General features: G+C 59.4%; 55 protein-coding genes and 1 pseudogene (1 of these 56 running past the window's edge). 37 read left to right on the top strand and 19 right to left on the bottom strand.

What is annotated here, in order from left to right:
• The 5 genes from WB650_RS23020 to WB650_RS23000 form a co-directional block, all read left to right on the top strand.
• Window positions 1-2583 carry the 3' portion of an ATP-binding protein gene (locus tag WB650_RS23020; RefSeq protein ID WP_423962184.1) on the top strand. 303 nt of this gene lie to the left of the window's left edge, so the window shows 2583 of its 2886 coding nt (coding positions 304-2886); its start codon lies beyond the left edge, outside the window; it ends in the stop codon at window positions 2581-2583.
• Window positions 2584-2955: 372 nt separating this feature from the next.
• Window positions 2956-4236: an efflux RND transporter periplasmic adaptor subunit gene (locus WB650_RS23015; RefSeq protein WP_422306349.1), complete on the top strand. Its 1281-nt coding sequence runs from the start codon at window positions 2956-2958 to the stop codon at window positions 4234-4236.
• 4 nt (window positions 4237-4240) lie between these two features.
• Window positions 4241-5854 (top strand): DHA2 family efflux MFS transporter permease subunit, encoded by a 1614-nt coding sequence (locus WB650_RS23010; RefSeq protein ID WP_422306351.1) that lies wholly within the window; start codon window positions 4241-4243, stop codon window positions 5852-5854.
• The gene (locus WB650_RS23005; protein WP_422306353.1) at window positions 5851-6366 is read left to right on the top strand and encodes a PKD domain-containing protein; all 516 of its coding nucleotides are present in this window, start codon (window positions 5851-5853) and stop codon (window positions 6364-6366) included. The genes WB650_RS23010 and WB650_RS23005 overlap by 4 nt, the downstream gene beginning before the upstream one ends.
• A gap of 277 nt (window positions 6367-6643) precedes the next feature.
• Window positions 6644-7651: an LLM class flavin-dependent oxidoreductase gene (locus tag WB650_RS23000; protein ID WP_422306355.1), complete on the top strand. Its 1008-nt coding sequence runs from the start codon at window positions 6644-6646 to the stop codon at window positions 7649-7651.
• Between the two features lie 2 nt (window positions 7652-7653).
• Here WB650_RS23000 and WB650_RS22995 read toward each other — a convergent pair whose 3' ends face one another.
• The 6 genes from WB650_RS22995 to WB650_RS22970 are packed head-to-tail and all read right to left on the bottom strand — an operon-like array spanning window position 7654 to window position 13981.
• Complete coding sequence (locus WB650_RS22995) at window positions 7654-8076, bottom strand: hypothetical protein (protein WP_423962181.1); 423 nt, start codon at window positions 8074-8076, stop codon at window positions 7654-7656.
• Between the two features lie 11 nt (window positions 8077-8087).
• Entirely contained in the window at window positions 8088-9428 is a 1341-nt protein-coding gene (locus tag WB650_RS22990; protein WP_422306359.1) for an LLM class flavin-dependent oxidoreductase, read from the bottom strand.
• A gap of 17 nt (window positions 9429-9445) precedes the next feature.
• Window positions 9446-10237, bottom strand: coding sequence for an alpha/beta fold hydrolase (locus WB650_RS22985; protein WP_422306361.1), 792 nt, complete (start codon window positions 10235-10237; stop codon window positions 9446-9448).
• Window positions 10238-10244: 7 nt separating this feature from the next.
• Window positions 10245-11534: an amidohydrolase family protein gene (locus tag WB650_RS22980; protein WP_423962179.1), complete on the bottom strand. Its 1290-nt coding sequence runs from the start codon at window positions 11532-11534 to the stop codon at window positions 10245-10247.
• A 2-nt stretch (window positions 11535-11536) separates the two neighbouring features.
• Complete coding sequence (locus WB650_RS22975; protein WP_423962177.1) at window positions 11537-12931, bottom strand: amidohydrolase family protein; 1395 nt, start codon at window positions 12929-12931, stop codon at window positions 11537-11539.
• 51 nt (window positions 12932-12982) lie between these two features.
• Window positions 12983-13981, bottom strand: coding sequence for an aldo/keto reductase (locus tag WB650_RS22970; protein WP_422305138.1), 999 nt, complete (start codon window positions 13979-13981; stop codon window positions 12983-12985).
• 170 nt (window positions 13982-14151) lie between these two features.
• Here WB650_RS22970 and WB650_RS22965 point away from each other — a divergent pair, with 170 nt between their 5' ends.
• The 24 genes and pseudogenes from WB650_RS22965 (at window position 14152) to WB650_RS22850 (ending at window position 33831) form a co-directional block, all read left to right on the top strand.
• Window positions 14152-14433: a type II toxin-antitoxin system RelE/ParE family toxin gene (locus WB650_RS22965; RefSeq protein ID WP_422305141.1), complete on the top strand. Its 282-nt coding sequence runs from the start codon at window positions 14152-14154 to the stop codon at window positions 14431-14433.
• Between the two features lie 11 nt (window positions 14434-14444).
• The gene (locus WB650_RS22960; protein WP_422305139.1) at window positions 14445-14753 is read left to right on the top strand and encodes a HigA family addiction module antitoxin; all 309 of its coding nucleotides are present in this window, start codon (window positions 14445-14447) and stop codon (window positions 14751-14753) included.
• A 90-nt stretch (window positions 14754-14843) separates the two neighbouring features.
• Window positions 14844-15737: a TauD/TfdA dioxygenase family protein gene (locus tag WB650_RS22955; RefSeq protein WP_422305140.1), complete on the top strand. Its 894-nt coding sequence runs from the start codon at window positions 14844-14846 to the stop codon at window positions 15735-15737.
• A 21-nt stretch (window positions 15738-15758) separates the two neighbouring features.
• Window positions 15759-15863 (top strand): annotated as a pseudogene (locus tag WB650_RS22950) (hypothetical protein); the annotation flags it as partial.
• On the top strand, window positions 15840-17471 hold the full coding sequence (locus tag WB650_RS22945; protein ID WP_423962194.1) for an N-acyl-D-amino-acid deacylase family protein: 1632 nt from the start codon (window positions 15840-15842) through the stop codon (window positions 17469-17471). The pseudogene WB650_RS22950 and the gene WB650_RS22945, both read left to right, overlap by 24 nt.
• A gap of 256 nt (window positions 17472-17727) precedes the next feature.
• The gene (locus tag WB650_RS22940; protein ID WP_423962175.1) at window positions 17728-18774 is read left to right on the top strand and encodes a hydrogenase expression protein HypE; all 1047 of its coding nucleotides are present in this window, start codon (window positions 17728-17730) and stop codon (window positions 18772-18774) included.
• A gap of 61 nt (window positions 18775-18835) precedes the next feature.
• Window positions 18836-20605 carry a nickel-dependent hydrogenase large subunit gene (locus WB650_RS22935; RefSeq protein ID WP_422304401.1) on the top strand — a complete coding sequence of 590 codons (1770 nt, stop codon included), beginning with the start codon at window positions 18836-18838 and terminating at the stop codon, window positions 20603-20605.
• A gap of 77 nt (window positions 20606-20682) precedes the next feature.
• Window positions 20683-21492, top strand: coding sequence for a NifU family protein (locus tag WB650_RS22930; protein WP_422304402.1), 810 nt, complete (start codon window positions 20683-20685; stop codon window positions 21490-21492).
• An 11-nt stretch (window positions 21493-21503) separates the two neighbouring features.
• On the top strand, window positions 21504-22178 hold the full coding sequence (locus WB650_RS22925) for a DUF5947 family protein (protein ID WP_422304403.1): 675 nt from the start codon (window positions 21504-21506) through the stop codon (window positions 22176-22178).
• Complete coding sequence (locus tag WB650_RS22920) at window positions 22171-22812, top strand: DUF6084 family protein (protein ID WP_422304404.1); 642 nt, start codon at window positions 22171-22173, stop codon at window positions 22810-22812. The genes WB650_RS22925 and WB650_RS22920 overlap by 8 nt, the downstream gene beginning before the upstream one ends.
• Window positions 22809-24176 (top strand): hypothetical protein, encoded by a 1368-nt coding sequence (locus WB650_RS22915; RefSeq protein ID WP_422304405.1) that lies wholly within the window; start codon window positions 22809-22811, stop codon window positions 24174-24176. Before WB650_RS22920 ends, WB650_RS22915 begins: the two co-directional genes overlap by 4 nt.
• Window positions 24173-24676 carry a hydrogenase maturation protease gene (locus WB650_RS22910; protein WP_422304406.1) on the top strand — a complete coding sequence of 168 codons (504 nt, stop codon included), beginning with the start codon at window positions 24173-24175 and terminating at the stop codon, window positions 24674-24676. The genes WB650_RS22915 and WB650_RS22910 overlap by 4 nt, the downstream gene beginning before the upstream one ends.
• Entirely contained in the window at window positions 24669-24773 is a 105-nt protein-coding gene (locus WB650_RS22905; protein WP_422296814.1) for a DUF6893 family small protein, read from the top strand. Before WB650_RS22910 ends, WB650_RS22905 begins: the two co-directional genes overlap by 8 nt.
• Window positions 24774-24817: 44 nt before the next feature.
• Window positions 24818-25330, top strand: a complete 513-nt coding sequence (locus WB650_RS22900) for a YceI family protein (RefSeq protein WP_422304407.1) — start codon at window positions 24818-24820, stop codon at window positions 25328-25330.
• Between the two features lie 12 nt (window positions 25331-25342).
• On the top strand, window positions 25343-25612 hold the full coding sequence (locus tag WB650_RS22895) for a HypC/HybG/HupF family hydrogenase formation chaperone (RefSeq protein WP_422304408.1): 270 nt from the start codon (window positions 25343-25345) through the stop codon (window positions 25610-25612).
• A complete protein-coding gene (gene hypD, locus WB650_RS22890) occupies window positions 25609-26754 on the top strand; it encodes a hydrogenase formation protein HypD (protein WP_422304409.1) in 1146 nt (381 codons plus the stop codon). Before WB650_RS22895 ends, hypD begins: the two co-directional genes overlap by 4 nt.
• Before the next feature lie 9 nt (window positions 26755-26763).
• Window positions 26764-27846: a hydrogenase expression/formation protein HypE gene (gene hypE, locus WB650_RS22885; protein ID WP_422304410.1), complete on the top strand. Its 1083-nt coding sequence runs from the start codon at window positions 26764-26766 to the stop codon at window positions 27844-27846.
• Between the two features lie 17 nt (window positions 27847-27863).
• On the top strand, window positions 27864-28124 hold the full coding sequence (locus WB650_RS22880; RefSeq protein WP_422304411.1) for a HypC/HybG/HupF family hydrogenase formation chaperone: 261 nt from the start codon (window positions 27864-27866) through the stop codon (window positions 28122-28124).
• The gene (locus tag WB650_RS22875; protein ID WP_422304412.1) at window positions 28121-28405 is read left to right on the top strand and encodes a muconolactone Delta-isomerase family protein; all 285 of its coding nucleotides are present in this window, start codon (window positions 28121-28123) and stop codon (window positions 28403-28405) included. Before WB650_RS22880 ends, WB650_RS22875 begins: the two co-directional genes overlap by 4 nt.
• 72 nt (window positions 28406-28477) lie before the next feature.
• Window positions 28478-30778 (top strand): carbamoyltransferase HypF, encoded by a 2301-nt coding sequence (hypF, locus tag WB650_RS22870; RefSeq protein ID WP_423962192.1) that lies wholly within the window; start codon window positions 28478-28480, stop codon window positions 30776-30778.
• Window positions 30763-31140 (top strand): hypothetical protein, encoded by a 378-nt coding sequence (locus WB650_RS22865; RefSeq protein WP_423962170.1) that lies wholly within the window; start codon window positions 30763-30765, stop codon window positions 31138-31140. Before hypF ends, WB650_RS22865 begins: the two co-directional genes overlap by 16 nt.
• 16 nt (window positions 31141-31156) lie before the next feature.
• On the top strand, window positions 31157-31486 hold the full coding sequence (locus tag WB650_RS22860) for a hydrogenase maturation nickel metallochaperone HypA (RefSeq protein WP_422303412.1): 330 nt from the start codon (window positions 31157-31159) through the stop codon (window positions 31484-31486).
• 1 nt (window position 31487) lies between these two features.
• The gene (hypB, locus tag WB650_RS22855) at window positions 31488-32330 is read left to right on the top strand and encodes a hydrogenase nickel incorporation protein HypB (protein ID WP_422303411.1); all 843 of its coding nucleotides are present in this window, start codon (window positions 31488-31490) and stop codon (window positions 32328-32330) included.
• A 163-nt stretch (window positions 32331-32493) separates the two neighbouring features.
• Window positions 32494-33831 (top strand): hypothetical protein, encoded by a 1338-nt coding sequence (locus WB650_RS22850; RefSeq protein WP_422303410.1) that lies wholly within the window; start codon window positions 32494-32496, stop codon window positions 33829-33831.
• 7 nt (window positions 33832-33838) lie between these two features.
• On the opposite strand, the gene WB650_RS22845 is transcribed toward WB650_RS22850, so the two are convergent.
• From WB650_RS22845 to WB650_RS22810, 8 genes are read right to left on the bottom strand one after another with little or no spacing between them, the layout of a single operon-like run.
• The gene (locus WB650_RS22845; protein ID WP_422303409.1) at window positions 33839-35098 is read right to left on the bottom strand and encodes a CaiB/BaiF CoA transferase family protein; all 1260 of its coding nucleotides are present in this window, start codon (window positions 35096-35098) and stop codon (window positions 33839-33841) included.
• Between the two features lie 55 nt (window positions 35099-35153).
• Window positions 35154-36137: an amidohydrolase family protein gene (locus tag WB650_RS22840; RefSeq protein WP_422303408.1), complete on the bottom strand. Its 984-nt coding sequence runs from the start codon at window positions 36135-36137 to the stop codon at window positions 35154-35156.
• A gap of 32 nt (window positions 36138-36169) precedes the next feature.
• Window positions 36170-36661 (bottom strand): aromatic-ring-hydroxylating dioxygenase subunit beta, encoded by a 492-nt coding sequence (locus WB650_RS22835; RefSeq protein ID WP_422303407.1) that lies wholly within the window; start codon window positions 36659-36661, stop codon window positions 36170-36172.
• Window positions 36658-37950, bottom strand: a complete 1293-nt coding sequence (locus WB650_RS22830; RefSeq protein ID WP_422303406.1) for an aromatic ring-hydroxylating oxygenase subunit alpha — start codon at window positions 37948-37950, stop codon at window positions 36658-36660. The genes WB650_RS22835 and WB650_RS22830 overlap by 4 nt, the downstream gene beginning before the upstream one ends.
• A gap of 35 nt (window positions 37951-37985) precedes the next feature.
• Complete coding sequence (locus WB650_RS22825; RefSeq protein WP_422303405.1) at window positions 37986-38798, bottom strand: SDR family NAD(P)-dependent oxidoreductase; 813 nt, start codon at window positions 38796-38798, stop codon at window positions 37986-37988.
• 4 nt (window positions 38799-38802) lie between these two features.
• Window positions 38803-39846, bottom strand: coding sequence for an extradiol ring-cleavage dioxygenase (locus WB650_RS22820; protein WP_422303404.1), 1044 nt, complete (start codon window positions 39844-39846; stop codon window positions 38803-38805).
• Window positions 39847-39865: 19 nt separating this feature from the next.
• The gene (locus tag WB650_RS22815; protein WP_422303403.1) at window positions 39866-41053 is read right to left on the bottom strand and encodes a CaiB/BaiF CoA transferase family protein; all 1188 of its coding nucleotides are present in this window, start codon (window positions 41051-41053) and stop codon (window positions 39866-39868) included.
• Entirely contained in the window at window positions 41046-41837 is a 792-nt protein-coding gene (locus tag WB650_RS22810) for a FadR/GntR family transcriptional regulator (RefSeq protein WP_422303402.1), read from the bottom strand. The genes WB650_RS22815 and WB650_RS22810 overlap by 8 nt, the downstream gene beginning before the upstream one ends.
• A gap of 87 nt (window positions 41838-41924) precedes the next feature.
• Between WB650_RS22810 and WB650_RS22805 the strand changes: the two genes are divergently transcribed.
• From WB650_RS22805 to WB650_RS22795, 3 genes are all read left to right on the top strand, one after another.
• Window positions 41925-42995 carry an acyl-CoA dehydrogenase family protein gene (locus tag WB650_RS22805; protein ID WP_422303401.1) on the top strand — a complete coding sequence of 357 codons (1071 nt, stop codon included), beginning with the start codon at window positions 41925-41927 and terminating at the stop codon, window positions 42993-42995.
• Window positions 42996-43024: 29 nt separating this feature from the next.
• The gene (locus WB650_RS22800) at window positions 43025-44167 is read left to right on the top strand and encodes an acyl-CoA dehydrogenase family protein (RefSeq protein WP_422303400.1); all 1143 of its coding nucleotides are present in this window, start codon (window positions 43025-43027) and stop codon (window positions 44165-44167) included.
• A gap of 88 nt (window positions 44168-44255) precedes the next feature.
• Window positions 44256-44759 (top strand): DUF992 domain-containing protein, encoded by a 504-nt coding sequence (locus tag WB650_RS22795; protein ID WP_422303399.1) that lies wholly within the window; start codon window positions 44256-44258, stop codon window positions 44757-44759.
• A gap of 17 nt (window positions 44760-44776) precedes the next feature.
• Here WB650_RS22795 and WB650_RS22790 read toward each other — a convergent pair whose 3' ends face one another.
• The 3 genes from WB650_RS22790 to WB650_RS22780 form a co-directional block, all read right to left on the bottom strand.
• Window positions 44777-45718, bottom strand: a complete 942-nt coding sequence (locus WB650_RS22790; RefSeq protein WP_422303398.1) for a patatin-like phospholipase family protein — start codon at window positions 45716-45718, stop codon at window positions 44777-44779.
• A 135-nt stretch (window positions 45719-45853) separates the two neighbouring features.
• Window positions 45854-46162 carry a helix-turn-helix domain-containing protein gene (locus WB650_RS22785; RefSeq protein ID WP_422303397.1) on the bottom strand — a complete coding sequence of 103 codons (309 nt, stop codon included), beginning with the start codon at window positions 46160-46162 and terminating at the stop codon, window positions 45854-45856.
• A complete protein-coding gene (locus WB650_RS22780; RefSeq protein WP_422303396.1) occupies window positions 46159-46503 on the bottom strand; it encodes a type II toxin-antitoxin system RelE/ParE family toxin in 345 nt (114 codons plus the stop codon). Before WB650_RS22780 ends, WB650_RS22785 begins: the two co-directional genes overlap by 4 nt.
• Window positions 46504-46684: 181 nt before the next feature.
• On the opposite strand from WB650_RS22780, the gene recQ reads away from it, so the two are divergent.
• The 3 genes from recQ (at window position 46685) to WB650_RS22765 (ending at window position 52802) form a co-directional block, all read left to right on the top strand.
• On the top strand, window positions 46685-48544 hold the full coding sequence (gene recQ / locus WB650_RS22775; RefSeq protein WP_423962164.1) for a DNA helicase RecQ: 1860 nt from the start codon (window positions 46685-46687) through the stop codon (window positions 48542-48544).
• A gap of 51 nt (window positions 48545-48595) precedes the next feature.
• Window positions 48596-51463 carry a phosphoenolpyruvate carboxylase gene (locus WB650_RS22770; protein ID WP_422303394.1) on the top strand — a complete coding sequence of 956 codons (2868 nt, stop codon included), beginning with the start codon at window positions 48596-48598 and terminating at the stop codon, window positions 51461-51463.
• Between the two features lie 121 nt (window positions 51464-51584).
• Window positions 51585-52802 carry a hypothetical protein gene (locus tag WB650_RS22765; protein ID WP_423962162.1) on the top strand — a complete coding sequence of 406 codons (1218 nt, stop codon included), beginning with the start codon at window positions 51585-51587 and terminating at the stop codon, window positions 52800-52802.
• 11 nt (window positions 52803-52813) lie between these two features.
• Here WB650_RS22765 and sthA read toward each other — a convergent pair whose 3' ends face one another.
• Complete coding sequence (gene sthA, locus WB650_RS22760) at window positions 52814-54220, bottom strand: Si-specific NAD(P)(+) transhydrogenase (protein ID WP_422303392.1); 1407 nt, start codon at window positions 54218-54220, stop codon at window positions 52814-52816.
• Window positions 54221-54264: 44 nt separating this feature from the next.
• Window positions 54265-54915: an alpha/beta fold hydrolase gene (locus WB650_RS22755; protein ID WP_422303391.1), complete on the bottom strand. Its 651-nt coding sequence runs from the start codon at window positions 54913-54915 to the stop codon at window positions 54265-54267.
• A gap of 273 nt (window positions 54916-55188) precedes the next feature.
• Here WB650_RS22755 and WB650_RS22750 point away from each other — a divergent pair, with 273 nt between their 5' ends.
• Both WB650_RS22750 and WB650_RS22745 read left to right on the top strand, forming a co-directional pair.
• A complete protein-coding gene (locus WB650_RS22750) occupies window positions 55189-56574 on the top strand; it encodes a 4-hydroxyphenylacetate 3-hydroxylase N-terminal domain-containing protein (protein ID WP_422303390.1) in 1386 nt (461 codons plus the stop codon).
• A gap of 82 nt (window positions 56575-56656) precedes the next feature.
• Window positions 56657-57671: aldehyde dehydrogenase family protein (locus WB650_RS22745; RefSeq protein WP_423962160.1), on the top strand; the 1015-nt coding region annotated here is incomplete at its 3' end.

The raw sequence follows: 57671 nt of genomic DNA, 5'->3' as shown, positions 1-57671 counted from the left end.
ACTGGCTTCCGATATTCGGTCGGGCACTGCTACGAGAGAGACGAGCCTTATCCCTATATACCGTTCGCCGAGATCATCGAGAATAATCTGGCGCAGGCGGCGAGTCTCGAAGACTACCGTGGGGAGATGGGCCTCCACGCAGCCGAACTGGCTCAGATCGCGCCGAGCCTGCGGCGAATTTTCCCCGACCTTCCCAAACCGCCGGAACTGCCTGCAGCGCAACAACGCGGTTATCTCTTCCAAAGCCTGGCGGAGGCGATGGGGCAGGCGGCTCGAATACGGCCCTGCGTCTACCTGCTCGAGGACCTTCATTGGGCCGACGAATCGACGCTGGCGCTCTTGACGTATCTGGCTAGTCGCGTCGCCCAGCTCCCGGCGGTGATTATCGGGACCTACCGTAGCGGATATTCCGATACCAATCCGGCGTTGGTAAGGACGCTGGAGGAGCTGATTCGGATCGGTGTCCGTCCGCAAAAGCTGAGGGGTCTATCCAAAAGCGCGGTCGCGCAGATGTTGCATGGGCTGACCGAGCACAAGCCTCCGGCGAGCCTGGTAAGCCTCATTTTTGAGGAAAGCCAGGGATATCCGTTCTTCGTCGAGGAGGTCTACCGGCACCTGATCGAAGAGGGGAAAGTCTTCGATGAAGCCGGCCAGTTCCGCAAGGATATTCAGATCGAAGAAATCGACATTCCGGATAACGTTCGCTTGATCATCAGCCGCCGGCTCGAGCGCCTCGACGAGAATGAAAGACGCGCGCTGGCAGCTGCCGCGGTGATCGGGCGTAGCTTTAGCTTCCAGCTCCTGACAGAGGTCAGCCAGACCGACGGTGAAGAGCTTTTCACCGCAATCGAGAAAGCGCAGCGGATGGGCATAATCGTCCCGAGCTCCGAGGGGCCCGAGACGCCCTTTACCTTCGCGCACGAACTGGTGCGTCAGACGTTGCTTGCCGGCATCTCGGTCCCGCGCAAACAACAACTGCACGCCGCAGTCGCCGCCGCGATTGAGTCACGCTATCCCAGTTCTTTCAACGAGCGCGCCGGAGAGATCGCGGACCATCTGCTCAAGGCAGGATCGTTCGCGGAAAGCAGGAAAGTGGTGCGTTATCTGTTCCTTGCCGGCAAGAGTGCACTTGAGGCTGCAGCATTTGAGGAAGCGCGGCGCAGCTTTCGGTCCGCCTTATCGTGTCAAGGTGTAGTCGAACTGAAAGAAAAGGCTGACTTGTTGGCGAGCCTCGCGATGGCCGAGCGAGGGCTAGACCAATGGGACGCAGTACTAGCCAATTTACGTGAAGCGCTCGAAATTTACACCAATCTAGGCGACCGGGAGATGGTCGTCGGAAGCTTTGCCAGGTTGACTGCTGCTCTTGTCTCGGCTCGCCGCTTCCAGGAAGCAATCGAAACAGGACATCGCGGGCTCGCCTACCTTCAGGAAGATGTTAGCGCACTGCGGGTGCGTCTTCTCGCTCCCCTGGCGGAGGCGTTGGCGGCCGTCGGAGCTTATGCGCCCGCTCAGGAGGCGCTGCGGGAAGCGCTGAAAATTGCATCTCAGCTGTCTGATTCAAAGCTCGAGGCCAGATTGCTTGGCGCTCGGTCGACTGTGAATTTCCACTACTTTCGGTTGAAAGAGGCTGCCGCGGACGGACTTCGAAGCGAACAACAGGGCGCATCAGAAGCCTCTCCTTGGCGGCGCGCCGCACAACTCCGAGTTCTGCAGCAGACATTGATGTATCTTGGACGCATGGAAGAGGCGCTGAGAATCGCGGATGAGCTTGAGCCCCTAGCAAGGAAGATCGGGCAATCTTACGAGGTTGCACTCTGCGAGAGCGTGCGAGCATGGGCTGAATTTGCTAAAGCGCCAGACCTCGCCAAATTCGAAATTGGCCTCAAGAAAATGCCGAAATCTGACCAAACGGCGTGGGCTGCCTATTGGGAAGCTCTCTCTGAGGTACTGCTAAGTTTGTTGGATTTCCTTCGCGGAAACTGGACGAGCGCTCTGTTACATGCCCAAGCTGCCTCCCGCCACCCCGAACTGGGGAGCTCTAGATACGGAGTTGGAACGCTTTTTCGGCAGATGGCTTACGCCGGCGATCGCGACGCCGCATTAGCAATCCTTGAGGAAGAGCGAACACGCCTGCCTCACAGTGGCCAACTGAACTCCCGAGGTTGGTCCTTGATGCTCGCGCTTGTGATTGAGGGCCTCGTGATGCTCGGCGAACGATCGCGGGCAGGAGAGCTTTACCCGCTTGTTCGTGAATTGGTCGACACCGGAGCGATCGTGCTGTGGCCGATCTCACGCTTCACGCAGACGGTTGCGGGTATCGCTGCGGCGGCGGCACGTCAGTGGGACACCGCTGAAGAGCATTTTCAGAGCGCAATGCAGCAGGCCGAGTCCTTACCCCACCTCCTCGAACAGGCGGAGATACGGCGCTTCCACGCGATGATGCTGATTGATCGCGCCGGCCCTGGAGATCGGGAAAAAGCGCAAACCCTACTTCGTGAAGCCCTCGAGAGTTATACGCAGATCGGGATGCCCCGCCACATCGAGATGACTCAGACTCTCCTCGGCCAGACCACCGGCGGCTAGCACATCGAGCTGTAGGTCTGCTTGACGCGTGCTTATCAGCGCCGTCATGCATCCGGCCGTGGTGCCAAGAACGTGTCGTGCCAAGAACGTTTAAAGGCATTTTTCACGCCGGATGAATTCGACCCAAGGTGACACCGCCGAAGATAGCGGTTTGTGCCCACACTTTTCACGCCTTAGGTATTGGAAGGCGGCGGGCGTGGGGGGGCGGATGATATCCAGAACAACGTTTCCTGTTTGGAATGAAGGCGTTGTTCAATGTGCTTCGAAATGCCGTTCAAGCCCGACAGGTGAAGGGTTTAGCATTACTCGAGGTCCTGATTCACAGTTTGGAGACGAGATAACGCGCAACGGACATGCACGCAAGGCTTGTCAATGGATAACAACGGACGTCATAGCATCTCTGGTACGGAGATTGTCGATGGGACGGTCGAACATCATGACGAAGCAGACTTGAAGGGGCCTTCAATATCGGAAGAGCAAAAGAGCCTTCATGAAGAAGTTGAGCGGTTGCGGCTTGAAGTTGAGCACTTGCTCGACCAGCAGAAAGCTCTACAGAAAACTCCGCAATCGGACGATCTACGCGTCGATGAGGACGTCAAGGACCATGAAGGCGATGACTCCAGCGCACGGAATCCCGGTGATCGCCGCGGTGTTCTCAATCGGCGTCCTGTAAGACTGATGCTGGCAGTGGTCGTTGCGTCCCTCCTATGCGCAGGCGGGATTCGGTTCTGGAATTACCTGCAATCGTACGAATGGACCGACGATGCCGAAATCGATGGCCATCTCGATCCAATAAGCACGCGCATAAACGACACCGTCATTCGCGTCTACGTCGAGAACACCTATCACGTAAAAGAAGGCCAGACTTTGGTCGATCTCGACCCGCGCGACTACCAGGTTGCGGTGGAAAACGCTGAGGCCAACCTCGCCCAAGCCAAGCAGGGCGTGAAAGCGGCGCGGCAGAACTACGAGCTGGCGGTTGCCAATCTCAACGCGGCGATCGCAACAAACTACAAGGCGCAACTGGATGTGAAGCGTTTCGGCGAGCTGTTAGAGCAGGCGGTGATTTCGCGCGAGGTTGACGATGAAATCGTGATGACAGGCAGGGTCGATGCGGCCGCAGTCAACTCGGACCGCGCGGAGATCAGAGCGACGGCCCAGATGGTCGGCCAGGCACAAGCCGCAGTGCAAGCCGCTCAAGCTTCGCTGGATCAGGCCAAGCTCAACTTGAGCTATACGCATATCGTCGCGCCCGCCACCGGAGTGGTCGGCGATAAAACGGTCCAGGTCGGACAGCGCGTGCAACCGGGCGAGCAGCTGCTTAGCGTCGTTCCGCTCAACGATATCTGGATCACCGCTGACTTTCGCGAGACGCAGCTGCACAAGATGCATCGCGGGCAGCCCGTAACGGTACACGTCGATACAACGGGACGCGACTACAAGGGCTACATCGAAGGCTTGCCCGGCGCGACCGGCGAACTCGACAGTCTGCTGCCTCCCGAAAACGCGACCGGCAACTACGTCAAAGTCGTGCAGCGATTGCCGGTGAGGATTCGCCTCTACCCTGGCGAGGATCGGGACCATAGGTTGCGCCCCGGAATGTCGGTGGAACCGACGGTGTGGGTGACTGGCCATCCTCGGACCCTATGGTAACGCGATGGCAGCCGCGCCAAAAAATATCGATCCGCACGGTTCGTCGATTCCTGCGAAGCGTCGAGTAAATCCATGGGTGATCGCAGCGGTGGTCTCAATAGCCGCATTCATGGAGGTGCTCGACACCAGCATCGCCAACGTCGCACTGCCTTACATGGCTGGTGGACTGGCCTCCAGCCTCGACGATGCGAGCTGGGTGCTGACGTCGTACCTGGTCGCGAACGCGATCGTGCTGCCGATCAGCGGATGGCTCTCGATCCGGATCGGACGCAAGCGTTTCTACATGGCTTGCGTCGTGATTTTCACCATCAGCTCATTCCTATGCGGGATCGCCCCGTCGCTCGGAATGTTGATTCTGTTTCGCGTAATTCAGGGCGCCGGTGGCGGCGGCTTGCAGCCGGTATCGCAGGCAATCTTGCGGGACTCGTTTCCGCCCGAACGGTTGGGCGCCGCGTTTGCGGTCTATGGAATGGTAGTGGTGCTGGCGCCGGCTATCGGGCCGACGATCGGCGGTTGGATCACGGACAACTATCAGTGGCGCTGGATCTTCTACATGAACGTGCCGGTCGGAATCCTTTCGCTGCTGCTGGTTTCGCGCCTGATCGAAGATCCCGGGTATCTCACCGGGCAGCTGAAGAAGCTGCGCGGACATATGAGCATCGATTACATCGGAATCGGCCTGCTGGCGCTCTGCCTTGGCGCGTTGCAGGTCGTGCTCGACAAGGGCCAGGAAGACAATTGGTTCTACTCGCCAATGATTGCGACCCTCGAGGTGATCTTTCCGGTTGCGCTGGTACTGTTTATCGCCTGGGAATTGACCCGCGATAAGCCGGTGATGGATCTGCGGATGTTCAAGAACCGCAACTTCGCCGCTACGGCGGCGATGATTTTTGCCTACGGCGTAGTGGTTTATGGAATGACCGTTTTCACTCCGCAGTATGTCCAGGCGTACATGGGTTATGACGCGGAGCTGGCTGGCAAGACCCAGTTGTTCGGGGCCGCACTGCTGATCTTGTTGATGCCTTTGACGGCGAAGCTGATCAGATGGATCGAGGCCCGCTGGCTTATTGGAGTGGGTTTTCTGCTAACCGCTCTTGCATCGTTCTATGTCACCACCAACCTTGATCTTCAGATCAGTTTTCATACCGCCGCCATGTATCGCGTCTGGCTATCGGTCGGCCTTGCGCTGCTGTTCGTGCCGATCAACACCGCCTCCTATGTTGGCATCCCCGAAGAAAAAGGCGGCGAGGTCTCGGGCACGATAAATCTGCTGCGCAACATCGGCGGAAGCGTCGGCATCTCGATGGTCGAGACCATGATTGCGCGGCGCGAGCAATTCCATCAGGACATACTCAGCGTGCATGTTACTCGCGCGCGACAGGCTTATCGGAACGTGACGAGCGGCTTGAGCGCGGACCTCTTTCATCGCGGTCTCACCCAGCCTCAGGCAGCGAGTCAAACCACCTTGCGCCTCTACAATTCGGTAGTCACCCAAGCCTACGTGCTGTCGTACATCGACCTGGCGTGGCTCATCGGTGTGATGTGCCTCTTGATGATTCCACTTATTCTGATGCTTAAGCAGAATAACCCTAAAGCGGCGGTGGCGAGCGCGGAATGATCACTAGCCTGCATATCGTCCGAAAGGCTTTGACCTGCGCAATTCTTCTAATCGTGCTCGCGGCAGAATTGACTCTTTTCGTGACGACCGCATCGGCACAGAGCTACGGAACCGGCATGGCGTCAGCTCCGTTTTCCAGCGCGACCGCAAATGCAATGAGTTTTGGTACCTACAACACGCCTGGTTCTGGAACGTACGGCATGCCGACTCCGCCGATTAGAACCATTAATCCAAGTCAGGCGGCTCCCAATGCCAGTTTGCTGGCGGTGCCTTTGGTCGGAACGGCACCGCTTACGGTCGACTTCTATGTCGGATTAGCCAACACCCCCGGTTCGCTCCTCGATGAATGGATCTTCGGCGATGGTGTGGAATTGTTCCTGCCAGCCCAACCCTTCATGCTCCACGTCTATCAGCATCCGGGGACGTACACGTGCGAGCTTGGATTGATCAATGCGCAGGGGGTCACAACAACGGTTTTCGCGACAATAACGGTGAAAACGAGGCAGAGTTAGCTATCCATCAGATAGGTTAGAGCGTGGGCTTGAACGTAGTCTTCGGAGGGCCAACGTCGGCGTCTGGGCGACACCACGAGCGTCCAGAATCCAGGAACCACTCGATCTACGACCAGGTTAGACTGGCTGCTCCTAGAAGCGGTGCGAGTCTCCGCGCAATAGTCGACACGTCGTCTCACCTCTCAGATTATTTCCGAGCGCATCAAATGAGCTTTGCCACTCCAGCGGAGGGTTGGATTGCGATGTCCGATGGCGCATTCTTGTGTACCGACAAGCGATGAAAGCAGGCGTTCTTCAATTCTTCAGCTGGCCGGAGCGGCGCGTCGCCATCGAGACGGTCTACGAGCGCGCGCTCCAGCGAATCGAAATAATGGAGAGCTCCGGCTACGACGCGGTGTGGCTCGCCGAGCATCACTTTCATTCGTTCAGCGTATGTCCCTCGGTGCACATGATGGGTCTGCAAGTCGCTGCCCGCACGCGGCGGCTGCGGATCGGAACGGCGGTCTCCCTCGCCGCGTTTTATCATCCGTTGCGGTTGGCCGAAGAGGTCGCACTACTCGACATTTTTTCGGGCGGCCGGGTGAACTGGGGCGCGGGACGTGGCTTCGATCGGACAGAGTTCCGGGCATTCGGAGTTACGCCGGAAGAAAGCGCCGAGCGTTTCCAGGAGTCAGTCGATATCGTCCTGAAAGCGTGGAGCAATGAGCGGCTGACGCACCAGGGGCGCTATTACAATTTTGTCGACGTCGAGGTGCTGCCCAAGCCGCGGCAAAAGCCGCATCCACCAGTCTGGCTGGCTGCGTCCTCGGAAGAAGCGATAAGACGCGCGGCGGCGAAAGGCTTCTCGATCCTGATGGATCCACATGCGTCGCATCGGGAAATAGCGCGCAAGCACGAGTTGTATCGCGCCGGACTCGAGGCGGGTGGCCGGTCGATCGTGGGACGCGAAATTCCGATCGCACGCTTCGTCGCGATCGCGAATACTCCTCGCGAGGCGGAAGAAGTCGCGCGGCGCGGCGCGCGATGGCTCGTCGGCTCGTATGCGCATCCACAGAACGCGGACGCATCGAAGCTAAAAGGGATCGATCCGAAGATGGCCGAGTCGAGTGCGGACCCCGCCGAACGCTACCTCGACGGCGTCATCGTATATGGCACTCCTGAAGCCGTTACAGATCAGTTGATATGCCTGCGAGAGGAAATGTTCCTCGAATATCTGCTATGCGCACCTTTGAGCCACGAGTCGTTCACTCTCTTCACCGACAAGGTGCTTCCGCGCCTGGGTTAGGTTCACTTCGGGGAATCGTCGCCGCATAGATATTTGCGATAGACCGACAGCGCCGGGTCATGGGCCGCGTCGATCGTGCTCTTCGGATCGTTGCGCCAATCTCCGACCTCGACGCACACGTACTTTATGTTTTTGCCGCAGTCGTACGCGTCCTTCATGAAACCGACCTTGCCGATTTCTTCGGGCCGCGACACGTTGGAGCTTTCGTTGAAGTAGATCAGGCCGTCATCGCCGCGATGGACCGATGCGGGGTCGAGGTACGCGTGCCCCGGCTCACCTTCGACGTTGAGCGACTTGGTGGCAGGCTCCTCGACCCAGCCGTCTTTGCCGGTCCACTGCGCCTCGGTCCGATTCGAAAGTAGCAAGACCGTCACAACAGCGATCGCCCAAATCCGATTGCGTCCGCGAGACTCTTGCTTCAGCACCGATCCGCTCCTCAGAGTTGAGACGCGAGTGCCTCGGCGTGCGCGACGCTGTCCGGCTGATGCCCCGCGGCCAGCGGAACGGAACCTGGCGCACGTTGGAACGGATCGACCAGGCCGAGTTCCTTGCCGATCTCACGCATGGCAGGGATGACGTCCTTGCTGAGCATCTCGAGGCACTTGACGCGATCCTTGTAGCCGACCGGACCGTCGAGCCAGAACGAGAAGATGCCGGGCCGCAGAACCTCGAGCACCTTGCGCAACCGTGGGATTACGTAATCGGGCGTTCCCGCAATCATTTGCAGTTCGCGCTTGCTCTCCTCGTACCGCGCGTAAACACCGCGCCGAATTTCTTCGAGCTCGGCATCGGTCTCGTTGCCACCGCCTTCGTGAATCGGCTTGCCCGGCAGGTTCGCCGCCAACGGCAGCCGCGCCAGCCGGCGGGTTGCCTCTTTCGAGTTGTAGCCCGGCGGGAACATCCACTCGGGACGCGCGAAGTGTGCGAACGCGCCGCCGTAAAGAAATCGCTTGCCAAGTTCCTCGGCACGTTGCTGATTGTCGCTGACAAATACCGGCTGCAGGTAGCCGAAGTTTTCAGGTCCTGCCTGGTAGCCCTCGCGCGCGGCCGCAGCCGTATAGATATTCCACATCTCGACCGTCGGCTCGAGTTTGGTCGCGAGTGCGATGTACGGGAATCGCTTTTTCGCGCACCACACTACTGTATCGGGACTGATCAGGCCCGGAATCCAAATCGGAGGATGCGGCTTCTGTATCGGCAGCACCCACGGATTCACAAAACGGAAATGAAAATGCTTGCCCTCGTAACGGAACGGTCCCGGCGTCGTCCACGCCTTGATGATGAAATCGACGCCTTCCTCGAAGTACTCGCGGTTGTAGGCGGGATTGGCGTTGTTCGCGAGCTGCTCGCTGCCCGCGCCGCGCACCCATCCGGGAACCAGCCGCCCCTTCGAAATTAGATCGATCATCGCAAGCTCTTCAGCGAGGCGTAGCGCGTTGGCGACCGTCGGCACGGGATTGCCAAGTAGTACTATCTTCGCGCGTTTGGTGGCTTTCGCCAGCACCGCGGCCTCGACGTCCATCACCGAGCCAAGGCAAAACGGCGTGCCGTGATGCTCATTGAGCATCAGCCCGTCGAAGCCGAGATCTTCGGAGTAAATCTTTTCGTCGAGGTACTCGTTGAGCAGCTTCGATCCCTGAACCGGATCGAAATTCGAGTTGGGCAAGCCGAAGAAGCTGCGGTTGCGGAGGATCTGGCTTTCCAGCAAAGTGCTGGGCTCCGGTTCGGTTTCAGGATCGTAATGATACTGCCGTTCGGTGAACCACATTATGTGCATAGCCGGCCTCCCGCTCGTTATCCGAGAAAATTCCGAACTTGTTCGATGAACTGCTGTGACTTTTCGACTTCGGGCCGATGGCCGCATCCGTCGAGAACGAACGTGCGCGCGTTCTTCATCGACTTCTGATAAACCTGCGACGCTGAAATCGGCACGATGCGATCGTCTCGTCCCCACACTATCAAGCTCGGATTGTTCGTCCCTTCGAGCAGATGAGGCAGGCTCGGGTTGAACATGTACGGCTGCCATGCGAGACGTGCCGTTTCCGCGCGCGCATCTTCAAACGCCTCGTATTGCTCGGGCGACGTACCGCCATCGTAGAGCGCACTGAACTCGGGCGACGTCGCGAAATCGCGCACCGAGTCGCGCAGATAGATCAGCGCGGGAACGGTGAACAGATCCTTGATCTCGCCCTCGGGCGGGCGAATGCCTGCCGGCGCGACCAGGACCAGTTTCGAAAAGAGTCCCGGGTCGTTCGCAGCCATCTCGGCAGCAACCCATCCGCCGAGAGAAAAGCCTATCGCGTCAATCGGCGCGAGATTCTGCTCGCGAACGAAGCGCGCAATGAAGTTCGCGAGATCGCGGATGTTCATGATCCAGTCGGCGAGCGGAGTGCGCCCGAATCCGGGGTAGAGCGGAGTCACCAGAGTTCGGCGCTCGCTTAGCGCCTCATTCCATTTCATCCAGCCTGGGTATCCAAGTTCCTCGTGCAGTATCAGCAGCGGCTTGCCCGATCCACCTTTCAGCACGATGAGTTGATTTGCGCCTACCGCGTGGGTTTCTTCGCGCACCGATTCTTTCGCAGCCATTTCTACCTCACACGCCCGCTTTCTGTACGAGCTCGATGCCGAATTGATCCGAGGCGTTGCCGCCCAGCATTCTTGCGATCGTTGCGTCTTCCACTCGAGCGTCGGTCAGCATCGCAATCGCGTCATTGGCGCTGGTCGTGTCGTGATGCGGATAGCGCGAGCCCCACACAATCTTTTCGGCGAAGTCATCGGGAAGCTTCTGAATCAGGCGCTCCTCGGCATCGAAGCCGAGCATGATCTTCCCCTCTTCCCACATCTCTTCGGTATCGGTTCGCACGGGATAGTAGTGCAGCAGCGGGATCGTGCGCGTCGACGCTTCCATCTTTTCCAGCACTTCCTCCATCCACGAAGCCTTGCCGTGCGCGACTACCATTTTCATGTTGGGATAGCGTTGCATCACCGTGAAGCCGATCAGCGTCGACGCGACGAACATGTGATTGTCGAGCCACGGCGCGATGATCTGCGCGATCGGATGGCCCAGCGGCGGCGACGCGGTGAAACCGAAAGCGATGTCCGATCCACCGCCCGCGGCAGGACCGCCGCCTTCCGCGGTGGTGAACGAACGATGGTGAAGCCGGGTATTTATTTTCTCGAAGAACGGACCGTGCGAAGTCCATTCCGGATTCCACATCCCCACCGCGGGATGCACCGCGACGGTCGTCCCGAGGCTCTCCAACTCCGCCCACAGCGGATCGTAAATCGGATGCGTGAAGTAGTGGCCTTCGAGAAACATCGGCCGGATGAAGGCTGCGCGAAAACATGGAATCTTCGCGGTGCGGCGCAGCTCCTCGACGGCAAAGTCGATGTTCTGCAGCGGGACCATCGACGCGGCGAACAGCCGATCCGGCGCGGCTTTGCAGAAATCCGCGATCCAGTCGTTGTAGGCGCGCGCGAGCGCGTACGCGACGTCGGGATCCTCTACCAGGTGGAATCCTTCCGCGAACCAGGTTGGATAGAGCAGCGCCTGATCGATTCCCATCGCGTCCATATCGCGCAGGCGCGCTTCGGCATTCGATGCGCCCGCGGTCGCGGCGTGTCGAGTCTGAGGATCGAGTTCGCCGACCTTGTCCCACGTCATCCCGGGCTTCCAGATCGCGTGGCGCGGGATGTTGGAATTCATTGTGTCGCGGAAAACCTTGCCGTTGACCTTGAGGTAGGAGCCGAGCTTTCCCTCTTCACGCCACAGCGCGAATTTCCCCAGGGTGCGGAATTCCGGATCCAGGTATTTGCTCCACAGCTCCGGCGTCTCGACGACGTGCGAGTCGCTATCGAAAACTGCAAATCGCTTGTTCGTCATGGTCAAACTCCGATGCGTCTGACTGAAGCTTCGGGTTTGAGCGACTGCTTGATCTCTTCCTCGTTCGGCCACCAGTCGGGACGCTCGATTTCGGTGACGCGATCCGCGATGAATCTTTTGGGCGCGTCGATCCTGTACAACTTGCGCGCGTTGCCGCCGAGGAACTTGGCTTGATACGGCTCGGGCAGTTCGCATTTCCGCATCGTGTCGATCGCGCGCCACGCGTCGTCGCCGTCGTGATGATAGACGTCGGACGACCACGCCAGGATGTTCTCGTAAAATTCCGGCAGACGTGACGGCGGCGCCTCATCGCCCTCGAAACCGGTGACGCAGCGCTCGAAGAAAGTTTCGCTCGGCAGTTTCTTCAGTGGGCGCAGGCGCCGCTCGTTACGATAGAGCTTATAGTTCTTGTCGCATTCGTCGAGGATGAAACTGAGCCAGGTCGACGACGCTTCGAAGACTGCGGCCTTGAGTTTCGGAAAGCGGTCGAAGAATCCCGACATCAGGACCATCACGACCCACAGCGAAGCTTCCGCCTGAAAATCCTGCACGTTGATCAGAAACGAATGCGGCAGGCCCGACGTCGTCGCGGTCAGAGAGATCAGTTCGGCGCCCGAGTGCTGTTCGGTGTAGCCCGGCGGCTTGAGCGAGCCGAAGGCCGGAAACGGATGCATCCCGTAAACGACGCCGGTCTCTTCCATCGCGCGCCACACGCGGTCGTACTTGGGCTGAATCGGATAATTCCCCATCGCATCGATCGGCCGCACCAGGCCGACGCGGCATCCCTTGTCCGCGACACGATAAACTTCCTGCTCGGCGAATTTAGGATCCTGCATCGGGAGCATCGCCGCGAAATAAAGCCGCTCGGGATTCTCCTGGCAGTACTCGTACGCCCACTCGTTGTAGGCCTTGCACATCGCCTTGGCGCCGACCGCGTTCAGCAGCCACGGGTAGGTATCGATGTCGGTCGGAATGATCATCACCTGATCGATTCCCTGCACATCCATGTCGCGCAGCCGCGGCTTGGGCTCATAGGATCCCTTGTGATCGATGTATTCGGCTTGCTCCTTGGTAAGCGCGGTTTTGGCATTGAGATTGCGGACGTTGAGCGCGCGCTGAATGTCGTGCTTGAGGCCAGGACCCGCGAGCGACAGCACATTGACCATCCCGGCCGCACCACCGATGCGCTGCGAGCCGATTCCCGCGCCGGCTTTGCCATTGACGATCAGCTGATCGGATTCAGGATCGTACCAGATGGTATTTTTCAGGGCCTCGTATTCATCTTTGGTCAGCCAGTCTTTCGCCCGCTCCCAGAGCCATGGCGGCTCCGTCACGTGAGCATCGCAATCGAAGGTCGGGAAATTCTTGGTCATCGGCGAAAATTTCTGAACCGGCATTGTTGCACCTCGACCGACGTATTCGCGGAATCTCAGTTCATTAGCAAGTTACTATTCAGTCTCGAGCCACGTTTCGGGCATCGTGATCGCGCCGTGACGAGCAAACGCAGCGTCGATTTCTTTCATATCTGCGTCCGATATCGACCAGCCGAGCGCACCGGCGTTGTCGTCGACTTCGCGCGGATTGCGGCATCCCACCAGCGCCGTGCTGATGACGGGATTCGAGAGCGTCCAGCGCAGCGCAAGCTGCGGCAGCGTTTTGTTATACCGCTTTGCGATCGCCTTCAGGTCCTCGACCGCGCGCAGATTGTTGAGAAAGTGTTCGGGGCCGAACAGATGCTGAAACAGGTTGATGTTGCCGAGCTTGCCGCGACGCGATCGCCAGTCGCCTTTCTCGAACGCCGACTCCTCGCTGAGCGTGCCGGTGAGCATCCCGTACGCGAGCGAGCCGTAGGCCATCACGCCGATGCCGTTTTCGCGGCAGTACGGAAAAATTTCCTTCTGCATCCGGCGATCAAACATGTTCCAGCAGTATTGAACGACGTCGACGCGCCGCGTTCGCGCACATTGTTCGATTTCGCTCAGCTTGAAATTGGACAGGCCGACCGCCTTCACTTTGCCCTGCTTCACCAGTTCGTCGAGCGTCCGCATCGGCTCTTCGAACGGTGTGATTCGATCGGGCCAGTGGATTAGGTAGACGTCGACGTAATCGGTGTTGAGCGCCTTGAGACTTTTCTCGATCGACTCGACCACGCGCTTGCGGGTGCTGTCGCGATAGTTGGGAGCGTCGGGGTAGCCGACGCCGAACTTGGTCGTGATGACGGCATCCTTACGCCGCGAGCCGAGCGCTTTCGCCAGCGATTTTTCCGACGCGCCGAAACCATACGCCTCGGCGGTATCGAAGCAGTTGATGCCGAGATCGAGCGCGCGATTAACCGCCTTGATGAACTCGGATTCTTCGATACTGCCGTAGCCGCCGCCAATCTCCCAGCATCCGAAGCCGACAGCAGAGATCTGAATTCCGGTTCGCCCAAATGGTCGGAGTTCCATATGCAGCCTCCGCATACCGATCGTTCAAGAGCCACGCTAGTTCCGATTGAACTTTTTTTCAATCGAGAAGCAACCGGCGGGTATGTCCTGACTGAGTGTTCGCCATCGAGTCCGAGCCCAAGCATTGCCCCGTTGAACGTGCACCGGGCCGCGTGGTAGTGTCTAGTTTGGTGATTAAGAGCTTTCGCTGCGCGGATACAAAAAGGGTGTTCGACGATCTTCCATCGAAGCCTTTTCAGGCAGTGCATTCGGTCGCGCGGCGTAAGCTGCTGATGCTGAACGCGGCCCCCAGCCTGAACGATCTGAGTGCGATTCCAGGTAATCGTTTGGAGCCACTGAAAGGAGCGCGTGCCGGGCAGCATAGCATCAGGATTAACGATCAATATCGCGTTTGCTTTGTCTGGCGCGAAAGCGATGCGCACGACGTCGAGATCACCAAACACTACGAATGAGGCGTAATCACATGGCGCGCGAGAAAAGACTACCACCGATTCATCCGGGCGAGATTCTGCTGGAGGAGTTTCTGAAGCCGCTCGACATGAGCATGAATCAGCTCGCCATCGCGCTGCGCGTGCCTGCTAGTCGTATCAATGCGATCGTTGAAGGGAAGCGCTCGATCAGTGCTGATACCGCGCTCCGGCTGGGCCACTATTTCGGCATAAGCCCGGAATTCTGGATCAATCTGCAGGCCAATTATGACCTGCGCATTGCGCGTCGCGAGTTCGAAGAACAGATCAAGCGCGACATCAGACCGCGGAAAAGCGCAGCATGATGCCGGTGGTATTGGTTTGACGACTCGGCGACAGGTTCGATAGCCTCTGTTCGGGCGCTTGAACGATTTGAGATCGATCGGAGGGCCCGCGTGGCACGCGCATTCGACATCAAACCTCTCGACGCTACCTTCGGCGCGGTGATGACGGGCATCAAGCTCGCCGCACTCGACGATGCGACATGGCGCGACCTCTACGCCGCGTGGCTGGAGTACGCGCTGCTCATTTTCCCCGGTCAGCATCTCAGTCGCGATGAGCAAGTGGCCTTCGCCAGGCGCTTCGGACCGCTGGAGTTCAACCTGGCGGCGCTCACCAACGTAAACGCCGACGGCACGCTCATCGCCGATCCAGACAACGACCTCCTGAAAGTGCTCAAGGGCAACATGGGATGGCACTGCGACAGCACTTACATGCCGGTGCAGGCCAAGGGCGCGGTGTTCACCGCCGAGATTGTGCCGAACTCCGGCGGGGCAACCGGCTGGGCCGACATGCGGGCCGCCTACGACGCGCTGGATGAGAATCTCCGCGCGAAGGTTGAGAGTCTCTCCGCACACCACTCACTCTATTACAGTCAATCGAAGCTCGGGCATCAGCCGAAGGCCGGTAGCGCGTATAGCGGCTACGGCTTTCACGATGGCCCCGTTCCTCTGCGTCCGCTGGTGAAAGTTCATCCTGAGACGGGCCGAAAGTCGCTGGTGATCGGGCGCCACGCGCACAATATTCCGAACATGGACGCGGCCGAGTCCGAGCGGTTCCTGCAGGAGTTGGTGGACTTCGCCTGCCGCCCGCCGCGCATCTATCATCATAACTGGACACCGGGGGACGCGGTCGTGTGGGACAATCGATGCCTGCTGCATCAGGCCACGCCGTGGGACATGGCCATTCCTCGAGTGATGTGGCATAGCCGTATTGCCGGTGACCCTGTGAGTGAGTCCGCCATAAATTATCCCGCCGCCCAACATGTCGAGAGCAGGTCTTTAGCCTAAGGGTCCGAAACCGAAAAGGAGCGAACTATGTACGACCTGATAATCCGCAATGGCACGATCGTCGATGGAAGCGGGATGCCACGATACAAAGGCGATGTCGGGATTGAAGGCGGCAAGATCGCTGCAATCGGGAAAATCCGCGACGGCGCGCGCGAGACGATCGATGCGGACGGGCACATCGTGTCGCCCGGCCTCGTCGACGCGCACACGCACATGGATGCCCAGGTTTTCTGGGACGCGCTAGGAACCTGCTCGTGCTGGCACGGCGTCACCTCAGTAGTGATGGGCAATTGCGGATTCTCACTCGCGCCGTGCGGCGAGAAAGACAAGTTGCTCGTCATACGAAATCTGGAACGAGCCGAAGATATCTCGCCGGAAGCGATGCAGGCGGGAATCAAATGGTCCTGGACCACCTTTGCGCAATATCTGGACGCCGTCGATCGCCTGCCTAAAGGGATCAACTACGCCGCGTACATGGGGCACTCTGCGCTCCGCACCTACGTGATGGGCGAGCGGGCCTTCGATGAACAAGCTACTACCGAAGACCTTCAGCTCATGCGCGACGAGCTGCGCGACGGCATCCGCGCGGGCGCGATCGGATTCACTACTTCGCGCACGAGCAATCATCAGACGCCCGACGGCCGGCCAGTCGCGAGCAGAATCGCCAACTGGAACGAAGTGCGGCAACTGGTCGGAGTGATGGGCGAGTTGGGCGCGGGCATTTTCGAGATCGCCGGTGAAGATACCGGCGCCGAGGGTGCGCGTCTCGACGACTACCTGGCCCGGCTGAAGGCGCTCGCGGTCGAGAGCTCAGTGCCGGTGACATTCGGGATGTTCAGCTCGCGCAGGGCCCCGAACTACTGGCGCCGATATTTCGAAACCGCCGATGAGACCGCAGCCGCCGGCGGGCGCATGTTCGTCCAGGTCCACAGCCGCTCACTCAACGTGCTGCTGTCGTTCGAAACCAATATGCCGTTCGATCGGAATCCGGCGTGGCGCGAGATTCGCAAACTCCCGCTGGCGGAACAGGAAGCCGCGCTGCGCAATCCTGAGACTCGTCGCAAGCTGGTGCAAGCGGCCAGCGAGCGCGCGAATAACGAGGAGCGCGCGGTAGGTGCGGAAGCGCGCGGCGCGAATTACAATTGGATCTTCCCGCTAGACCGGCCGACGCCGCCGTATCGATCGATCGCCGAGATCGCTGCGGCCGAAGGCAAAGATCCAGTCGACGTCATGATCGATCTCGCGCTCGAGAAAAATCTCAAGAAATTCTTCATGCAGACCCTGGTCAACGAGAACCAGGATCACGTGCTCGAAATGATGAAGCATCCGCGGTCCGTGGTGACGTTCTCGGACTCGGGCGCGCACGTGTCGCAGATCATGGACTCATCGTTGCAAACCCACGTGCTGAGTCATTGGGTTCGCGAAAAGGAAGCGCTAACTCTCGAGCAGGCAATCCGTCTGCTCAGCTTCGTCCCGGCCTATCACTGGGGTCTGAAGGGACGTGGACTGCTGCGCGAAGGCAACTTTGCCGATGTCATCGTTTTCGATCCGGACCGGATCAATCCGCAGTTGCCGGAACTGACCTACGACCTGCCCGCGGGCGCGCGCCGGCTGAAGCAGAAATCAGATGGACTGCTGGCGACTGTCGTCAACGGCCAGGTAGTCCTGCGCAAGAACGAGCACACAGGAGCGTTGCCCGGCAAGTTACTGCGCGGCCCAATGGCGCAAGCGTAACGTCGTCTGATTTTTCGAGTCCGGCTCTAAGTCTTAGGCAGGCACGGCTCGATAGGCGCTGACTCCAATTGCCAATTAACGGCGACTCACGAGGAGTCCACATGGCACAGTTGATGCGTTTTCAGTCTGCAGCGAAAAAACGCCAGCGAATATTTGCGCCAAAAAAAAGAGAACCGAGTACCTTGTAAATATTTCTTCACAAACCTGAGATTGACTGGCGACCGACCATCGCCCGCCAAACAAGGAGGTAGTCTCGATGCCGACCAACGGAAAGGACCCTGTGGTTCATATCCTCTGGATCAACGCGGGACTGTCGTGCGACGGCGACTCGGTTGCGCTTACCGCCGCGATGCAGCCCAGCATCGAGGACATCGTCCTCGGCACCCTTCCCGGGCTGCCCAAAGTAGAAGTCCATTGGCCTCTGATCGCGTACGAGACCGGCCCCGTCGGTCATAAGACCGACGACTTCATCGAGTGGTTCTTCAAGGGCGAGCGCGGCGAGCTGGACCCCTTCGTGCTCGTCATCGAAGGCTCGATTCCAAACGAGGCGATCAAGAAAGAAGGCTACTGGTGTGGCTTTGGCAACAATCCCGCCACCGGACAGCCGATGACCACAAGCGAATGGATCGACCGGTTGGCGCCTAAGGCGTTACTGGTGCTGGCGGCTGGAACCTGCGCGACCTACGGCGGTATCCATGCGATGGCCGGTAACCCGACCGGCGCGATGGGAGTCCTCGACTACCTGGGCTGGGACTGGAAGTCAGGCGCCGGCATTCCAGTCGTATGCGTCCCCGGTTGTCCTATTCAGCCGGACAATCTTTCCGAGACCATCCTATACCTGCTCTACCAGGCGACCGGCCAGGCGCCGATGATTCCGCTCGACGAGGAGCATCGCCCACAATGGCTCTTCGGCAACACCGTTCACGAAGGATGCGATCGCGCCGGATACTACGAAGGTGGGGACTTCGCCGGCGAATACGGGTCGCCGAAGTGCATCGTGAAGCTAGGATGCTGGGGCCCAGTCGTGAAGTGCAACGTGCCTAAGCGCGGATGGATGGGCGGCGTCGGCGGATGCCCCAACGTCGGCGGGATTTGTATCGGCTGCACCATGCCCGGCTTCCCCGACAAGTTTATGCCGTTCATGGACGAGCCCCCCGGCGCGAAAGTATCCACCCGCATGTCCAACGTCCTTGGCACCGTCGTCCGATCGCTTCGAGCGTTCACCCTGAACACACTCGAGGATGAACCCAAGTGGCGTACCCGCGGTAAGGAACTGAAGACCGGCTACCATCCGCGATGGTAGCAGTCGCGCCAGCGATCCTTTTAGTACATCGGCAACCTCAGTAGCTCGAAGGAGAATTCAGATGGCGACGAAGACAACCGACGGCCTGGTCGAGATGAATTGGGATCCTATCACCCGAATCGTCGGCAGCCTCGGAATCTATACCAAGATCGACTTCGGCAAGAAGAAGGTAGCCGAGTGTTATAGCACCTCGTCGATTTTCCGCGGCTATAGCATCTTCATGAAGGGCAAGGACCCTCGCGATGCCCACTTCATCACGAGTCGCATCTGCGGAATCTGCGGCGACAATCATGCAACCTGCTCCTGCTATACGCAGAACATGGCCTATGGAGTTAAGCCGCCTCACCTGGGTGAATGGATCGTGAACCTTGGCGAAGCCGCCGAGTACATGTTCGATCACAACATCTTCCAGGAAAATCTTGTCGCAGTGGATTTCTGCGAGCGCATGGTGCGCGAGACTAATCCCGGCTTATGGGAGAAGGCAACTAAGGCCGAAGCTCCTGGAGCCGCCGCGCACGGCTATCGCACTATCGGCGATATTATGAAGGCCGTCAATCCGCTCGAAGGTGAGTTCTATCGCGAAGCCTTGCAGGTCAGCCGCTATACGCGCGAGATGTTCTGCCTGATGGAAGGACGCCACGTACATCCTTCGACGCTCTATCCGGGCGGCGTCGGCACTGTCGCGACCGTCCAGCTTTTCACCGATTACCTGACACGTCTGATGCGCTATGTCGAGTTCCTGAAGCGCGCCGTTCCGATGCACGACGACCTGTTCAACTTCTTCTACTCCGCGATGCCCGGTTACGAACAAGTCGGCAACCGCAGGATCCTGCTCGGATGCTGGGGCTCGTTCCAGGACCCCGAGTATTGCAATTTCAATTACCGCGACATGACCGAGTGGGGACGCAAGATGTTCGTCACACCCGGCGTCGTTGTCGACGGCAAGCTGGTTACCAACGACCTGGTCAAAATAAATCTAGGCATTCGAATTCTACTCGGTCACTCCTTCTACGAAGATTGGGCAGGTCAGCCAATGTTCGTCACCAAGGACCCACTCGGCAACCCGGTTGATCAACGGCATCCATGGAATCAGCATACAATTCCCAAGCCTCAGAAGCGGGATTTCGACGGCAAATACACCTGGGTCATGTCGCCGCGATGGTTCGACGGCAAGGATCACCTATCGCTCGATACTGGCGGCGGGCCAATCGCGCGTCTCTGGTCCACAGCGCTCTCGGGCCTTGTGAACAATGACTACATCAAGGCGACCGGTAACAGCGTCCAGATCAATCTGCCTAAGAGTGCGACCAAGGGCCCGGTCACTTTCGAATGGAAGATCCCGAAGTGGTCTAACACTATCGAGCGCGATCGCGCGCGAACTTACTTCCAGGCCTATGCCTGTGCTTGCGCGCTGCTTTTCACCGAGAAGGCCTTGGCCGAAGTGCGCGCCGGTCACACTAAGACCTGGGAACAATTCAAAGTACCCGACGAAGGCATCGGTTGCGGTTTCACCGAAGCGGTACGCGGAGTCCTATCGCATCACATGGTGATCCGCGACGGCAAAATCGCAAACTATCATCCCTATCCGCCGACGCCCTGGAACGCGAATCCGCGCGACAGCTATGGAACTCCGGGACCTTACGAAGACGCGGTGCAGAACACGCCTATTTTCGAGGAGAACGGCCCCGACAAGTTCAAGGGCATCGACATCATGCGCACCGTCCGCAGCTTCGACCCGTGCCTGCCCTGCGGTGTCCACATGTACGTCGGCAAAGGAAAGGTGCTCAAGAAAATCCACTCGCCCACGATGCTGAATAATGTGGACGACTGATCGTGCGTAACGGAGATCAGCGAAAGCTGCGCGAACTCAGCGCGCGAATCGAACCTTTGCTCGAAGAGGTTCGCTCGATGGCTAGCCCGCCCGTCTGGGAGCGGGTCGAGGAGGTCGTCCGCTCTGTAGTCCAACTCTACGGCGAAGGCCTCAAGCGCATCGACGAGATCGCAGCCGCCGACGGCGCCGCGGGAGAGCGTCTGCGCGCGCAACTTGCCGCCGACGATCTCGTGTCGAGCCTTTTGATCCTGCACGGCTTGCATCCCAAGGACTTCGAAACCCGCGTCTACGAGGCGCTCGAGCGCGTTCGTCCCTATCTCGGCTCGCACGGCGGCGACGTCGAAATCATAGAAACCAATGCGGACACCGGGTTGGTGCGGCTGCGAATGAAGGGCAGTTGCGACGGATGCCCGTCATCGCTCCTGACCGTGAAGCTCGCGGTTGAAGGCGCGATTCGCGAGTCGGCGCCCGAGGCGTCGAAGATCGAAGTCGAAGGCATCACCGAGACAGAAGCGCCGGCCAGCGGATCGAAGTCGCAGCGCGATCAGTCCGTCGACATCGAGCCCACCTGGGTTTCGATCGGCGACCAGAACGGATTTCCCGCCAGCCACTTGACGTCGTCCGAAGCGATGGGCTCGCGAATCGTGCTCTGCCGCGTCGATGGACGCCTGTATGCCTACCGCGACGCCTGTCCAGCGTGCGGCTCGCCGATGGGTGGTGGCAACGTCAACGGCAGTCTGATGGTCTGTCCATCTTGCAACAAGAACTATGACCCGCGTCTGGCCGGCCGCTCGACCGAGAGCCGTGGACTGCATCTTGAACCGGTGCCGCTGCTCGAAGATCGGGATGGGGTGAGAGTCGCGATCGCTTCTCCGCTTTTGAGTTGATGGGGGACGAGATGTCTGGCTTTCGGAACGGCAAAGTCATTGCGGATGCGCCGAATGCGTTGAAACGCTTTCTCGAGCCCGGACTCAAGCGGCGCGCTGGCGAAGCTTGCGAGATGTGCGGCCAGCCGATCGTCGAACAGCACTCGCACGTCGTCAACGTCGAGAGCCGCACCCTCATGTGCACCTGCCGCGCGTGCTACCTCCTCTTCACGCACAGCGGAGCCGCCCAAGGAAAATATCGCGCGGTGCCGGACCGTGTCCTCAATCTCAACTCGTTTCGCCTGAGCACCGCCGAATGGGACGCGACGCAAATTCCGGTCGGGATGGCGTTCTTCTTCTACAACTCCAGCATGAAGAAAATCACCGCCTTCTACCCCAGCCTGGCCGGCGCCACCGAATCGATGGTGCCGCTCGAGGCATGGGATGACCTCGTCGCGGCGAATCCTGTCTTGCGGGAACTCGCACCCGACGTCGAGGCGCTCCTTATATACCGGCGCCGGGGCGAGGATCAGTTTCAATGTTTCATCGTGCCAATCGACGCCTGCTACGAGCTGACCGGTAAGGTCCGTCGCTACTGGAAAGGATTCGACGGCGGCGAGGAAGTGTGGCGCGAGATCGAAGAGTTCTTTTCCGGCTTGCGCGCGCGATCCCGTGATCGTAACGAGGGGAGTTCCGCGGTTGAGTGAATTGAACTTTCAGATCGTAGGCGCGCGTCCCGAGCGTCACGCCGCCGTGCCGACTCTGATGTTCGCGCTGAAGATCGAGGAGACCACCGGCATCGTCATCCACAATATCGTGCTGCGATGCCAGATTCGGATCGAGCCGATCCGCCGCCAATACTCCCGCGAGGAAGAATCGCGCCTCACCGAGCTCTTCGGCGACACTCCGCGATGGGGCGATACGATGAAGCCGTTCCTGTGGACTCATCTGTCGGCCACGATTCCCGGCTTTCAAGGCAAGACCGAAGCGGAACTGCCGGTCGCCTGCACCTACGATTTTGAAATCGCCGCCACCAAGTATCTTCACTCGCTCGAAAACGGAGACATCTCGCTGCTCATGATGTTCAGCGGCACCGTGTTCGAGAAAGGCGCTCACGGAATGCAGGTCAGCCAGATTCCGTGGAGCAAGGAGGCGAACTTCCGCCTCCCGGTGCGCGTCTGGCAGGAGATGATCGATCACTATTTTCCCAACAGCGGATGGCTGCGCCTGAACCGCGAGACGCTCTCCGACCTGATGAAGTTCAAGTCACGCCGCGCGCTCGCAACCTGGGACGAAGTAATCGAGACGCTCCTGCTCAATTCGCGGGAGGCACAGGCGTGAGTATCGAACGAGGCCGCAAAATTGCCGACGCCGTCCTGTACGAAGGGTACGTGCTGTATCCGTATCGCGCCTCGTCCGGCAAAAACCAGGTTCGATGGCAATTCGGCGTGCTGGCGCCGCGCCAATGGAGCGACGCCGGCGGATGCGAGCATTCATGGTCGCAGACCGAATGCCTGATCGAAAACGAGTTCGAGATTGGGGGCACCGTCAGATTTCTGCAAATCCAGCGCCGCGTCGTCGAAAAGCTGGTCGACAGCGACACCTTCCAGGAAGTCGAATCGCTCGAAGCCGAAGCTGGACTCTGGACCAGTTGGGACGAAGCTATCGAGCGCGAAGTCGATTTCGAGCAGTCATCCGAATTCTCCGAGGGTCTTCTCGATTTCGAATTTTCCGCATCGAGAACGATCGAACCGATCGTCACAAAATCGGGACGGCGCGTCGGACGATTTGTCCGCGAAAGCAACGCTGTCAAAGGAACGATCCGCCTCTTCGCTCAGCCCATCGAGGAAGCGCGCGCGCTGCGCAAACTTCATCTGCGAATCGAGAACGTAATGCCATGGACTGACGCCGCCGCCTCGCGAGACATTGTAATGCGCTCGTCGCTGATAGGGGTCCACGCACTGCTCGAGGCCAAACGCGGTAAGTTTGTATCGCTGATCGATCCGCCGGAATGGGCGAGGGCCGCCGCGCAGAAATGCTCGAACGTGCACACTTGGCCGGTGATGGTTGGCGAAGATGGCGACCGCGACGTGGTGCTGTCATCGCCGATAATTTTGTACGACTATCCGCAAATCGCGCCCGAGAGTCCCGGCGATCTTTACGACGCAACCGAAATCGACGAGATCCTAACGCTCCGCACCATGACGCTCACCGAAGACGAGAAGCGGCAAGCACGCGCGACCGATCCGCGTGCCGCCGCGATAATCGATCGCGTCGACGAGATGCCGCCGGAGATCCTCGACAGATTGCACGGCGCGCTCAGATATCTGCGCGCCGCTACCACAAAGCCCGATCCGGATGCGCCCGCCGAAAATCATTCCGCAAGCGTCGAAACGCCGCCGTGGTGGGACCCGGGCGCCGATACGTCCGTATCGCCCGAATCCGACAGCGTGCAAATCGGCGACGTCTCGGTTTCAAAAGGATCTCGCGTGCGCCTGCGCCCCGGTCCGCGACGATCCGACGCGCAGGACATGTTCCTCGCGGGCAAGACCGCGCGCGTCGAAGCCGTGTACTTCGACGTGGAAGAGCACGAATACCTCGCAGTCACGCTCGAGGACGATCCCGCCGCCGACTTCATGCAGACCCACGGCCGCTTCCTCTACTTCTACCCCGACGAAGTCGAGCCGCTCGAGGTCAATCAATGAACCGCGTGATAGTAGCGGGTGTCGGCAATATCTTTCTCGCCGACGACGGCTTCGGTGTCGAAGTGGCGCGACGCATGAGTGCCGATGTGCTTCCCGCGGGCGTCGAGGTCGAAGACTACGGAATTCGCGGGATGCATCTCGCGTTTCAACTGCTCGAGGGCTACGACACGCTCATTCTGATCGATGCCGTCCAGCGTGGCGATCAGCCGGGAACGATCTTCGTGATCGAGCCCGATCTCGATGCAGAACCCGTCAATCCCGCTACCGACGCGCACAGCATGAATCCCGATGCCGTCCTCTCAACCCTCGCCGCGCTCGGCGGCCGAGTGGGCAGAGTGCTGGTAGTTGGGTGCGAGCCCGCGGAACTCGTCGAGCGAATCGGGCTTAGCAGCGTTGTAAGTCGCGCGGTTGACGAAGCGGTGTCGGTCGTGCGGAAACTCATTGATGAAGTGACGGTTGATCGAATCGAAACTAAAAAAGGAGACAGAGCCGATGTTTAAGAGACTATTTGCGACCGCGGTGATCCTGGGAGTTGCGTACGTCGTGGTGACGTCCCTGCCGGACATCGCGCGCTACATCCAGATTCGAGAGATGTAGCGGCCACGCGCGACTCGTTGGGCGCGCGATGACAGGAGTTTGCGATGGCGAGATACCGCGTGGTGCCCGATCGCTCAAAAATCTGGGCGGATGCGCGTTCGAGCTTGCATCCGATCTCGATCGAGACCACGGGTCTCGAAGGTTTCCTCGAGATGACCATCGTCGATGGACACCTCGACACGAATGCTCCCGTGAGCGGAAGCGTCGAACTCGATGCATCGCTGCTGAAGACCGGCAACGGTCTCTACGATCGCGAGCTCGAACGCAAACTTGAGATGCGCAAGTACCCGCGCGTTCGCGGCCGGGTCATCAGCGTGAAGGCGCTCGATTCCGGCACAACCTATCGAGTGCAAGGCGAGCTGTCGCTTCGCGGGCAGACCAGTGCGGTTCAGGGCGACGTGCAGATGCGAATTGTCGACGCCACCACTGTCGAGTTTCAGGGCGAGCAGACGATTGACATCCGCAACTTTGGCCTCGAGCCGCCAAAATTTCTGATGCTCAAAGTTTATCCTGACGTGAAGGTTCGAGGATTGGTGATAGCACAGCTCGAGCATTGACGGAGGCAGCCGATGTGTCTCGGAATACCCGGCGAAATAATCGCGGCGCGTGACGAAAATGGTTTGCGTGTAGGCAGCGTCAAGTTTGCCGGCATCACGCGGCAGGTATGCCTCCAGTATGTTCCCGAAGCCGGCGTCGGCGACTTCGTCGTGGTCCATGTCGGATTTGCGATTTCCAAAATCGATCGCGAAGAAGCGGAACGCTCGTATCGGATACTCGAAGATCTCGGACAAACTTCGGAACTGACCGACGACAATCGAGCGAGGAGCAAACCGTCATGAAATACCTCGACGAATATCGCGACAGCGCCGTCGCCTCCAAGCTGACGAAAGAAATCGCGAAGATCGCTACCCGTCCGTGGGTCCTGATGGAAGTATGCGGCGGCCAGACTCACTCGATCGTGCGCTACGGCATCGACCGCATGATCCCCGAATGCATCGAGCTGGTGCATGGCCCCGGCTGTCCCGTGTGCGTTACCTCGCTAGAGATGATCGACAAGGCGCATGCAATCGCGAGTCACCCAGACGTGATCTTCACGTCCTTCGGCGACATGCTGCGGGTGCCGGGCTCGCGCGGCGATCTTCTGACCTTAAAGAGCCGCGGCGCTGATGTGCGCGTGGTCTACTCACCGCTCGATGCGGTCCAGATCGCGCGCGACAACCCAGACAAACGAGTCGTATTTTTCGGCGTCGGCTTCGAAACCACGGCGCCCGCCAACGCGATGGCCGTCTACCGCGCAAAACTCGAAGGCGTCAAAAATTTCTCGATGCTGGTTTCGCACGTGCTGGTTCCACCGGCGATGGCGGCGGTGCTGAATGCGCCCGACAATCGCGTGCAGGGATTTCTCGGACCGGGACATGTCTGCGCCGTCGTCGGATATCGCGAATATGAAGCGCTGTGCGATCGCTTTCACGTCCCAATCGTCGTCACCGGCTTCGAGCCGATCGACCTGCTCGAAGGTATCTTAATGACTGTGCGCCAGCTCGAAGCGGGCCGCGCCGAAGTCGAGAATCAGTACGTGCGTGCGGTTGCGCGTGACGGCAATCGACCCGCAATCGACTTGATTTCAAAGGTTTTCGAGGTCGCCGATCGCAAGTGGCGCGGAGTCGGCTCGATTCCGGAGTCAGGCTACCAGTTGCGCGACGAGTATCGCGCACATGACGCCGAGAAAATTTTCGAGGTCGAGTCGATCGCGACGCGCGAATCCGAAACCTGCATCAGCGGCTTGATTCTGCGCGGCGCGCGCAAGCCTTCCGACTGTCCCGCCTTCGGCAAGGAGTGCACCCCGCAAAGCCCGCTCGGCGCAACCATGGTCTCCGCCGAAGGCGCTTGCGCCGCCTACTACCAATACGGCCGCTATCTCGACCGTCGAAACAAAGCCGTCGACAGCGACCTCGACTCGACCGGAAAAGCGCACCCGTAAGGCACGCCGATGTCATCATCCAACGGCCGCACCATCGAGCCCTCATCCGCGACCCCGTTCGCGCAATGCCCGCTGCCGATCACCGACACGCCGCAAATCCTTCTGGGTCACGGCAGCGGCGGAAAGCTGACGTCGCGCCTGGTCGAGCAGATATTTCTCCCCGCGTTCCGGAACTCCGCACTTGAAGCGCTCGACGATCAGGCAATCTTCACCATCGGCAACTCGCGAATTGCGTTCACCACCGACTCATACGTGATCACGCCGATCTTTTTCCCGGGCGGCGACATCGGAGAGCTCGCTGTCAACGGCACTATCAACGACCTCGCGATGGGTGGCGCGAAACCGCTCTATCTCTCGCTCGCGTTCATCCTGGAAGAAGGACTGCCGATTTCCGATCTCGAGCGCATCGTCGCATCGGCCAAGCGCGCTGCCAAAAGCGCCGGCGTTCATATCGTAACCGGCGACACCAAGGTCGTCGGCCGCGGCAGCGGCGACAAGATTTTTATCAACACGTCCGGCATCGGCGTAGTGCCGCCCGGCATCAATCTTTCGTCGCGCAACGTCCGCCCCGGCGACGCGATTCTTTTGTCCGGCCCGATCGGCGATCACGGCGTCGCGATCCTCTCGACCCGCGAGGGACTCGAGTTCGAGGGCGCACTCAAAAGTGACACCGCCGCTCTGCACGAGCTTGCCGCCGAGATGCTCAAAGCCTGTCCCGAGATTCATGCGATGCGCGATCCGACTCGTGGCGGCCTCGCGGCGACGCTGGTCGAAATCGCGTCGCGCCAGCATCTTGGGATTGACGTGGAAGAAAAATTGATTCCGATCCGCGATACAGTTCGCGGTGCCTGCGAAATCCTCGGACTCGATCCGCTGCTGGTCGCCAACGAGGGCAAGCTGGTCGCGTTTGTTCCCGAAAAAGACGCCGAACGAGTTCTCGTCGCGATGCGCCAGCATCCGCTCGGCCGCGACGCGAGTTTGATCGGCCGCGTCACCGAAGAGCATGCCGACTTCGTAATTCTGCGCACGCCGATCGGCGGCGATCGCGTGCTCGATCTGCCGTTCGGCGAAGCATTGCCGCGCATCTGCTAGCGGAGAGCGTATCGAAAATGTGTCTCGGAATTGTCGGCCGGATTGTGACTCTCGCGGATGATCATCCTGACCTTGCGCGAGTCGAGGTCGCCGGCATGACCCGCAACATCAACGTCGGAATTTTGCGCGACGAAAAACTCGTCCCCGGCGATTGGATATTGATCCACGCGGGATTCGCGATGGAAAAAATCGATGAGCAAACCGCGCGCAACCAGATGTCTGCCCTTAAAGACTACACCGGCGGCGACCAGGACTCCGCCGATGAGGACGCGTCGTGAAGTTCCTCGTCATCTGGCGAATCGAAATCTCGCTGCTCTCGCGTGAGGTCCTGAAGTCGGTACTGACCATGCCCGAGTACGCCGCTCCCCTAATGAAGCAGGGCAAAGTGATCGCGCGCTATCACATTCCCGGCCAGCACGGTGGCGCGTGGATCTACGACGTCGCCTCGAACGAAGAACTCGACATGCTGCTCGCGCGCTCGCCCGTCTTCAACTACTCGCGCTTCCAAGTTTATCCACTCGCCGACATGGAACCGCCCATGCCGAAAAAACCCGAGTAGCGAAGCGTGATGCGACCAACTGAAGCTGAAACCGCGATCTCCACGTCGTTACGCGACCAGGCGCGCGCGGCGATGCGCATCAGGGTTGATGGCATCGTGCAAGGAGTTGGGTTTCGGCCGTTCGTTTTCGGCTTGGCGCAAAGCCTGAGTCTCGCCGGTTCGATCGTTAATGATCTGCGAGGCGTCGCGATCGAGGTCGAGGGCATCGTCTCGCATATCGCCGAGTTCCGCGCGCGAGTGGTGAGCGAAGCGCCGCCGCTGGCATCTATACAAAACGTCATCAGCGAATCGATCCCGATCGCGAATCGATCCGTCTTCGAGATTCTGGCGAGTCACGCCGACGGCGAGCGCGATGTTTTGGTTTCTCCCGACATCGCAACTTGCGCCGACTGCCTCCGCGAGATCTTCGATCCGATGGATCGACGCTATCGCTATCCGTTCACGAATTGCACCAATTGCGGTCCTCGATTCACGGTCGTCCGCGGCGTGCCCTACGACCGCTCGCTCACAACGATGGCCGAGTTTCCGTTGTGCGCTGATTGCGCGCGCGAATACCATGATCCTTCGAATCGTAGATTTCACGCCGAGCCGCTATGTTGCCCGGCCTGCGGTCCGAGTGTGCGTTTGCTCGATCGAAATGGAATCGCGCAGGCTGACGATCCAATTCGCAAAGCCGCCGAACTGCTGAGTTCTGGAAAAGTCGTCGCCGTGAAGGGACTCGGCGGCTATCACCTTGCCGCGCTCGCGTCGAACGAGAATGCGGTCAAGCTGTTGCGATCCCGCAAACATCGCGAGGACAAGCCGTTCGCCGTGATGGCGCCAAATCTAGAATCGGCGCGCGCGCTCGCTACCATCGACGCTCTTGAAGAGCGCGCGCTAACCAGTCCGCGCCGCCCAGTGGTGCTGCTCAATCGCAGGCCTGACAGCGACTTGGCGCATTCGGTGGCGCCGTCGAATCGGTTCATCGGCGTGATGTTGCCGTACACGCCCCTCCATCATCTCTTATGCGAGTCGGTCAAAGCTCCGATCGTCTTCACCAGCGGAAACGTTTCCGACGAACCGATTGCATACACCGACGACGATGCGGCGAAGCGGCTCTCGCCCATCGCTGACTATTTTCTGATTCACAACCGCCAGATCCATATCCGCACTGACGACAGTGTCGTGCGAGTCTCGCGAGGGCGCGAAGTTCCGCAACGCCGTTCGCGAGGCTACGCGCCGCAACCTGTCGAGCTTCCGCTCAAAGCGCGCCGTCCGATTCTCGCTTGCGGGGCGGAACTCAAGAACACTTTCTGTGTCGCGAAGCGCCAGCATGCTTTCGTGTCGCATCACATTGGCGATCTTGAAAATTTTGAAACCCTGCGCTCATTCCGCGAGGGCATCGATCACTTTCGACGGCTGTTCGACGTAAATCCAGCGATTGTCGCTTTCGATCTGCATCCCGAGTATCTCTCGACCAAATACGCGCTCGACCTGAAGGGCGTCGAGTTCGTCGGCGTACAGCATCATCATGCGCACATTGCCGCGTGCCTTGCAGACAACGGCGAGCAGGGACCGAGTATCGGGGTTGCTTTCGACGGTCTCGGATTCGGACTCGACGGCACCATCTGGGGTGGCGAATTTCTGATCGCGGATCTCGCAAAGTTTGAGCGCGTCGGACATCTCGAAGCCGTTCCGATGCCGGGCGGAACCGCGGCGATCAAACAGCCGTGGCGAATGGCGGGGTCATACCTGCGCAAGGCCTACAGTGAAAGCGAAAATGTTCCTGCGCATCTCGAAGTCGCGGAACGAAATGCCCACCAGTGGCCGCAAATCAGTGCGCTCATGAAGAGCCGCGTCAATTCTCCGCTCACGAGTAGCGCCGGCCGCCTATTCGACGCGGTGGCTGCGATCCTTTCGGTGCGCGACGCCATCAATTACGAAGGCCAGGCGGCAATCGAATTGGAGCAACTCGCGGCGGTCGGTGAAGATGACGCGTACGAGGTAGCCGTCCCCGCCGCAATCCCGTTTGAACTTCATGGCGCAGCGCTGGTGCGTGGGGTGGTAGACGATTTACGCGCCGGCAGTTCCGTTGACGTCGTCGCCGCACGGTTTCACAATTCGATTGCGCTGATGATCGTCAACGCATGCGATACGATCAGGACCGCGCGCGGATTGGCTCAGGTCGCACTCAGCGGCGGAGTATTTCAAAACCAGTTGTTGCTGGAGCGAACCGTGCGATTGCTGGAACAAGCGGGTTTTCGCGTCCTGACTCATCGGCAGGTGCCGACCAATGACGCTGGAATAAGTTTTGGACAAGTGGCTGTCGCTGCCGCGCGCGACTGTGCGGCCCGTTGCCAGGGAGGAGGACTAGTTCAATGGGAGCCGTTCTAGGTTTCGTGATGGGCTATGTGTTGGGCGCGAAAGAAGGTCCGGAGCGTTTCGAAGAGCTGCGCAAAGCATGGGAGACAATCGTCAACTCCGAGGAATTTCAGGGATTGCTCAACACCGGAACTTCTCTCTTCATGACCGCGGTCCAGAGCGGAAAGGCGTCGGTCGGCGACGTGCTCGGCAGTTTATTGTCCGGCGAAGGACAACTTGGCGAGACCTTGTCGAGCTTTGCCAACAACGGTCCTCTGATGGACGCGTGGAAGACGCTCTCGAAGTCACCCGAGATTCAATCGATGATCTTGAACGGCGTCGGAATACTCGGAGGGCTGATGATGCAGAGGCGCGCGGCCAAGCGGTCGGAGTAACAATCGAGATCGAATAATGCACGAGCTGGCGATCACTGAGAGCATCGTCGAAAGCGTCGAGGGTCGCGTCCATGGCGCGAAGGTCCTTCGAGTCGCGCTCGAGATCGGCAAGCTCTCCGGCGTTGTACCCGACGCATTGCGCGCGTGTTTCGAACTTTGCGCTGAAGGCACTGTGATGGAGGGCGCGGCCCTCGATATCGAGGAAACTCCAGGCCGTGCTCGATGCCGTGACTGCGACGCGCAGGTCGAGTTGCTCGACACGATCGCACTGTGCCCGTGTGGAAGCGCGAACCTGGCGATGCTCAGCGGAAACGAATTGAAGATCCGATCGGTCGAGGTAGTTTGACATGTGTTCCACCTGCGGATGCTCCGACGGCGCCGAAACGCGCTTGACCGTTTTCTCCGGCGATCAAGACGCCGGCCACTCTCATAGCGATCACGTCCATCAACACGGCGACCATCATTATGACCACTCGCACGGAGGACACGATCACTCGCATGAGCATCGACACGACCAACCGTCGTCACGAACGCTTCAGCTCGAGCAGGATATTCTCGCCAAAAATAATCACGTTGCCGAACACAACCGGGGTTGGCTCGAAGGTCGCGATATCGTGGCCTTTAACCTGATGAGCTCGCCAGGCGCCGGCAAGACTTCACTGCTCGAGCGCACGATTCGCGAATTGGGCGCTGAAATTCCCCTCTGCGTCGTCGAAGGAGATCAGGAAACTACTCTCGACGCGGAGCGAATCGGCGCCACCGGATGCCCTGCGGTTCAGATCAATACCGGTAGCGGATGTCATCTCGACGCCGCGATGCTGTCGGACGCATTGAAGCGGCTGAAGCCGCCGCCCGGATCGGTTCTCATGATCGAAAACGTAGGTAACCTCGTGTGCCCTGCGCTGTTCGATCTCGGTGAGAGCGCCAAGGTCGTGATCGTTTCGGTGACGGAGGGTGAGGACAAGCCGCTCAAGTATCCGCATATGTTTCGCTCGGCTGACCTGATGCTCCTCAACAAAACCGACCTGCTACCGTACGTGCCTTTCAATGCGGATCGATGCATCGCGTATGCTCGCCAGGTCAATCCCGCTCTGAAGGTGCTGCAACTCTCCGTCCTCAAGGGCGACGGAATGGCCGCGTGGTATTCATTCTTGCGCGATCGCAAGACCGCCCGATCCGTGACTGCTTGAAGAGCTTTAGCTCGGGTGAAATCTCGAAGCGTCGGCCCCCGTACGTGGTGACATCGCCTGATTCTTGGTGCACACTATCCCGCTAGTGAGTCATCGGAGTCTCGGGTTCGATCGCCGGCGCATCCTATTTCGAAGCACCTTTGCGGCCTGTGTCCTTAGCGCCTTGCTCTTAATCTGGGGACACCGCTTTCTGCCAATTTCCGACTACCCCGATTGGGTGTTCGAAGGTTCCATCGTTGCAGAACTCATTCACGGCAACGCGTCAGCCTCCTACTCCTTCAAACACTATCCGGTCCCTTACTCCGGAACGGTCGCAATGCTCGGACTGCTCGATCTAGCTTTCCCGCCTGAGATATCGGGCAAGATAGTCCTAAGCCTTTGTATCTTACTGCTAGCAATATCTTCGACCTACTTGCTGACCTCGCTTAGCAACGAGTCCGACAATTCTCTCCTCCTTATCCCGCTATTGTTCTTGTTGAACACTTTCTTCTTCTGGGGAGAGTTAGCCTATCTTTTCGCTCTGTCAGTCTTCTTCTCTTATTGCGGCTACTTGTTCCGTCGAATCTATCGTTCTGAGCCGATCAATTGGTGGATTGTCGCCAGCGTATCAATCGTCATGTTCTTTTTTCACGTCCTCCCCTATGCCACCGCTATCCTCGTAACATTGACACTTATACTGGCCGAGTCACGGACCGAATTGCTCAGGCCTTTCCTGATTTCCTTCGCACCATCAATAGGACTAACTCTCTGGTACGCAGTTAACCGTGTCTCTCTACAGCGGATCGGCCCAGCCTGGACGTTTTGGACACCGCATTTATTGGCAGGTCGCTGGATCGCAGCTTTCTCCCCCTTTCCAGAGTTCCTCCCCTGGCTCGGAATCCAAGTTCCTTCGATGAAGGTTTTTGCAGTACTCAACCTGGTCATAACAACGGCTCTGACTCTGGTGGTTCCGCTATGCGTTCTATCCTGGACACGGATGCGTCCAAGGTACTTCGGAGTACTAGCATCCGCGGTAGCTTGCGCGATAGCTGTTATAGCCACCGGCTATGAGTTCGAAGGAATGATCAGCCCCGGAGAGAGGTTTCTCTACCCAGCCGTGTGGATAGGACTGTGCTGGCTCATCGGCGCTGGATTGCCAGGCCGTGTCTCCAAATTCAGTCGATTCCTGACGATAGGCATCATAGCCTCATTGGCTTGCCAGATCGCATTCATGCAAATCTATGTAGGATCTGTATCAAATGATCTAGCGGCACTCTTCTCGAAACTGCGATCGGCTGATTCGCAGACGGAGTTGTGCGCGACCTATGAAAAGTACCTAAGCCAGAGTTGGGACCAGCCACATCGCAGTGGCCTGGATCTCCTTCTGACAAATCATCCCAGCGCTCCACGACTTCCGTATTACCTCTATGTCGAGAAGAAAGTAGAAGCGCCAATCTTTCAGATGGGGATTCTCGACTATTCAGGTCAAGGCGACAATGAAGACCTTTGCAAGTCTCAGTGAAGATCCTCTACGACGGCTTGCTTTCGAGCGTTGGATCGCGCACCAGGATTCCTTCTGTATAGAGATTGCGAATCTTGTCCGCCGGCATCTTCAGCAGGTCGCTTAGTACTCGCTCATTATCCTCGCCCAGTCGCGCAGAACGCACTTCCGTCTTATCCGGCCACGCCGAAAACTTCACCGGTACTGCGGGAATCGCGACCGTGCCCAGCAACGGATCCTTGACCCATCGAACTGTCTTGCGCTCGTTGAGATGCGGGTGCTTTACCGCCTCATTGACCGTCAGCACGGGAGCGCATGGAACCCTTTCGGCATCCAGTGCGGCGATAGCGTCGTCACGGGTTGGAAATGTCGACAACCACTTCTCGATCACATCTCTTAGCTCTTCTTTATTATCGCGGCGTCCACGCGCATCCTTGAAACGCGGGTCAGTCGCGAGTTGAGGCATCCCAAGCGCGCGCACGAACTGCGGCCATTGATGAGGCGTCGAAGTAATCTGTACGTATTGGTCGCCCCTGAAATGAAAAATCCCGGTAGTGCCGCCATCTGGATGCAGTGAACCACTTCTTGTAGGACGAAACTTGTCGCCGCGCAGCGACACGATCGGCACCGTCTTCTCGTGCATGTGAAAGTAGGTATCCAGCAGTGACGCGTCCAGGTACTGGCCTTCACCCGTGCGCTCGCGATGCAACAGCGCGAAGCCGATAGCCATCGCCGCAGCGACGCCGGTAGAAACATCGCCAATCGCCATCGTAGTCAGCGCCGGAGGGCCGTCAACCTGTCCTATACCGTCAGTAACACCAGCATAGGCTTGCCCGATAAAATCATAGCCGGCCTTGACCGACAGCGGTCCGGTCTGCCCAGCCATCGAAATCGAACACATGATAATTTTCGGATTAACCGCCCTGACGTCCTTATAAGCGAATCCCAGCCGGTCTATCACCCGCGGCGCAAAGTTCTCGACCACGACATCGATCTGTGGAAGCATCGACATCACGATCTCACGCGCCCCCGGTTTCTTGAGATCGATCGCGAAGCTCAGCTTCGAGTGGTTGTGCTGCAAGTAGTAGGTGCTATGACTCGAGCCCTTATATTCAGGCGCGAGCGACTTGAGCCCGTCAGCACGGACGCGATCGCCAAACGGCGCAAGTTCGACCTTGATGACCTCGGCCCCCATCTCACCAAGCAATCGCGTGCAGGTAGGTCCCGCTACGAACTGTGTGAAATCCAGAACCCGATAACCTTCCAGCATTTGCGGCTTGTTCGCCATCATTCTATCCTCTCTCCCAGTCTGTATATCATCTCGGCGGAGGAAGCGGTAACCGTCAGAGCCGTAGCAGTTGTCGCGCGTTAGCACCCAGAATTTTACTTTCGTCGCCGGGCTCGAGGCCGAGTGCTTTGACTTCTTCCACCGGATGCGCAAGGCCCGCCGGCAGGGGATAGTCGGTGCCGACCACGAATCGATCCGCGCCATAGGTCTTGACGAGATGCGCCAGCATTCCGCGACTATGCGCGATTATATCGAAGTAGAACTGATTTGCGTAACTCGACGGCGGCCGCGGTATCGCGTCGCGACACTCCGGCACCAGCCGATAACCCATGTCGAGTCGTCCTACCAGCGCGGGCAAAGCGCCACCGGCATGATACAGCACGATTCGCAGGTTAGGATGGCGCTCGAGCACCCCGCTGTAAATCAACAGCGCCGCGGCAAGCCCAGTGTCGTAAAGGTTGCCGACCAGGTTGCCGAGAAAATATCTGGACAGCGCCCCAACTGGCGCCGCTTCAAATGGATGAATGCAAACGACCATCCGCAGCGCCTCAGCCGCAGCCCAAAATACCTCGAAATCCGGCTCATCGAGCTGACGTTCGACGACTTTCGGCGGAATCTCAACTCCGCGAAGTCCGAGCTTCGCGGCGCGTTCCAATTCTTTCGCTGCCGCGGCCGGATCCTGCATCGGCACGCTCGCCAGCGGAACGAAGTGATTCGGATCGCTGGCTCCCAGAGCCGCCATCATGTCGTTATTGACCTGCGCGATCGCGAGTCCGAGAGCGGTGTCGACGTCCGGATACATCAGAAACGGGACGCATGAAACGGCCTGCGCATTGACGCCCTCGCGATCCATGTCCGCGATGCGGGCCTGCGCGTTTGAGATCGGACCGTCAATCGGGCGCATCGCTTTTTCCTGGATCAAAAGAAAACGGCGGCCCTCGCGCTCCACGATCCGGGTCGCGAAATGTTTACCTTCGCGCGCCAGAAACTCAATTATCTCGGGCGCGATGAAGTGATTGTGCATGTCGATGACATCCATCGCGTCCTCCTACGTGATCGCGGACAGGCTGGTTACAGAATGAAACTGATCTTGCCGTGCGGGCGCAGTGCCTCGTTATCGAGGATAGCCCTTCTCTCGCGGATTCTCAGATCGTTGCCCTTGCGGACGAGTTTGTAGTCGTAGTGTCCTATGTAGGTATCGACCGACTCGTAACGCATCCTATGCACCGCAAAGTTAGCCGTCACCAGAATGCTGTCACCGTCACATCCGACGACGCGCACATTGGCTATCATCCGCCGCGTGCGTGACCGTGGATTTTCCGACCATGCTGCCTTACCAAGTAGCTGCTTCACGCGCGATCGAATTCGCACCGCATCATCCGCGATGATGAACAACGTATTTCGCGAATCTCCTTCCGGCACGTCAGTAGGTGGTATCTCGTAGGTTGCATCTTCAGTGAGAAGTCCTTGCCACTCTTCGAGCCGCCACTCATCAAGCAACGCGGCCTCTCTATAGAAAAGATCCTCCACTTCCTGACGACTAGGCAGCTCGATGCTACTCATGCTGCTTTCCTCGCGCGTTTCAGTTGAGGTTCTGTCATAAGCTGGTTCCATCGACGCCAAAACGCCCGCATCTGTAACTCATCGGTGATCGACGGATGCTCGCGCTTCATTCCACGCGAGATATCCGACCAGCCTACTTCCCGATTGGCAAAGCCGCGTTGACACGACTCGAGCATCTCGACGTCGTCCGGTGTGGCAAATCCTCCCGGACCGAGGAACGTTAGAAAGTTGTCGAGCCGCAGCGCGGAGTCCTCAGCACTCTCGTCCGCCGGCGCCAAGGCCCACGCGTTCACTTCCATATAGTCGGGCGAAACCGGATAGAAGGTCCTAACCGTGATAGCCATGATGTCGTTGATAACCAGATTCGGAAAAATACCGAGGTTGCGGCTGGTCTCGCAGATGCGCCGCGCCCGCTCCGCTCCGAACCGTGCCTCGAATCGCCGCCGAACTTCCTCGAAGTGCGCCTTACGATGCTCCCCGAATGGCGGAACCCAATGCGCGATCGGCCGTCCCCAGGCACTCTGGTACTCGACCACCGCATGACCGTTTCCAAGGTCTACCGCCTTCTGATAGGTCGGAGCCGCCACGTCGCGACCTTTCATATCGATACCTATGTCACTGAGGAAGCTGAAGTACCGCTGGTGTGTCGGCAGACCGTGATAGCCGTCATAACTATTCTCTACCAGCAGCTTCCAGTTAGCGCGTGCACTATAGGCCTGCTGGCCGGAGACAATCTTCATGCCTAGCTCAGACTGATCGGCCACCAGGTCCAAATACTCCCGTGCACCGGCCAAGTAGTCATATAGGCTGTCCACCGCAGGATCAAAACACGCAAAAATAAACCCACGATAGTTATCCACTTGAGGCGGAGAAACTAAGGCCATGTCATCGCGTTTGAAAGCTTCGCTATAGGACTCCTCGCCCGGCACACCTACGAGTTGACCGCGAGAGTTAAACGTCCATGCGTGATAAGGACACTGGAAGGTCTTGGCGTTACCGGACTTCTGCCGGCATACCAGCGATCCGCGATGCGTGCAGGTATTAAGTAGCACCCGCACGACGCTGTCGTCGCCACGAACCAGGATCATCGGACGCCCCGCGACGTTGCGCGAGCGATAGTCGCCGGCGTGCGGAACCTCGGACTCATGACCTACATAGATCCAGCACTTGTCAAAGACTCGCCGCCTCTCATTAGCGAGACACTCCGGATCGGTGAACGCGCGTCGATTTACCCGAAATAGTCCCGCGTGATGATCATCCATGACGTAGCTCTCGGCTGACTTATCCATGATTCTCTCCTAAGTTGCCTGCCGTTCGGTAAGCCTTACTTGTCCGACGGATTCCACGCCCAGTAACGCGCGATTGCCCCCGCATCGACGCGAAGGTCTGTCCCCGTGATCATGCCGGCGTCCTCCGACGCTAGAAACACCGCCGCCCGTCCGTAGTCGCTCGGGCTCGGCAGTTTCTGCATCGGCACGCCTTTTCGAAATGGTTCAAACGCATTCTTGAGTTGCTCGCCGCTGCGGACTTGCCGACCCCATCGCGCCGCGCGTTCGAGCGACTCCGACGGATCGGTCGCCGTCGGCGTCAGGCTGTTGACGCGGATGCCGTGTGCGACGAGTTCCATCGCCGCCGATCGCGTGAAGTTCAGCAGACCAGCCTTGCCCGTGCAGTACGCGATGTTGTTCGGCTCGCCCTGATGGCCCGCGGTCGAGATGATATTGATGATGGCCCCCTTGCGTCCCTGTTCGATCATCGACTTCGCAACATGCTTGGTGAACAGAAAAGCGCCGCCGAGAATTATTTCTAACTGTCGCCGCCATTCGTCGAGCGGCATCTCGATCACGCCCTTCTTGTTGAAGATGGCAGCGCTGTTTACGAGAATATCGACGCCGCCGAAATGCTCGCGCGCCGCTGCCACCGCTTCAATCACCTGGCGCTCATCGGTAACGTCACAGGTCACTGCCGTCGCGCGCCCTCCCATGCTTTTGATGTAACGCGCGCAGTCTGCACCGTTCTCCGCGCGCGCATCGACGCATACCAGCGCCGCGCCCTCGGCTGCGAGACCTTCCGCAATACCGCCGCCGATATTCGTGCTGGTTCCCGTGACCAGCGCCACTTTTCCACTCAGCTTCATCTGATTACCGTAGCGGCGGAGCCGTCAGAAAACATTTCGATGAATTGAAAATCCACGTATCGATAAATTCCGTGTCCGCCGGCTTGCGTTTCAATTCGGCGAGCACTCCCGCCAGGCACATCCAGTTGAGAATTTCCTGCTGGCCGCTCGCCTCGACCGACGACGCCGGATAATTGCGCCATGCGTCGAAGTTGCCCGCCCGCAACGCCTCGAACAGCGTCCGATCCGCAGGCGTGTCCGGATACAAAAAATTGTTTTTCGCGGTTAGAAAAGCATGCGACCAGCCCGACGACGCCATCAGCGCGACCCGCCACGGACTATTCGCAAAAATCCGCGCAGTCGCGGCGCCAAGATCGAACAATCGGCGCGGCGTCGGCGCCGGCGGATCGAGCTGGGCTTCCGACGGCGGATTTTCAAACGCCGGCAGACCGCCACGCTGCGCGATCACCTTCCGCCCATAGCAATTTATCGCGAACGGAATAATCGGGTACGGAAACCCTTTCCGATCGTAATCGAGATACAGCACCGCATTCGCGAATGCGTGTCCGAGCGGATGATGTAGCGGCTTGTACGAATAAGCCGTGTCGAACCCAGCCTCGATCAGACCGCCCGCGAGATACTTCGCCGCCGCGACGTTGCCGGCCGCGCGAAATTTCTTGTCTGGCGCCTCCTTCCACACGTTGTGCGCTGGCGCCGCGAACTCGAATGATTCGTGTGCGTAGATGCAGTAAGGCGGGATCACATCCTCGCGAAAATTTTCGTATTGATCGTCGCCCCACACCACGATGAAGTCGGGGCGAAACTCGTCGATTTGCGCGCGCGTCTTCCGCAACGATCGCAGCAGCCGCTCGCGATGCGCGTGCGCGGCGCTTGTCCCCTCGTCGTCGCCCCATTCGGCGCGCATCGCTTCCGGCCAGCCGCGCGCATCGCGAAACTTTTCCGGCAGATGCGGGTTCTGCAGCATCCGCTTCAGAATCCACGACATCGTTTCGTCGCTGCCTGCCAGAGGCGGGTAGTGAGTTATTCCGACTGCGAGAATCTCACCCATTTGCATATCCTCCGCTGCGTCACGCTCGGCCGGTCTGGTCGTGAAGGATCTGTTTCTCGTATAGCGCGGCGATGCGGTCCGCGGAATACCCCAGCACGCTCGAAAGTACCGCCGCATTGTCGCCGCCTAGCGCCGGCACATAGTTGCGAGCCTGCGCCGTCGAGTTGCCGAATTTGAACGCCGGGTTCGGTACCTTCAGCGGCCCGGCACCGTCATCGATCACTTCGAAGCTCCCGCGCTCCGCCAGATGCGGATGCGCAAGCGCCTCTCTCACAGTGTAGTACCGCGAGCACGGCACACTGCCCTCGGTCAAAATCGCTTCACACTCCGCCATCGTCCGGGTCGACGCCCACTCGTCGAGCTTCGACATGAACCACGCCCAATTCGCAGCTCTTCCCTTCGCTGTAGCGAACCGGGGATCGTCCATCCACTCGGGATGCCCGACCGCGTGCGCCAACGCCTCGTAGTTGTTCGGCTTCACCGCCGCAATCATCACGAAGCCGTCCTTCGCGCGCGTCGGCTGAAACGTATTCGTTCGCCGCGCCGGTGGAAGCTGCCCCTCCTGGAACTCATAGATCAGCATCCCGAGCAGTCCGTCCATCATCGCCAGGTCGATACAATCGCCGCGGCCCGTGCGCTCGCGTCCAAGCAGCGCCGACTGAATCGCGCCGAATGCGTACGTCCCACCCAGCACGTCGCCCACATAAATACCGGTGTTGAGCGGCCGCTCGAGACCTTCTTGATACCCAAGATTGACCAGGTCGAAACCGCTGGCCGCGTGCAGCATCGGCGCGTAAGCGCTGCGCGTCGCCCACGGTCCGCTCTGCCCGAATCCCGAGATCGAGCAGTACACGAGTCGCGGATTCAGCCGCTCGAGCGTCACGTAATCGAGCCCCAGCCTCGCCATCACGCCTGGCCGCGAATTCTCGACGACTACGTCTGATTTTGTCGCAAGCTCGCGAATCAGTTCGCCTGCCTCAGCCTTGCGCAAATCGATCGCGAGACTTTTCTTGCCGCAATTCAGATGAGCGAAGTACGCGCTCTTGCCCGCGCGCATCGGCGGTTGCGTGCGAATGAAATCGCCCTCGGGCGGCTCTATCTTGATCACCTCGGCGCCAAGGTCCGCCAGTAGGCGCGTGCAATATGGCCCCGACACGATCGTGGTGAAGTCGAGCACCCGTACGCCGCTCAGGATTTCGTTATTCACCCGCAGCCTCGGCGCGATCCTTTTCTTTCACCAGCGACAAGTAATGACGGTTCAGCCGTTCGAGATGCTGTTCCATCTCTTTCACGGCGCCGTCGCTGTCGCCCGCTTCAAAATGTTTCATGAAACGCCGGCGCGACGGCAGCACCCACGGATTTCGTTTTTGCCCGATCGCGCGAATGAAGTGCTGCATCACGTCGATCAGCGCTTCCATCACGATCACCATCACCGGATTTTTGGTCGCGCGCGCGATAACGCGGTGAAAATCAAGATGAATCGCCGCCTGGTCGTAAAAATCAACATTCTCGCGCGCAGCTTTCGCCGCGGACGCGATGTTGGCGTTGAGCGCCGCGATATCTTCCGATGTCGCACGCTCGCACGCGGCCCGCACCGCGCTCGCTTCGATCATCACCCGCGCCTCGGTCAGATGCTCCGGTTGAATCGCACCGAGATGAAACATGTCGCGCAGCCCGGTGATTATCGCGTCGCCCGTGCTCTCGCGCACGAACGCGCCCCCGGTCGCGCCCTTCTGCAGCCGCAACAAGCCCGCATACTCGAGCGACCTCAGCGCCTCGCGCAGCGTGTTGCGCGACACTCCGAACTGCTCGGCCAACACCCGTTCAGGCGGCAGCCGGTCGCCTGCTCGCAACCGTCGATCGGAAAGTTCTTTGCGAATCTGATCCGCGATTTCCTCGAATGCGCGCAGGTTGCGGATGCGACTGAACTCGACCGGGCGCGTCGTCGCGACGCGGGTGAGCTGCTTGCGCTTGACATTCGTATCGCTCATGTGTTCCATTGGTTCAACCATTGGTACCCCGAACCGTACTCGAATGTCAAGCGCAAACTAATCCAAAGCTACGACGGAGGAACGGCGTTGATCTCTTTTGAACTTACCGAGGAACAGAAACTCGCCCAGTCGATGGTGCACGAGTTGGCCGGCTCGCAGCTTCGGCCCGCGGCGCGCCGCGCCGATGACCGCGAAGCGATCCCGTCATCGGTTCTCGACGAGATCTGGGCGACGGGAATAATTCAGTCGCAAGCGGACGGGTACTCACCGACGTTGAACGCGTTGCTGCTCGAAGAACTCGCCGTGGCGGACGCTTCATTCGCGATCGCTGCCGCGGCGCCAATCGGATTTCTCGGCGCGGTCGCTGTGCAAGGTTCCGCAGCTCAGAAAAAAAATCTGCTGCCGCTGTTCGCGGGCGACAAATATCGATGCGCCGGCGTCGCAATCATGGAACCTGATTTCGCCTTTGACGTTTCGACGATTCGCACCACCGCAATTAAGACGCGCGATGGCTACCGGCTGTCGGGCGTTAAGGGACTGGTGCCGCTCGCGGGGAACTGCACTCACTTTCTTGTGGTCGCGCGCTGCGACGACGCTGCCGATGCGTTCATCGTTGATCGAGACACTCGCGGCGTGAGCGTCGGCGAGAAGAAACCGAACATCGGACTGCGTGCGCTCGAGATGGCCGCCGTCAGTTTCAAAGATGTCGAACTGCCCGCCAGCGCGCGGCTCGGCGAGAGCGCGGGATGCGACGTTCAACGCATCGTCGACTCGGCGCGCACTGCGCTGTCCGCGATCATGACCGGCACCAGCCGCGCCGTGATGGAATTCGTGATGCCCTACACCAAGGAGCGCGTGGTTCACGGCGACGCGCTCGCGAAGAAGCAGACGATCGCGTTTCGTCTCGCCGATATGCGGATCGAAACCGATGCGATGCGCTGGATGACGTGGAAGGCCGCGTCGATTCTCGAACAGGGCGGCGACGCCGCGCGGCAGGCGCAACTTGCGTACACCTACTGCGCCGAGAATGCGATGTGGATTGCCGACGAAGGCGTCCAGATGCTCGGCGGCCACGGCTACCTGCGCGATAACCCGGTCGAGATGTGGTATCGCGACACGCGCACGCTGTCGGTGCTCGAAGGCGCGGTCGGAGTTTAGTTTTCGAAGACAATCATGAGGGCAAAGCAATGATAGATTTCCAACTCACTCCGGCTGACGAGAACGTTCTGAGCACTGCGCATGAGCAGGCTCTGATCGGGCAACGCTATGCGCGCTACTACGACAAGCATGAAGATGAACTCGAGCCCGAGGAATTTCCCGAGGCGAAAGGTTTGCCGAATCCGATCACGCTGGCCGAAGAAGGACTCAACGGAAGCAGCGGCGCGCGGATTCTCCATTCGCTGGTGATGCTCGAAATCTACTGGGGCGGAATCGCGCTGCATCGCAGCAAGTGGGGACTTGGCAACACTGTCCTCAAGACAGTCGCGACGCCCGAGCAATTCGAGAAGTGGAAGAACCACACAATAGCAATTGCGATTACCGAGCCCGGCGCCGGCTCCGATCCGGCCAACATCCGAACGACGGCGACCTTCGATCGCGAGACCGGGGAATGGATTCTCAACGGCGAGAAAATTTTCATCTCGCAGGCGCAGTCTGGTGACGCCGCGATGGTGCTGTCGCGGTTCGTTGCGCCGGACGGAAGCCGCGGCATGACCACCTTCATCGTCGAAAAAGGTACGCCGGGATTCACCGTCGGGCCGCAACTCAAAAAGCTCGGCATCCGCTCGCACGACACCTGCAACCTGCTGTTCGAGAATTGCCGGATTCCGGAATTCAACCACATCAAGGGCGATTTCAAATCGACGATGTCGGTCTTCAACGACTCGCGCCCGATGGTCGGAGCGATGGCGCTGGGTGTTGCGCGCGCCGCGCTGGATTTCACGCGCGAAAAGCTGGCGGAGCGGGGAATCGAGATCAGTTACCGTGGCGGGATGCGCAGCCGTTCGGCCGTCGTCGATCGGTTCATCCGGCTCGAAGCCATTTTCGAAGCTGCGCTGCTGACTGTTCTGCGCTCCAAGTGGCTCGAGCAGCAGGACGTGGCGCCGAAAGTGGAAGCGTCGATCGCGAAAGCGGCGGGTGGCAAGGCCGCGCGAAAAATCACCCAGGGATGCATCGACCTTCTCGGCCCGGAGGCGCTGTCGGAAGACCATCCGCTGGATCGATGCTTCCGCGACGGCCGCATCTTCGACATCTACGAAGGCGCCGGCGAAATCCAGCGCCTGATAATCGCCCGTTCGATCCTCGGCTACACCGGCCGCGACTTGCGGTAATCGCCATATATCTGAACCTCTTCCGGCATGGACCCGATTTTGGGATTTTACTAATGTAAAAACTACACGTTCTGATCAGGAGGAAGAGATGAAACCAGCACTTCGAATCGCACTTCTCGCAACTACGATTCTCTTCGTGAGTTTGCCACTGACGGCGCATGCGCAGGCCGGCAAGTACACGGTCAAGACCGGCTATCTCACTTGCCATGAAGCTTCGGGATGGGGATTCATCCTCGGATCTTCGCGCGAACTCAGATGCTCCTACTCGAGCAACGGCGGGAGAGTCGAATATTACGGTGGAAGCGTCTCGAAGTTCGGCGCTGATATCGGCTATCTGAAATCGGCGGTGATCTTGTGGGCGGTCGCCGCTCCTACCAAGGATCTCAAGCCCGGCGCGCTGGAGGGTCATTATGGCGGCGCGACTGCAAGCCTCTCGCTCGGAGTAGGTGCGGGCGCGAACGTGCTGGTTGGAGGCTTTGATCAGTCGATTGCGCTTCAGCCGGTATCCGTCGAAGGCCAGAACGGACTCAACGTTGCAGCCGGAATCGCGGAGATGACCCTAAAGTACCGCGGCGAGAAACCGCCGGGCTGAGCAATCCGACTGGCGCATCACCATGCTGAGGCTTGGAGCCATGCGATGGTGCCGGTCAGATCAAAAGAATTTGCCAGGTCCATCAGGTCGACGATCTTGCTGACATCGTCCAGCGGGAACGATTTGCCCGCCGGGAATATCGGCTCGACCCGGCAGTAGCGTTCGGCGAGGAGTTGCTTGCACTCGAAATCGGCGACGCCGACGCTGCCATCCATCATCACGTTCAGGATGGGCTTGATCCATTGCGCGTCGCCCCAATCGTGGTCGACGCCGGCGATGTATTGCAGCGATGCGCCGGTGCCGACCGACAGTAGCTTGATGCCATCGAGTGTCGCGCGTTCATCGGCTTGATTGCGGCCGTCCAGCGCCTGTGCGATCGCAGCCATGCTCGGGTTGTTGGCAATCACGCCGCCATCGACGTACACGCCGTACGACGGAAAATAGGTGGGGGCCGCACTGGTCGACATCGCGACGTCAACCGCCAGCAATTCGCCGTCGCTGTCCGGTCCGGTAAAATTGTGGAAGAACTTCGGATTCCAGGTACGCGACGAAGGATCGGCCGCCTGGTTGTCCAGGTTGAACGACGCGATCAGAACGCGTGAGCGCAAGTCCTTGAGCTTCTGCGCGCCGAAGGTCTCCTGCAGAATCTGCTTGAGATTCACATTGTCGTACTTCGAACCGCTGATACCGCCGAGCTCGACTACATTGTGCGTCCACGAAGAATCAAAGATCAACTTTCCATTCACAACGTAGAGATCGCGAATCTGCGCCGGCGTCATTCCGGCCGCCAGCCCCAGAGCGAGAATCCCACCCGTCGAGGTGCCCGCGAACATCGTGATCGTGCCGGGACGATCCTGTAGCAGGCCAGGATACGCGCCGAGAAGTCGATTGAGCAAAACCGCGCTGAGCACGCCCCGGATTCCACCGCCATCGCATGACAGTATTCTAAAGTTGGGCATGTGAGACTCCCTCCCGACTAAACTCCAAACGACCAGACAGGAAGTTTATCCGAAATCCGCGCGCGTCGGTCAACCGCGAAGTAGCTTTACAGTACTGTCCGTAATCTCCAGAGTCGGTCGGGCAATCGCGGGCTATCAGGCGGCGTGAGCGCGGCGACGACGGTCTACGCCGGAAATTCGAACCTGAACGCGCATTCCTCCGCGCGCGAGCATGTTCACAAGCGTGTCGATGCTGAACAGGTCGATCTTGCCACGAATCAAATCGCTTATGCGCGGCTGGGTGACTCCAAGGAGGTTTGCCGCCGCACGCTGGGTCAACTTGCGCGACCGGATGAGACGCCGGACTTCTACCATCAGTTCCGCGCGAAGCCGCAGGCTCTCGGCCTCCCTTGCTCCGAAGCCAAGGTCTCGGAACACATTCCCAATAGTACGCTCTATCTTCATAACCGTATTTTTTTACTGCGACGCCTCTGGAGCAGTTTGATTAAACGAGATTTCGCCAACTCCAAATCATATCCGGCTGTTTTTCTGCTCTTCTTTTCGAACGCATGAATCACATAGATTGCTTCTTCAAACTTTGCGACGTAGAAAACCCTGTGCTCCAATTCTGTATGCACCCTGATTTCTTGTACCCCAGCGCCGATCGACGGCATCGATTTCCAGTCCGAAGGCTGCAGACCGCATTGGACTAGGTACAGTTCATATCCCGCGCGCTGCCGGGCTTTCGTCGGAAAGTGTTGCAGGTCGTAGCGAGAAGATCCCAGCCACAGCAGCGTCTTCGGCATCGGCATCCAAAGAGTATACAAAGTTTTGTATAGCGTCTACCGCCTGCGTTAGCCTGTTCAATGACTCTTTTGTGCCGCGGGTTACGGGTGCGGCGCGAATCTTTCATGCGCTCGTTTTCTCGACGATTGCGATGTTGTTACTAATGATGCCGGGACGGGCTTATATAGTGTTGGCGGAACGATGAAGAGTGTTGAGGAAGCAGTGAGCGGCGCGGGCGATGCGAGCACTCGCGCGTCCGACGCGGTGCTTGCGGTCTTGCGGCGGTTTTGGGGATTCGAGGGTCTGCGACCGCTACAGCTCGAGGCGATTCAGGCGGGACTCGACCGGCGCGATTCTTTGGTCGTGATGCCGACCGGCGGCGGAAAGTCGCTCTGCTACCAGGTGCCGCCCGCGGTCGCCGGACGCACCGACGTCGTGGTCTCGCCGCTGATCGCGCTGATGAAGGATCAGGTCGATGCTTTGCGCCTGTCTGGCTATCCGGCTGCGGCGCTCCATAGCGGGATGGCTCAGATGGAGGTTCGTGACGCCGAGCGCGAGCTCGCCGGCGGCCGCCATCATCTTATATTCGTCGCGCCCGAGCGGTTGCTGACGCCGCGCTTTCTCGATCTCGCTGCGCGCCTGAAAGTTTCCAGCTTCGCGATCGATGAAGCGCATTGCATCAGCCAGTGGGGGCACGATTTCCGGCCCGAATATCGGCGGCTTGCGGAGCTGAAAACGCGCTTTCCGGGCGCGAGCATTCACGCATACACGGCGACTGCGACCGAGCGGGTGCGCGGCGACATCGTCGATCAGCTCGGGCTTACGGATCCGGCGGTGCTGGTCGGTTCGTTCGATCGTCCCAATCTACTTTACCGGGTGCGTCCGAAGCTCGATGTGAACGCGCAAATCGCGGGGACGATCCGGCGCCATAAAGGTGAGGCGTCGATCGTGTACAGCATCAGCCGCAACGACACGGAGCGGATCGCTGCGTACCTCACGTCGGAGGGTGTGCGCGCCGCCGCGTATCATGCCGGGATGGAGGCGGATGAGCGTCGGCGCACGCAGGACCGCTTCGCTGCCGAGGAAATCGACGTGGTGGTCGCGACGGTTGCGTTCGGGATGGGAATCGATCGCAGCGACATCCGATGTGTGATTCATGCGGCGCTGCCGAAATCGATCGAGGCCTATCAGCAGGAGACCGGCCGCGCGGGTCGCGACGGCTTGCCTGCCGAATGCGTACTGTTCTACTCGGCGGCCGACGTGATTCGATGGCGCAACCTGATGGAGCGGAGCGCCGCAGAGTCTGCCACTCCACCTGAAGTGTTGGAGAGCGGAAAGCTGCTGCTCGAGGAAGTGCGCCGCTTCGCGACGGTCGTGCGATGCCGTCATGCCGCCTTGTCTGCCTACTTCGGTGAGACCCATCAAGGAGCAAGCTGCGGCGCCTGCGACTTTTGCCTGGGCGAGGTGGAGGGCGTCGCGGACTCGACCGTGCTCGCGCAGAAGGTGCTCTCGTGTGTGGCGCGCGTCGAGCAGCGCTTCGGCGTCGAGCACGTCGTTGACGTACTCGGCGGTGCGAGCAGCGAGCGCGTGCGTCGATTGGGCCACGAAAAGCTTTCCACCTATGGCCTGCTGAAGGACCTGCCGCGCAAGACCTTGACCAACCTGGTCTATCAATTGGTCGACGCCGGACTGCTCGAGCGCACGCCCGGTGATCGCCCAATGCTGAAGCTGAACGCATTGTCGTGGGAAGTGATGCGCGGGCGTCGCGCCGTCACTCTTTTACAAGCTAAAGAATCGAAATCGAAAAGGACGCGAATCGAAGAAGAGTCGTGGCACGACGTGGACGAGGCGCTGTTCGAGAGTCTGCGCAAACTGCGGCGCGAGATCGCCGCCGAGCGCGCGATGCCCGCCTATGTGATCCTCCACGACGCGACGTTGCGCGAACTGGCAAGCGTCCGTCCCACGACGGTTGAAGCGCTGCGTTACATCCGCGGCTTCGGCGAAAGAAAACTTACGGACTTCGGCACACGCGTAATCGAATGCATTAATTCTCACCGCTGATTCCGGACGGCGTGTGCCATAACTTTTTTCCTCGGCTAGCATCGCCGTCAAATGGCAAGACTAGCGACCAGCGCGCTCGACACCGCGATGCTCGGCTCGATTATGAGTCGGGTGCGGGCGCAGGCGGCGGCCGACCCCCAGAGCAATCCGATTCTACTGTTCGCGCTGGATCTGACGTTGCAGATGGACCGCGGCGAGATCGATCTCGACGGCCTCGAGAGTATTGTGCGGCAGCTGACGGCTGAGGCGTTTGCCGACCGTGCCGAGCGGCTCAGGAACTACCTCAGCGAGACCGCGATTGCGGCGAATGAGCGGGCGGTCGAAGATCTGATCGAGCATAAAGCGCGCGAGGGCAGCTTCGAGGAATTTCGCACGGCGCTTAACCGAATCGTCTTCGGAGTTGTGTTCACGGCCCATCCGACGTTTTCGATTTCGCTCGAATTGGCGCGTAGCCTGGCCGAACTGGCGACCGGACAGACGTTCGATGGCGTGGCGCTCGATCCGGCAGGACGAGACGAGCGGATGGAAAGGGCGGCGCGCGTCGAGCATCGGCCGCCGGAGGAGCTGTCGCTCGAGGTCGAGCATGGGTGGGTGACTGAGGCGCTCCAGCATGCGCATGACGCGCTCGAGGGCGTGCATCGGACGGCGTTGCGGGTGGCGCGCCAGCACTGGCCGGCGCAATGGACGAGCATCGTGCCGCGGCTGGTCACGCTGGCATCGTGGGTCGGCTACGACCAGGATGGACGCACCGATATTACCTGGACGCGGACTATCGCGGCGCGCCTCGCCGACAAGCTGGCGATGATCGAACGCCACCTGCGAAAAGTTGAGGTACTCGAGCGCGCCGCCCGTGGCGATTATTTGGCCACGTTACAACCGCTTGCGGCGATGCTCGCGAAGGCGCGCACGACCGTGGCGCATCAGATCGAATTGCTGGCCGCTGCTGAGCGCGATCCGGCGGCGACGGCTGCCTTTGGTCGCGCGATGGTGTCGGGACGCTCGCATGCGCTGGTCGAAACAGCGCCGATGCTCGCGTTGATCGAAGCTGCTATTGGCGCGGCGCCGGATGACGAGCGTCGCGAGACGATCGCGGTCATGCGCGCCGGCATGAGAACCCACGGCCTGGCGCTCGCGCATATTCACGTGCGCCTCAACGCGTCCCAATTGCACAACGCGGCGCGGCGGCTGGTTGGTCTCGAGACGGAGCCGAACGATCCGGCGAATCGCCGCTCATACTTCACGACCATCAACGTCCTGCTGGGGCGGGTGCGGCCGGTGGCGATCAGCTTCGAATCGCTGATGGTCGAGGGGGCGTCGGCCAAGCGGCTGATGATGACGGTGGCTCAAATCGTCAAGTTTATCGACGCTGAGACCCCGATTCGTTTTTTGATTGCGGAAACCAAGACCGGATTCACGCTGCTGACGGCGCTCTACTACGCGCGCATGTTCGGAGTGGACGATCGAATCGAAATTTCGCCCCTGTTCGAGACCGAAGATGCATTCGAGCGTGGGGAGCGTGTGCTCGAGGAGGCGCTCAAGAGCCCGCACTATCGCGCGTACCTGAATCGGCAAGGTCGGTTGGCGGTTCAATTCGGATACTCGGATTCGGGGCGATTCATCGGTCAGATGGCGGCGACGTTTCGAATCGAGCGGCTGCGTTTGCGGATCGCGCAACTGCTGGAACGTCACGGGCTGAGCAAGCTGGAAGTGATCCTGTTCAACACCCATGGCGAATCGATCGGCCGCGGCGGACATCCGTCGACCCTGGCCGATCGCTTGCGTTACGCGGCGCCGCCGAACAACCGCGCGGAGTTCGAGCGTCGCGGCCTGCGCGTGAAGGAGGAGATAAGTTTCCAAGGCGGTGACGGCTACCTGCTTTTTCTGACGCCGGCCGCGGCGACCGCGAGCATCCGGCAGACGCTCGGCTTCGCGTTCGATGTCAGTGACGAGACCGGCAACGATCCGATTTACGCGGCGCCGGACTATTCGGCGGAATTCTTCGCGACTGTCCAGCAGGAGTTCAGCAACCTGGTTGACGACCCTGACTACGCCGCATTGCTGAGCCTGTTCAGCGCGAACCTGCTTTATCGGACCGGCTCGCGGCCGGTCGCGCGCGAGGTTGAGGAATGGGGACGGCAGTCGAAGATCGAGCATCCGTCCCAATTGCGGGCGATACCTAACAACGCGATTCTCCAACAACTCGGCTTCATGGCGATTACTCTCTACGGCGTCGGGCGCGCGATCTCGAAAGACCCGGAACTGTTTCAGGCCATGCGCGAACGCTCGGTCCGCTTTGGCCGCTCGGTACGGATGGTGGCGGCCGCGCTCGATCGCACCGAGCTCGACGTGCTGCGCGCGTACGTGGATACGCTCAACCCCTCGATGTGGCTGAATGGGGCCGGTCGCGCGCGGCGTCCGGCGCGGACCAAGGCGCTCCGCGAGCTGGCCCGCGTCACCGGGCAGCTCGATCAGCATGACCGGCTCGCGCGGCTCGTGCGCCGACTGCAGGCGGATCAATTGTGGCTGCTCGATGCGATCGAGCCGGCCGAGACGGCGCCACGGCGGCGTTTGATACTGCTGCACGGAATCCGCGTGGCGGTGATCCAGCGTATCTGCCTGCTGGCAATGGAGATTCCAAATTTCAGTCCGCAGCTTGGGGTGACGCGCGACGACCTCCTGGCGCGAATCCTCGAGCTGGACGTGCCGAGCGCGGTCGAGCGGCTGCGGCGAATTTTCCCCAACGAGGAGAGTCTCGCGCGTACGCCCGATGATTTCGGAGAAAAATCGCTATACCGACCGGATTCTGCATTATCGTACGAGATCGAGCACAACACTGTGTTCGATCCGATGCTGAAACTGTATGAACTGGCGCGCCGGATCGGGACGGCGATCACCCACGAGATCGGTGCTGTCGGCTAGGCGCTCGATATAACGCTCCCCTTGGCTCCCAATCGTTGCCGGACCATACTCAGAGTTAGATTATGCTACTAGCTGCAAATGGAAGCGGTTAATACTTATCGGACAGCCTTCGGGAGAACTTATGCGATATTACGTTGCAGCACTCGGGTTGATGGTCGTGCAAATTTCATGGCACGCCCCGGCGTTCGCCCAAACCGGCATCTGCAGCGGGATGACCGCGGGTCAGCTCACGAGTCTGAACGGGTTCGTTCCGTTCGAGGCCAGCAGCCTTTGGAATACGGATATTTCCAGCGCGCCGGTGGATTCGAATTCGGCCAACATCATCGACTACATCGGATCGACGGTGACTCTCCATCCGGATTTCGGCTCCGGCACCTACGACGGCCAATCGATCGGTATACCGTATCAGATCGTGGCCGGCACGCAGGCGAAAGTCATGGTGAACCTCGGCGCATATGCGAGCGAGAGCGATCCCGGTCCTATGCGGATTCCTGCTACCGCGCTTATCGAGGGCTATCCGAACCCCGGCACCGGCGACCGTCATGTGTTGGTACTCGAGAAGGACGGCTGCTGGCTGTATGAGTTGTATAACGCGCACCACCTGAAGAGTGGCGCATGGAGCGCCGACTCGACTGCCATCTGGGACATGACGATCGACCCTCAGCGTCCCTACACCTGGACCTCGGCCGATGCAGCGGGTCTGCCGATCTTCCCGGGATTAGTGAGATACGACGAAGTCGCTTCCGGCGCTATCAATCACGCGATCCGCTTTACGGTGCCTGTCACGCAACAGGCGTTCACGCCGCCCGCTTCGCATTGGGCCTCGTCGGTGCCGGACCCTGACGCACCTCCGATGGGCGCGCGGTTAAGACTAAAGGCCAGTTTCGATATCTCGAGCTTCTCGACGCAGAACCAGGTGATCCTGACCGCCCTTAAGAAGTACGGAATGATACTCGCCGACAATGGGAGTGCTATCTACCTCAGCGGCGCGCCCAACAGCAATTGGAACAACTCCGACCTACACCTGCTTGACACTGTCACCGCGGCGGACTTCGACGTGGTGTCGACTGGCCCGGTCTATACCAGTTCCGACGTGCCGACTGGTCTGAGTCCTATAGTTAGTGGTTTCACTGCGAATCCCACTCACGTCGCCAAAAGAAAACCCGTCACGCTCAGTTGGACGACCAGCGATGAGATCTACAACCTAATCTCGCCAACAGTAGGGCCAGTGCGTGGCAACTCCGTAACAGTTAATCCTAAGGTAACTACAACCTATACCTTGTACTCGACCAACCAGTATGGACGGACAACGGCTAGCGTGAAGGTAACCGTCCCTTGAACTGACCTGGTTCAAGCACTTAGGCGGTTGATACCGTCGAGCGCGGCATTCTTATAGCATTCTGCCAGCGTAGGATAGTTGAAGACCGTATTCACGAAGTAGTCGATAGTACCCTTCAAAGAAATTACGGCCTGACCTATGTGTACCAGCTCGACGGCTCCGTCGCCGATGATATGTACGCCTAGCAGCTCGCGCGTCTCGCGATGGAACAGCAGTTTCAACACCCCGCTGTCGTCGCCGATAATGTGGCCGCGTGCGGTTTCGCGATAGGCAGCTTTGCCGACTTCGTACGGGACGCCCTGGTTAGTCAGGCTCTCTTCGGTGGCGCCGACGAACGAGATTTCCGGGATCGTGTAGATGCCGTAGGGAAACAATTCAGGCGCGTGATGCGCTGCAACCCGGAAGGCGCGGCACACTGCGATTCTACCTTGTTCTTTTGAAGTGGACGCGAGGCTGGGAAACCCGACTAGGTCGCCGACTGCGTAGATATGCTCGACTGCCGTCCGGTAATCGGCGTTGGTTTTCATGCGGCCGCGCGCGTCGGTCGCAAGACCCGCTGCGCCAAGGTTCAGCTCGCTGGTCGCTCCGGTGCGGCCCGTGCTCGACAGAGCTTTGTCCGTGATGATCTGCTTTCCGCTGGCCAGGCACGTGCGCACGTGATTCTGGCCATTCTCGCGAAACACTTCGATCGACGAGACTTCTTCGCCGAGCCGCAGCGTCACGCGCCGTTCGCGCAGGTGGTAAACCAGACTCTCGACTATTTCCGCATCGACGAAGTCAAGCAGGCGCGGGCGCATGTCGATCAACGTGACGCGTACTCCCAGCGCCGCAAACATGCTTGCGTATTCGCATCCGATGACGCCGGCACCGATCACCGCGAGTGTGCGCGGTAGCTCGTCAAGCTCCATCATGTCGTCGCTCGAGAAAATGTACCGACCATCGAGCGGCGTGCGTTGGTCGCGAGCCGCATGGGTCCCGACCGCCAGCACAATGTTGGCGGCGGAAACCCGTCTCTGCAGTCCGCTCGGTTTATCTTCGAGGTGGAGCACGTGCGGATCGACAAAGCTCGCGCTCGCCGTGGTCAGCTCGACGCCGTTGCGCAAGAGCTGGTGGCGCAGGACGTCGATCTCGTGCCGCACCACCGGATCGACCCGCACCAGCAAATCCTGGAAAGTGATCTTTTCCTTGACCCGATACGAATCGCCGTAGACCGCGTGTTCGCGATAGCCCGACAGATAAAGGATCGCTTCGCGCATGGTCTTGCTGGGAATCGTTCCGACATTGACGCAGATCCCACCCACCAGCGCCTTGCGCTCGATCATGATGACGCGTTTGCGCAACTTGGCGCCCTGGATGGCCGCGTGATGTCCGGCCGGTCCCGAACCGACGACGGCCAGATCGTAATCGAACTCAGGCATCGCGCCCGATTCTCACCCTTTTCACGATTTGAAGTAAGCCTCGATCACTTCCGGCGATTCATGTCCAGCCATTTCTCGATTTCATCTATGAATTGTTTCTTGAAGATGCAGTTCAGATGACCGCTGTGTTGAATTTCGATCACGTGCCAGTCGGGACGAATCTTTTCCAACGGAGACACGTACATCCTTTTCATCGGGTCATGGTCGCCGATGATGATTTCAACTGGAAGCTTGATCGACTTCAATTCATCTTCCGTCAAGGCGAGCTCGCTGACACCTCTCGCGCTAACACTGCGCATATGAGCCCAGACCTTCTGCAAAATGCTCCCCTCACGCAACCAGCCCATGCCGCCGAGGGTGCCGGACAAAACCCGATCGGGATGTTCGGCGATCAGCTTTAATGCGACCATTCCGCCCATCGAGTAACCAACGATGTGAGCTTGCTTAATTTTCAGATGGTCGAGTAACAGGATCACGTCCTCGACCCACTGCGAGCCATAGGCCTGAGGTTCGATCGGCTTGTCGGACTCGCCGTAGCCCGGAAGGTCAAGAGCTATGACCTGATGATCTTTGGCTAGAACGTCGATCGTCCCGGGCATCTCCCAATTTATCCTGGCACTGGAATCAAGTCCGTGAATTAGAATTACCGCCTCACCAGTCCCTGCAATCAGGTAGTGAATCTTGACGCCGCTCACGTCGAAGAACTGCGACTCAGGTGCCGCGATCGAAATTGACGCTTGCCCCAACAGGCACGAGAACAAGAAGGCCGTCACGAGTTTCTTTTTACGCAGCCGCATGCTTCGTTTTTCCCTCGCAAAGAGCTGTGAGGCTTGGACGTTAGAAGTCGCAATTTCGTTTACGTTGAGTCAACGCGAGTTAAAGCGGTTCGGCCCGCCACGCTTGAACAGTGACGACGTTCTGCGCGAAACTCGACGAATTGAACGACTGTTTAAGGAGAGAAGAACGCGATGATGACCGGACAGCAGTACAAGAAGTCGCTCGACGACAACCGCGAAACCTATTTCGAGGGCGAGCGCGTGCGCGATATCGTCAATCATCCGCTGCTTGGCGAATGCGTCTCGCGAATCGCGGAAGGCTACGACAAATTCTATTCGCCCGAGCCCGGGGCAGTCAGTCCTCTGATGGCGATTCCGCGATCGGCGAATGAATTGCGCGATCGGATTCCATTGCTGCTCGAATCCGACATCGTAGCCAACGTGACCTACCAGTCGATTATGACGTTGACGACGGCGGCGACTCGCATCGCGGACGCGCTCCCCGAATATGCGGAACGCATCCGGCACTACGTGCAGTCCGCGCAGCGCAAAGACGTCCGCATCGTCGAATGCATCACGGACGCCAAGGGCGATCGCTCCCGCCCGCCGGGCAAACAGGACGATCCTGATGCCTACACACGCGTGGTCGAGCGGCGGAGCGACGGTGTCGTGATCCGCGGAGCCAAGCTGCACATCACGGGCGCGTCGATGGCGCATGACCTGATGGTGATCCCGACCAAGGCAATGAAGCCCGGCGAAGAGGCCTACGCGATCGGATGCGCGGTGCCGGTCAACTCGCCCGGGGTCAAGATAATCGACACGACGTTCGCGCCGCGCCACGCCGACACGCGCACTTTCCCGGTGTCCGCGAAAATCCACATGGCGGAAGGATTCGTGATCCTCGACAACGTTTTTGTGCCGAATGAACGTATCTTTCTCGATGGTGCGGTCCAGCAGGCCGCCGTCTTCGCGCATTCGCTTGGGCTCTGGGAGCGGCTGGGCGGTCTTTCGGCGATGGCGGAAGAGGGCGATCAACTGGTCGGCTTCGCGCAGCTCGTGGCGGAAGCCAACGGATTGGCGGGCGAGGGGCATATCAAGGAGAAAATTTCCGAGATGCTCATCCATGCCACGCTGATTCGCGCCGCGCTCGAGGCCGCGATCGCCAACTGTCAAATCACAGATCAGGGTGCCTTTCCCGACGAGCTCTACACCAACGCCGGCAAGTATCACGGCGCGGCGAACTACAATTTGATGGTGCGGCACCTGCACGACATCTCGGGCGGCTCGATCCTGACCGCACCGGGCGTCGCGGATCTCGAAAACGAAGTGACTGGCCCTCTGGTTCGCAAGTACATGGGCACCGCCAACGGAATCGACGGCGAATATCGTGCGCGGCTGTTTCATGCGATCCGCGATCTGACCGCGGATGCATACGGCGGATGGAAAGCTGTCACCAACGTACAGGCAGGCGGCGGCCTCTACGCGCAACGGATCGTTACTCGCCGCTACTACGACCTGAAAGGCGCGAAGCGCAAAGCGCTCAAGGTGGCAGGGCTGAGCGACGAAACCGCCGGCTGATCGATGTTTGCGCGCAATGCGACCGGCGTTGTAATGAATCAGTTACATCGCCTGCACGGAACCCGCACATAAGGAGACTCGAATGGCTGCTGGATACACCATGACCATCGACGGCAAGTCGGTGAAAGGATCGAAATCCACCGGCGTGATCAATCCGGCTACTGGAAAGATCTTCGCCGAGGTTCCCGATTGCTCGAAGGCCGAACTCGATCAGGCGATGAACGCCGCTCAGAAGGCGTTCCCGTCGTGGAGCAAAGACATCAACGCGCGCCGCAAGGTCCTCCAGGATTGCGCCGCTGCATTGCAACAACCGCCTGAAGGTCTGGCGCGGACGCTCACGCTCGAGCAGGGCAAGCCGCTGGACAAGGCGGCGCAGGAAATCATGCTCACCTCGATGTGGTGCTCATTCACCGCGATGCTCGATTTGCCTGCCGAAGTGCTGATGGACACGCAGGACAGCAAAATCGAAATCAAGCGCAAACCGCTCGGCGTCGTCGCCGCGATTACGCCGTGGAATTATCCGATCATGCTCGGGATGTGGAAGATTGCGCCGGCACTCCTCGCGGGCAACACGATCGTGCTCAAGCCCTCGCCGTACACGCCGATCACGACGCTGATGCTCGGCGAGATTTTGAAAGACATCGTCCCGCCCGGAGTCCTCAATGTGATCTCCGGCGGAGACGAGCTCGGCTCGTGGATGACTACTCATCCGGTGCCCCGAAAGATTTCATTCACCGGCTCGGTCGAGACCGGCAAGCGAGTCGCTGCGGCCGCCGCGCCCGATTTGAAGCGGGTTACGCTAGAGCTCGGCGGCAACGACGCCGCGATCATTCTGGCGGACGTGGATCCTGCCGTTGTTGCGCCGAAGATTTTCTGGGGCGCCTTCGAGAACTCAGGGCAGATCTGCAGCGCGATCAAGCGCGTGTACGTTCCGGAACAGATGTACAACGCGTTGCTCGACAACCTCGGCGAGATTGCCAAGGGCGTCAAGGTGGGCGACGGGCTCGAGGCCGGCACCCAGCTCGGTCCGATCAACAACAAGATGCAGTTCGAGCGCGTGACCGAGCTGGTCGAGGACGCCAAGAAGCACGGCGCCA

The organism is Binatus sp. (SeqCode), from assembly GCF_049584895.1.
In the GTDB taxonomy this organism is placed as follows: domain Bacteria; phylum Desulfobacterota; class Binatia; order Binatales; family Binataceae; genus Binatus.
Note: the sequence above shows the minus strand (reverse complement) of the source record. Positions and strands in the feature narration are given on the sequence as shown.

What these genes read in the sequence shown, in the direction of transcription:
- WB650_RS23005 (WP_422306353.1), top strand. Translation starts at nt 5,851, where the DNA reads ATGATCACTAGCCTGCATATCGTCCGAAAGGCTTTGACCTGCGCAATT.
- WB650_RS22975 (WP_423962177.1), bottom strand. Translation starts at nt 12,931, where the DNA reads ATGCCGGTTCAGAAATTTTCGCCGATGACCAAGAATTTCCCGACCTTC.
- WB650_RS22940 (WP_423962175.1), top strand. Translation starts at nt 17,728, where the DNA reads ATGCCGACCAACGGAAAGGACCCTGTGGTTCATATCCTCTGGATCAAC.
- recQ (WP_423962164.1), top strand. Translation starts at nt 46,685, where the DNA reads ATGAAGAGTGTTGAGGAAGCAGTGAGCGGCGCGGGCGATGCGAGCACT.
- WB650_RS22980 (WP_423962179.1), bottom strand. Translation starts at nt 11,534, where the DNA reads ATGACGAACAAGCGATTTGCAGTTTTCGATAGCGACTCGCACGTCGTC.
- WB650_RS22925 (WP_422304403.1), top strand. Translation starts at nt 21,504, where the DNA reads ATGTCTGGCTTTCGGAACGGCAAAGTCATTGCGGATGCGCCGAATGCG.
- hypE (WP_422304410.1), top strand. Translation starts at nt 26,764, where the DNA reads ATGTCATCATCCAACGGCCGCACCATCGAGCCCTCATCCGCGACCCCG.
- WB650_RS22830 (WP_422303406.1), bottom strand. Translation starts at nt 37,950, where the DNA reads ATGGATAAGTCAGCCGAGAGCTACGTCATGGATGATCATCACGCGGGA.
- WB650_RS22990 (WP_422306359.1), bottom strand. Translation starts at nt 9,428, where the DNA reads ATGCACATAATGTGGTTCACCGAACGGCAGTATCATTACGATCCTGAA.
- WB650_RS22865 (WP_423962170.1), top strand. Translation starts at nt 30,763, where the DNA reads ATGGGAGCCGTTCTAGGTTTCGTGATGGGCTATGTGTTGGGCGCGAAA.
- WB650_RS23015 (WP_422306349.1), top strand. Translation starts at nt 2,956, where the DNA reads ATGGATAACAACGGACGTCATAGCATCTCTGGTACGGAGATTGTCGAT.
- WB650_RS22770 (WP_422303394.1), top strand. Translation starts at nt 48,596, where the DNA reads ATGGCAAGACTAGCGACCAGCGCGCTCGACACCGCGATGCTCGGCTCG.
- WB650_RS22935 (WP_422304401.1), top strand. Translation starts at nt 18,836, where the DNA reads ATGGCGACGAAGACAACCGACGGCCTGGTCGAGATGAATTGGGATCCT.
- WB650_RS22970 (WP_422305138.1), bottom strand. Translation starts at nt 13,981, where the DNA reads ATGGAACTCCGACCATTTGGGCGAACCGGAATTCAGATCTCTGCTGTC.
- WB650_RS23010 (WP_422306351.1), top strand. Translation starts at nt 4,241, where the DNA reads ATGGCAGCCGCGCCAAAAAATATCGATCCGCACGGTTCGTCGATTCCT.
- WB650_RS22880 (WP_422304411.1), top strand. Translation starts at nt 27,864, where the DNA reads ATGTGTCTCGGAATTGTCGGCCGGATTGTGACTCTCGCGGATGATCAT.
- WB650_RS22780 (WP_422303396.1), bottom strand. Translation starts at nt 46,503, where the DNA reads ATGCCGAAGACGCTGCTGTGGCTGGGATCTTCTCGCTACGACCTGCAA.
- WB650_RS22765 (WP_423962162.1), top strand. Translation starts at nt 51,585, where the DNA reads ATGCGATATTACGTTGCAGCACTCGGGTTGATGGTCGTGCAAATTTCA.
- WB650_RS22840 (WP_422303408.1), bottom strand. Translation starts at nt 36,137, where the DNA reads ATGGATGTCATCGACATGCACAATCACTTCATCGCGCCCGAGATAATT.
- WB650_RS22820 (WP_422303404.1), bottom strand. Translation starts at nt 39,846, where the DNA reads ATGGGTGAGATTCTCGCAGTCGGAATAACTCACTACCCGCCTCTGGCA.
- WB650_RS22785 (WP_422303397.1), bottom strand. Translation starts at nt 46,162, where the DNA reads ATGAAGATAGAGCGTACTATTGGGAATGTGTTCCGAGACCTTGGCTTC.
- WB650_RS22750 (WP_422303390.1), top strand. Translation starts at nt 55,189, where the DNA reads ATGATGACCGGACAGCAGTACAAGAAGTCGCTCGACGACAACCGCGAA.
- WB650_RS22900 (WP_422304407.1), top strand. Translation starts at nt 24,818, where the DNA reads ATGGCGAGATACCGCGTGGTGCCCGATCGCTCAAAAATCTGGGCGGAT.
- WB650_RS22835 (WP_422303407.1), bottom strand. Translation starts at nt 36,661, where the DNA reads ATGAGTAGCATCGAGCTGCCTAGTCGTCAGGAAGTGGAGGATCTTTTC.
- WB650_RS22960 (WP_422305139.1), top strand. Translation starts at nt 14,445, where the DNA reads ATGGCGCGCGAGAAAAGACTACCACCGATTCATCCGGGCGAGATTCTG.
- WB650_RS22985 (WP_422306361.1), bottom strand. Translation starts at nt 10,237, where the DNA reads ATGGCTGCGAAAGAATCGGTGCGCGAAGAAACCCACGCGGTAGGCGCA.
- hypF (WP_423962192.1), top strand. Translation starts at nt 28,478, where the DNA reads ATGCGCATCAGGGTTGATGGCATCGTGCAAGGAGTTGGGTTTCGGCCG.
- WB650_RS22910 (WP_422304406.1), top strand. Translation starts at nt 24,173, where the DNA reads ATGAACCGCGTGATAGTAGCGGGTGTCGGCAATATCTTTCTCGCCGAC.
- WB650_RS22825 (WP_422303405.1), bottom strand. Translation starts at nt 38,798, where the DNA reads ATGAAGCTGAGTGGAAAAGTGGCGCTGGTCACGGGAACCAGCACGAAT.
- WB650_RS23000 (WP_422306355.1), top strand. Translation starts at nt 6,644, where the DNA reads ATGAAAGCAGGCGTTCTTCAATTCTTCAGCTGGCCGGAGCGGCGCGTC.
- hypB (WP_422303411.1), top strand. Translation starts at nt 31,488, where the DNA reads ATGTGTTCCACCTGCGGATGCTCCGACGGCGCCGAAACGCGCTTGACC.
- WB650_RS22895 (WP_422304408.1), top strand. Translation starts at nt 25,343, where the DNA reads ATGTGTCTCGGAATACCCGGCGAAATAATCGCGGCGCGTGACGAAAAT.
- WB650_RS22790 (WP_422303398.1), bottom strand. Translation starts at nt 45,718, where the DNA reads ATGCCCAACTTTAGAATACTGTCATGCGATGGCGGTGGAATCCGGGGC.
- WB650_RS22810 (WP_422303402.1), bottom strand. Translation starts at nt 41,837, where the DNA reads ATGAGCGATACGAATGTCAAGCGCAAGCAGCTCACCCGCGTCGCGACG.
- WB650_RS22860 (WP_422303412.1), top strand. Translation starts at nt 31,157, where the DNA reads ATGCACGAGCTGGCGATCACTGAGAGCATCGTCGAAAGCGTCGAGGGT.
- WB650_RS22800 (WP_422303400.1), top strand. Translation starts at nt 43,025, where the DNA reads ATGATAGATTTCCAACTCACTCCGGCTGACGAGAACGTTCTGAGCACT.
- WB650_RS22905 (WP_422296814.1), top strand. Translation starts at nt 24,669, where the DNA reads ATGTTTAAGAGACTATTTGCGACCGCGGTGATCCTGGGAGTTGCGTAC.
- hypD (WP_422304409.1), top strand. Translation starts at nt 25,609, where the DNA reads ATGAAATACCTCGACGAATATCGCGACAGCGCCGTCGCCTCCAAGCTG.
- WB650_RS22845 (WP_422303409.1), bottom strand. Translation starts at nt 35,098, where the DNA reads ATGGCGAACAAGCCGCAAATGCTGGAAGGTTATCGGGTTCTGGATTTC.
- WB650_RS22795 (WP_422303399.1), top strand. Translation starts at nt 44,256, where the DNA reads ATGAAACCAGCACTTCGAATCGCACTTCTCGCAACTACGATTCTCTTC.
- WB650_RS22930 (WP_422304402.1), top strand. Translation starts at nt 20,683, where the DNA reads ATGGCTAGCCCGCCCGTCTGGGAGCGGGTCGAGGAGGTCGTCCGCTCT.
- sthA (WP_422303392.1), bottom strand. Translation starts at nt 54,220, where the DNA reads ATGCCTGAGTTCGATTACGATCTGGCCGTCGTCGGTTCGGGACCGGCC.